50 protein-coding genes, 1 riboswitch and 2 other annotated features (2 of these 53 cut by a window edge) are annotated in these 57,671 nt (G+C 39.3%); of the genes, 8 read left to right on the top strand and 42 right to left on the bottom strand.

Going from position 1 to position 57,671, the window contains the following annotated elements; translation table 11 throughout:
• On the top strand, positions 1-429 hold the 3' portion of the coding sequence (locus BUE08_RS05965; RefSeq protein ID WP_286680567.1) for a CCA tRNA nucleotidyltransferase. 897 nt of this gene lie to the left of the window's left edge; 429 of the gene's 1,326 nt are visible here — the last part of the coding sequence; its start codon lies off the left edge, out of view; it ends in the stop codon at positions 427-429.
• On the opposite strand, the gene BUE08_RS05970 is transcribed toward BUE08_RS05965, so the two are convergent.
• The 10 genes from BUE08_RS05970 to BUE08_RS06015 all read right to left on the bottom strand — a co-directional run bounded on the left by BUE08_RS05970 (position 426) and on the right by BUE08_RS06015 (position 10,148).
• On the bottom strand, positions 426-1,433 hold the full coding sequence (locus BUE08_RS05970; protein ID WP_286680568.1) for a biotin--[acetyl-CoA-carboxylase] ligase: 1,008 nt from the start codon (positions 1,431-1,433) through the stop codon (positions 426-428). The two genes, BUE08_RS05965 and BUE08_RS05970, sit on opposite strands and share 4 nt — an antisense overlap.
• Positions 1,434-1,512: 79 nt before the next feature.
• On the bottom strand, positions 1,513-1,953 hold the full coding sequence (locus tag BUE08_RS05975) for an OsmC family protein (RefSeq protein ID WP_059031490.1): 441 nt from the start codon (positions 1,951-1,953) through the stop codon (positions 1,513-1,515).
• Between the two features lie 72 nt (positions 1,954-2,025).
• A complete protein-coding gene (gene typA / locus BUE08_RS05980; protein ID WP_059031491.1) occupies positions 2,026-3,858 on the bottom strand; it encodes a translational GTPase TypA in 1,833 nt (610 codons plus the stop codon).
• Positions 3,859-3,882: 24 nt separating this feature from the next.
• The gene (locus BUE08_RS05985) at positions 3,883-4,773 is read right to left on the bottom strand and encodes an MBL fold metallo-hydrolase (RefSeq protein ID WP_286680569.1); all 891 of its coding nucleotides are present in this window, start codon (positions 4,771-4,773) and stop codon (positions 3,883-3,885) included.
• A 150-nt stretch (positions 4,774-4,923) separates the two neighbouring features.
• Complete coding sequence (locus BUE08_RS05990; protein ID WP_059031493.1) at positions 4,924-5,229, bottom strand: hypothetical protein; 306 nt, start codon at positions 5,227-5,229, stop codon at positions 4,924-4,926.
• 73 nt (positions 5,230-5,302) lie between these two features.
• Positions 5,303-6,010 carry a heptaprenylglyceryl phosphate synthase gene (pcrB, locus tag BUE08_RS05995; RefSeq protein WP_286680570.1) on the bottom strand — a complete coding sequence of 236 codons (708 nt, stop codon included), beginning with the start codon at positions 6,008-6,010 and terminating at the stop codon, positions 5,303-5,305.
• Positions 6,000-6,815 (bottom strand): sugar phosphate isomerase/epimerase family protein, encoded by an 816-nt coding sequence (locus tag BUE08_RS06000; RefSeq protein WP_286680571.1) that lies wholly within the window; start codon positions 6,813-6,815, stop codon positions 6,000-6,002. Before BUE08_RS06000 ends, pcrB begins: the two co-directional genes overlap by 11 nt.
• A gap of 24 nt (positions 6,816-6,839) precedes the next feature.
• Entirely contained in the window at positions 6,840-8,027 is a 1,188-nt protein-coding gene (locus tag BUE08_RS06005; RefSeq protein WP_083497605.1) for a trans-sulfuration enzyme family protein, read from the bottom strand.
• A 41-nt stretch (positions 8,028-8,068) separates the two neighbouring features.
• The gene (locus tag BUE08_RS06010; RefSeq protein ID WP_213996361.1) at positions 8,069-8,839 is read right to left on the bottom strand and encodes an MTAP family purine nucleoside phosphorylase; all 771 of its coding nucleotides are present in this window, start codon (positions 8,837-8,839) and stop codon (positions 8,069-8,071) included.
• Between the two features lie 22 nt (positions 8,840-8,861).
• Positions 8,862-10,148: an amidohydrolase gene (locus BUE08_RS06015; RefSeq protein WP_274964148.1), complete on the bottom strand. Its 1,287-nt coding sequence runs from the start codon at positions 10,146-10,148 to the stop codon at positions 8,862-8,864.
• A 170-nt stretch (positions 10,149-10,318) separates the two neighbouring features.
• Here BUE08_RS06015 and BUE08_RS06020 point away from each other — a divergent pair, with 170 nt between their 5' ends.
• The gene (locus BUE08_RS06020; RefSeq protein WP_286680572.1) at positions 10,319-12,034 is read left to right on the top strand and encodes an ABC transporter ATP-binding protein; all 1,716 of its coding nucleotides are present in this window, start codon (positions 10,319-10,321) and stop codon (positions 12,032-12,034) included.
• A gap of 114 nt (positions 12,035-12,148) precedes the next feature.
• Here BUE08_RS06020 and hisS read toward each other — a convergent pair whose 3' ends face one another.
• On the bottom strand, positions 12,149-13,486 hold the full coding sequence (gene hisS / locus BUE08_RS06025) for a histidine--tRNA ligase (protein WP_286680573.1): 1,338 nt from the start codon (positions 13,484-13,486) through the stop codon (positions 12,149-12,151).
• 2 nt (positions 13,487-13,488) lie between these two features.
• The gene (locus BUE08_RS06030) at positions 13,489-15,699 is read right to left on the bottom strand and encodes an alkaline phosphatase family protein (protein WP_286680574.1); all 2,211 of its coding nucleotides are present in this window, start codon (positions 15,697-15,699) and stop codon (positions 13,489-13,491) included.
• A gap of 178 nt (positions 15,700-15,877) precedes the next feature.
• On the opposite strand from BUE08_RS06030, the gene steA reads away from it, so the two are divergent.
• From steA to BUE08_RS06055, 5 genes are read left to right on the top strand one after another with little or no spacing between them, the layout of a single operon-like run.
• Positions 15,878-17,002 carry a putative cytokinetic ring protein SteA gene (gene steA / locus BUE08_RS06035; RefSeq protein WP_059031501.1) on the top strand — a complete coding sequence of 375 codons (1,125 nt, stop codon included), beginning with the start codon at positions 15,878-15,880 and terminating at the stop codon, positions 17,000-17,002.
• Between the two features lie 12 nt (positions 17,003-17,014).
• Positions 17,015-17,905 carry a copper transporter gene (locus tag BUE08_RS06040; RefSeq protein WP_286680575.1) on the top strand — a complete coding sequence of 297 codons (891 nt, stop codon included), beginning with the start codon at positions 17,015-17,017 and terminating at the stop codon, positions 17,903-17,905.
• Positions 17,902-18,594 carry a glycosyltransferase family 2 protein gene (locus BUE08_RS06045; RefSeq protein WP_213997345.1) on the top strand — a complete coding sequence of 231 codons (693 nt, stop codon included), beginning with the start codon at positions 17,902-17,904 and terminating at the stop codon, positions 18,592-18,594. The genes BUE08_RS06040 and BUE08_RS06045 overlap by 4 nt, the downstream gene beginning before the upstream one ends.
• A complete protein-coding gene (locus BUE08_RS06050) occupies positions 18,594-19,421 on the top strand; it encodes an MraY family glycosyltransferase (protein ID WP_286680576.1) in 828 nt (275 codons plus the stop codon). The genes BUE08_RS06045 and BUE08_RS06050 overlap by 1 nt, the downstream gene beginning before the upstream one ends.
• A 12-nt stretch (positions 19,422-19,433) precedes the next feature.
• Positions 19,434-20,507 carry a DUF3866 family protein gene (locus BUE08_RS06055; RefSeq protein WP_286680577.1) on the top strand — a complete coding sequence of 358 codons (1,074 nt, stop codon included), beginning with the start codon at positions 19,434-19,436 and terminating at the stop codon, positions 20,505-20,507.
• 152 nt (positions 20,508-20,659) lie between these two features.
• On the opposite strand, the gene ilvE is transcribed toward BUE08_RS06055, so the two are convergent.
• From ilvE to rapZ, 19 genes are all read right to left on the bottom strand, one after another.
• On the bottom strand, positions 20,660-21,538 hold the full coding sequence (ilvE, locus tag BUE08_RS06060) for a branched-chain-amino-acid transaminase (protein ID WP_286680578.1): 879 nt from the start codon (positions 21,536-21,538) through the stop codon (positions 20,660-20,662).
• Positions 21,539-21,649: 111 nt separating this feature from the next.
• The gene (gene ilvB, locus BUE08_RS06065; protein ID WP_286680579.1) at positions 21,650-23,332 is read right to left on the bottom strand and encodes a biosynthetic-type acetolactate synthase large subunit; all 1,683 of its coding nucleotides are present in this window, start codon (positions 23,330-23,332) and stop codon (positions 21,650-21,652) included.
• A gap of 97 nt (positions 23,333-23,429) precedes the next feature.
• Positions 23,430-23,693: a binding site (T-box leader), on the bottom strand.
• Between the two features lie 161 nt (positions 23,694-23,854).
• On the bottom strand, positions 23,855-25,789 hold the full coding sequence (locus tag BUE08_RS06070) for an oxidoreductase (RefSeq protein ID WP_286680580.1): 1,935 nt from the start codon (positions 25,787-25,789) through the stop codon (positions 23,855-23,857).
• A 303-nt stretch (positions 25,790-26,092) separates the two neighbouring features.
• Positions 26,093-27,166, bottom strand: coding sequence for a 3-isopropylmalate dehydrogenase (gene leuB, locus BUE08_RS06075; protein WP_353682092.1), 1,074 nt, complete (start codon positions 27,164-27,166; stop codon positions 26,093-26,095).
• Positions 27,163-27,654, bottom strand: coding sequence for a 3-isopropylmalate dehydratase small subunit (gene leuD / locus BUE08_RS06080; RefSeq protein ID WP_286680582.1), 492 nt, complete (start codon positions 27,652-27,654; stop codon positions 27,163-27,165). Before leuD ends, leuB begins: the two co-directional genes overlap by 4 nt.
• On the bottom strand, positions 27,644-28,918 hold the full coding sequence (gene leuC / locus BUE08_RS06085; protein WP_273038957.1) for a 3-isopropylmalate dehydratase large subunit: 1,275 nt from the start codon (positions 28,916-28,918) through the stop codon (positions 27,644-27,646). Before leuC ends, leuD begins: the two co-directional genes overlap by 11 nt.
• A gap of 15 nt (positions 28,919-28,933) precedes the next feature.
• The gene (locus BUE08_RS06090) at positions 28,934-30,460 is read right to left on the bottom strand and encodes a 2-isopropylmalate synthase (RefSeq protein ID WP_286680583.1); all 1,527 of its coding nucleotides are present in this window, start codon (positions 30,458-30,460) and stop codon (positions 28,934-28,936) included.
• Positions 30,461-30,571: 111 nt separating this feature from the next.
• A complete protein-coding gene (gene ilvC, locus BUE08_RS06095; protein WP_059031512.1) occupies positions 30,572-31,570 on the bottom strand; it encodes a ketol-acid reductoisomerase in 999 nt (332 codons plus the stop codon).
• A 2-nt stretch (positions 31,571-31,572) separates the two neighbouring features.
• Complete coding sequence (gene ilvN, locus BUE08_RS06100) at positions 31,573-32,076, bottom strand: acetolactate synthase small subunit (protein WP_286680584.1); 504 nt, start codon at positions 32,074-32,076, stop codon at positions 31,573-31,575.
• Positions 32,077-32,080: 4 nt separating this feature from the next.
• On the bottom strand, positions 32,081-33,748 hold the full coding sequence (gene ilvB / locus BUE08_RS06105) for a biosynthetic-type acetolactate synthase large subunit (RefSeq protein WP_213951623.1): 1,668 nt from the start codon (positions 33,746-33,748) through the stop codon (positions 32,081-32,083).
• Between the two features lie 59 nt (positions 33,749-33,807).
• Positions 33,808-34,040: a binding site (T-box leader), on the bottom strand.
• Between the two features lie 77 nt (positions 34,041-34,117).
• Positions 34,118-35,560 (bottom strand): pyruvate kinase, encoded by a 1,443-nt coding sequence (gene pyk / locus BUE08_RS06110; protein WP_286680585.1) that lies wholly within the window; start codon positions 35,558-35,560, stop codon positions 34,118-34,120.
• A gap of 12 nt (positions 35,561-35,572) precedes the next feature.
• Complete coding sequence (gene pfkA / locus BUE08_RS06115; RefSeq protein WP_059031516.1) at positions 35,573-36,532, bottom strand: 6-phosphofructokinase; 960 nt, start codon at positions 36,530-36,532, stop codon at positions 35,573-35,575.
• Between the two features lie 18 nt (positions 36,533-36,550).
• A complete protein-coding gene (locus tag BUE08_RS06120; RefSeq protein WP_059031517.1) occupies positions 36,551-36,745 on the bottom strand; it encodes a hypothetical protein in 195 nt (64 codons plus the stop codon).
• Between the two features lie 41 nt (positions 36,746-36,786).
• Entirely contained in the window at positions 36,787-40,221 is a 3,435-nt protein-coding gene (locus BUE08_RS06125) for a DNA polymerase III subunit alpha (protein ID WP_286680586.1), read from the bottom strand.
• Between the two features lie 9 nt (positions 40,222-40,230).
• The gene (locus BUE08_RS06130) at positions 40,231-41,529 is read right to left on the bottom strand and encodes a DRTGG domain-containing protein (protein ID WP_286680587.1); all 1,299 of its coding nucleotides are present in this window, start codon (positions 41,527-41,529) and stop codon (positions 40,231-40,233) included.
• Between the two features lie 58 nt (positions 41,530-41,587).
• Positions 41,588-41,854, bottom strand: a complete 267-nt coding sequence (locus BUE08_RS06135) for an HPr family phosphocarrier protein (protein WP_059031520.1) — start codon at positions 41,852-41,854, stop codon at positions 41,588-41,590.
• Between the two features lie 4 nt (positions 41,855-41,858).
• Positions 41,859-42,797, bottom strand: a complete 939-nt coding sequence (whiA, locus tag BUE08_RS06140) for a DNA-binding protein WhiA (RefSeq protein WP_059031521.1) — start codon at positions 42,795-42,797, stop codon at positions 41,859-41,861.
• A 46-nt stretch (positions 42,798-42,843) separates the two neighbouring features.
• A complete protein-coding gene (gene mgfK, locus BUE08_RS06145) occupies positions 42,844-43,800 on the bottom strand; it encodes a gluconeogenesis morphogenetic factor MgfK (protein ID WP_059031522.1) in 957 nt (318 codons plus the stop codon).
• A gap of 26 nt (positions 43,801-43,826) precedes the next feature.
• Positions 43,827-44,675, bottom strand: a complete 849-nt coding sequence (rapZ, locus tag BUE08_RS06150) for an RNase adapter RapZ (protein WP_059031694.1) — start codon at positions 44,673-44,675, stop codon at positions 43,827-43,829.
• A gap of 145 nt (positions 44,676-44,820) precedes the next feature.
• Here rapZ and BUE08_RS06155 point away from each other — a divergent pair, with 145 nt between their 5' ends.
• Complete coding sequence (locus BUE08_RS06155; RefSeq protein ID WP_059031523.1) at positions 44,821-45,165, top strand: YlbF/YmcA family competence regulator; 345 nt, start codon at positions 44,821-44,823, stop codon at positions 45,163-45,165.
• A gap of 63 nt (positions 45,166-45,228) precedes the next feature.
• On the opposite strand, the gene mgtE (BUE08_RS06160) is transcribed toward BUE08_RS06155, so the two are convergent.
• The 11 genes from mgtE (BUE08_RS06160) to BUE08_RS06210 all read right to left on the bottom strand — a co-directional run.
• Positions 45,229-46,569, bottom strand: a complete 1,341-nt coding sequence (gene mgtE, locus BUE08_RS06160; protein ID WP_286680588.1) for a magnesium transporter — start codon at positions 46,567-46,569, stop codon at positions 45,229-45,231.
• Positions 46,566-47,954, bottom strand: a complete 1,389-nt coding sequence (gene mgtE / locus BUE08_RS06165) for a magnesium transporter (protein ID WP_286680589.1) — start codon at positions 47,952-47,954, stop codon at positions 46,566-46,568. Before mgtE (BUE08_RS06165) ends, mgtE (BUE08_RS06160) begins: the two co-directional genes overlap by 4 nt.
• A 171-nt stretch (positions 47,955-48,125) precedes the next feature.
• Positions 48,126-48,294, bottom strand: a riboswitch (M-box (ykoK) riboswitch).
• 69 nt (positions 48,295-48,363) lie between these two features.
• Positions 48,364-49,680, bottom strand: a complete 1,317-nt coding sequence (locus tag BUE08_RS06170) for a histone deacetylase family protein (protein ID WP_286680590.1) — start codon at positions 49,678-49,680, stop codon at positions 48,364-48,366.
• Positions 49,673-51,346: a hydantoinase/oxoprolinase family protein gene (locus BUE08_RS06175; RefSeq protein ID WP_286680591.1), complete on the bottom strand. Its 1,674-nt coding sequence runs from the start codon at positions 51,344-51,346 to the stop codon at positions 49,673-49,675. The genes BUE08_RS06170 and BUE08_RS06175 overlap by 8 nt, the downstream gene beginning before the upstream one ends.
• 14 nt (positions 51,347-51,360) lie before the next feature.
• A complete protein-coding gene (gene murB, locus BUE08_RS06180; RefSeq protein WP_286680592.1) occupies positions 51,361-52,284 on the bottom strand; it encodes a UDP-N-acetylmuramate dehydrogenase in 924 nt (307 codons plus the stop codon).
• Between the two features lie 211 nt (positions 52,285-52,495).
• Complete coding sequence (dat, locus tag BUE08_RS06185) at positions 52,496-53,350, bottom strand: D-amino-acid transaminase (protein WP_213951614.1); 855 nt, start codon at positions 53,348-53,350, stop codon at positions 52,496-52,498.
• Positions 53,351-53,401: 51 nt separating this feature from the next.
• Positions 53,402-54,130: a phosphatase gene (locus tag BUE08_RS06190; protein WP_213951613.1), complete on the bottom strand. Its 729-nt coding sequence runs from the start codon at positions 54,128-54,130 to the stop codon at positions 53,402-53,404.
• Between the two features lie 24 nt (positions 54,131-54,154).
• Positions 54,155-55,210 carry a bifunctional phosphoglucose/phosphomannose isomerase gene (locus BUE08_RS06195; RefSeq protein WP_213951612.1) on the bottom strand — a complete coding sequence of 352 codons (1,056 nt, stop codon included), beginning with the start codon at positions 55,208-55,210 and terminating at the stop codon, positions 54,155-54,157.
• A gap of 22 nt (positions 55,211-55,232) precedes the next feature.
• On the bottom strand, positions 55,233-56,174 hold the full coding sequence (hprK, locus tag BUE08_RS06200) for an HPr(Ser) kinase/phosphatase (protein ID WP_273038948.1): 942 nt from the start codon (positions 56,172-56,174) through the stop codon (positions 55,233-55,235).
• Between the two features lie 43 nt (positions 56,175-56,217).
• Complete coding sequence (locus tag BUE08_RS06205) at positions 56,218-57,198, bottom strand: 3'-5' exoribonuclease YhaM family protein (RefSeq protein WP_213951610.1); 981 nt, start codon at positions 57,196-57,198, stop codon at positions 56,218-56,220.
• A 120-nt stretch (positions 57,199-57,318) separates the two neighbouring features.
• Positions 57,319-57,671, bottom strand: partial view of a dipeptidase gene (locus tag BUE08_RS06210; RefSeq protein WP_059031696.1) — the 3' end only. Its footprint extends 844 nt past the window's final position; only the last 353 of its 1,197 coding nucleotides appear in the window; the start codon falls outside the window, past its right edge; its stop codon occupies positions 57,319-57,321.

Consider the following 57,671-nt stretch of genomic DNA (forward strand, 5'->3'; position numbering starts at 1 on the left):
CGGTTTGACAACAAAACAATAAAAAAAGTGGTTCTCTTGATTGAAAACCACATGTTTTACTATACTAAAGATTCTTCTTTGGCAGATGCAAGAAGGCTTGTGTCAAAAGTGGGCTGGGAAAATATATACGACTTGATAGATCTGCGTGTAGCAGACAAGATAGCCAGCGGGTTCGATACGATTTATTCTCCCGGACTTAAAAAGCTGATTATGGATCTTGAAGTTATTAAAGAAGAGAACAGCGACTATCAAATAAAAGATCTTGCAGTTACCGGTAAAGACATCATGACAGAACTAAAAATGCCAGCAGGTCCGCAAATAGGTGAAATCCTAAATTTTTTGCTGGATAAAGTTTTGGAAGATCCATCTTTGAATAACAGGGACACTCTCCTTGAACTTGCAAAAACATATGCAGCTGCTAGATCTTAATCTTCGTTTTGTCTCAAAGATACATCTCCGCTTAATACCCTTGCGATATCCCCATCCTGTTTTTTAACTAATAAAGCTCCGAACTCATCAATATCTACGGCAGTTCCTTCAAAGCTGCCGTTTATGCTTTTTATGTTTACTTTTTTGCCCAGATTTACACATAATGATTTCCATCTTTCAAGTATCTCGTAAAACCCTTCTGTCTCAGCTTTTTCGTAATAATCCTCAAGTTTTCTGAGAACTGCACACAACAACTTTAATCTATTTATCTCCTGTCCTTTTACTTCCTTCAAGGAGACAGCGATATCCTTTAGCTCTTCGGAAAAACTGTCGTTATTTGCATTAATCCCAACACCGATTACCACATAATTTACGGCATCTAATTCAGCGCTCATTTCAGTGAGGATGCCGCATACTTTTTTGCCGTGAATTAAAATGTCATTAGGCCATTTTATGTCTGCTTCAATTTCTATTTCAGACCTAATAGCTTCAGCTACCGCAACTGCCGTCATAATGGTAAGCTTTGGAGCGTCTTGGGGTAATAAATAAGGTCTTAGAATCACAGAAAGCCAAATTCCGCCCAGCGGCGACTGCCACTGTCTTTCTATACGTCCCCTGCCTCTGTTTTGTCTTTCCGCTATCACTAATGTTCCCTCAGGCGCCCCTTCTTGAGCTATTTTTTTTGCCGCATTATTAGTTGAGTCGATAAGTGAATAATAATAAATTTCGCTCCCCAAAATAGATAAATCGCAGGACGACCATATCTCTTCAGGAAGCAAGAGGTCCGGCGGCTCTTCGATACAATAGCCTAAGCGCGATGAGGATTTTATTTTATAACCCCACTCTCTTAATGTATTTATTTGCTTCCATACTGCTGTGCGGCTTATACCAAAGTCTTTGCTGATTTTTTCGCCCGAAATATATCTTCCTCTATTTTCAAGAAGTAACATTAAAAGTTCATTCGGCTGTGATTTATTAGATACTAATATGAGATTTTCGTTCACTATTACAGCACCTCTTGTTTCGGTAATATACTATAATGCCGCCGGAAACTGATTCCGGCGGCATTATGAAGAAATTTAACTAAGCTTTAACCTCATATGTCCCAACTACCGGCACTCCTGCCAAGGTATCTTTTACAGGACAGTGTGTCTCGATAAATTTATACAATCTATCTATATTCTCTTTTGGAGAGTCGGATACTATATGCATTTTATAGCGGATTTCCGAAAAACCCTTTCTTACATTAGGATTTTTGCCTGTAAAACCGTCAGGGTCTATGTCGCCTTCCAGCTCCACTGAAAAACCCTTAAGATCTACATTAAATTTTGGAGCAAAGGAACTTGCTACAATACTCATGCAGCCGCCTAGGGCACATAACAATAATTCAACAGGATTCATAGCTGTGTCTGTGCCGCCATCGCTTATAGGCTCATCAACTGTAACCTTAAAGTTTCTGGCCGCACATTCCACTAAAGTGCCACTTTTCCAATCAGCTTTTGCTTTTACTGTATTTACCGCCATTGTCGACACCTCCATGTGAAATTTACTACAATTAAATTATACTGCTTTTTCTGCTTATTGTCACGGGTTTAGTTAATTTACTTTACTTGTTCTTCCTTTCATTTTCTGCCGATCTTGGCGGGAGAGCACTGCCTTTCTCATCCTGAGGCTTTTCGGCGTCACTTCTAGAAGCTCGTCATCTGCGATAAATTCGAGGCACTTTTCGAGGGTCATTTCTTTTGGAGGAGTCAGTCTTAAAGTCTCTTCAGCAGTTGAAGAGCGCAAATTTGTAATATGCTTTTTCTTGCAAACATTGATATCCAGGTCATCTGGTCTTGAGTTTTCGCCAACTATCATCCCCTCATAGACTTTTGTCTGGGGACCGATAAAAAGCGTTCCTCGCTCCTGGGCGTTGTAAAGACCGTAGGTGTTGCTTTCTCCGGTTTCAAAGGCTATAAGGGATCCTCTGTTTCTTGTAGGTATATCGCCTTTGTAGGGGGCAAAGCCTGCAAAAACCGAGTTGATAATACCTTCACCCTTAGTATCAGTTATGAATTCAGACCGATAGCCTAAAAGACCTCTTGTGGGAATTTCGAATTCAAGCCTTACGGAGTTGCCGCTGAGATTTTCCATGCTAAGGAGCTGGCCGCGCCGCATACCCATTTTTTCCATAACAATTCCTACATAGGCTTCAGGAACATCTATAACAACAGATTCAATAGGTTCCATAATCTTGCCGTTTACTTCTTTCATGATTACGGTGGGCTTTGATACCTGAAATTCAAAACCCTCTCGCCTCATGGTCTCTATCAGCACAGAAAGATGCAGTTCTCCTCTGCCGGAAACCTTGAATTTATCGGGACTGTCTGTTTCTTCGACTCTAAGGCTTACATTGCTTCTGGCTTCTTTAAAAAGTCTGTCTCTCAGGTGCCGAGAAGTAATGTATTCCCCTTCCTTGCCTGCAAAAGGACTATTATTAACACTAAATATCATAGAAAGAGTCGGCTCATCTATATTTACATAAGGCACCGGTTCAGGTTTTTCCGCATCTGCAATAGTTTCCCCTATTTCGATATCTTCGATGCCGGTAACAGCTATAATATCTCCGACTGTAGCAGATTCAGCAGGTTCTCTTTTTAAGCCGTTAAATTCAAAAAGATTGCTTATCTTAACTTTTTCAATCGACCCATCTTTTTTGCATACCGCATATTCTTGTCCAACTATAATAGTGCCGCGAAATACTCTGCCAATGGCGATTCTGCCTACATATTCATCATAATCAAGGGTGGTAATCAGCACCTGGACAGGAGCATCTGGGTCCCCCACAGGAGCTGGCACATAGTTTATTATAGCTTCAAATAGAGGTTTTAAATCATTTGACGTGTCGTTTAAATCAAGTTTCGCATACCCGTCTCTTGCAGAAGCATATATTACGGGAAACTCTATCTGTGAGTCATTTGCACCTAAATCAATAAAAAGCTCTAGTATCTCATCTAATACTTGGTTTACCCTGGCATCAGGTCTATCAATCTTATTTATCACAACAATTGCCGGCAAATCTAGCGCCAGCGCTTTTTTCAGCACAAAACGCGTTTGAGGCATGGGACCTTCAAAAGCATCGACCAGCAAAAGAACACCGTCTACCATCTTTAAAACCCGTTCTACCTCTCCGCCAAAATCAGCGTGGCCAGGTGTGTCAATAATATTTATTTTTATTCCATTATATGTTACTGCAGTGTTCTTTGCTAAAATAGTTATGCCGCGCTCACGTTCAATTTCGTTTGAGTCCATTATTCGCTCTTCAACTTTTTGGTTCTGACGAAATATACCGCTCTGTTTTAGCATTCCGTCAACAAGTGTCGTCTTGCCGTGGTCTACGTGAGCTATAATAGCTATATTTCTTATATCATTTCTTTTAGTATTCATCTTTACTGCATCTCCCTCGGGGATTTAAACATAAAAATACATCTTCCCATCTATTATATCCATACTTATTGATTGTTTTTCAAGAAGAAAGGTTAAAAAAGCACTCACAGAGGTTATTGTTATAAAGTACTGAGATATATTCATTGGTATATCATACTTTTTTATTATTAGTTCTGTCAAGTCTTCTCTAGTTTGAGGCTGAGAAAGAATATCGGTTATCAATCCAAGATTCTCATTTATATTGTCAATATTTTTTTGTATTAAAGACTTTGGGTTTTCTACCGGTCCGTCGCAGTGAGAAATTACGTAGCAATCATAGTTAGATTCAAGTAAAAACTCCAATGTCTTCAAATGCGCTCCCACATCAAAGACAAAGGGCAGAGGATATTTTTCCATTTTATCCTCGCTAAAAAAGGCGTCTCCGCAAAAAATAACCCCATCTTCGGTAACGATTCCTATTTGGCCGATTGTATGGCCTTCAAGAGGTACTATCTCAAATTTCTTGTCGCCAAGTTCAACAAAACCCTCCGTAAGTTCTATGTCTGCTGCTGTATCTTTAGCCTTCAAGACTCGCGTGGAAAGTCCCGGCATCGGCGCAGCGCCATATAATATAATATTTTCCATATTGCTGTTTTCCATAAACACCTTTTCTAGTGGTGATGCTCCTATAATCGAAGCAGGCTGATTTTCTTTTATAAAATTATCCGCCCCAAAGTGATCAGGATGTGCATGGGTATTTAAGATATACTTTACCTTAAGTCCGTTTTCTTCCAATGTTTCTAAAAGTTTTCTGCCTGTTGTATTATCAAGTCCCGTGTCTATCAGGGCGCATAACCCGTTTTTATATCTATAAACACCAACATTGGTAGGTGCCTGGATATAGTAAGTGCGTCCCCTAAGTTTTGTAAGTTCCATCTAATTTCCTCCATATTAAAACAATTAACATAAGCACTATTAATATTATACATATGTTTGCCTACTAAAATCAAGGAATCTGTAAAATGTAAAAAACCTGCCAAAAAACAGGCAGGCTTAAAAACCGTTAAAACTAGATAAAAAACTTAATCACAATTGCTCTCCAACTAATTCATAGTATTTATTCTTCCAATAATCAAGACGAGCCTTCATATCTTCTACAATCTTAAGGTCCTGGTCGATGTAAAATCCTTGTTGGATACGCTCTTCCTTAGCTTTAATCCCTTCTTCATAAGCCCTTAGGGCATCCGCCAACAATTTTTTTGCAAATTCGACACGTTCAATTTCATGGGGCCAAGTAGAATTTTTGTAATCCCTTATAAACACCTTTAAAATATTGAAAAGCATTTCGCCATCTGTATAAAGATTAATATTAAAATCCAGGTTTTGTGACATTTTTCAACCTCCCGGAATGAAGTCTTGTGAATATATTATTCCACAAAAATTTGCAAAATCCTTCATATATTTTTTATAATTCTAGGTTCGTGGATTTTGCCGCTTTCACTGTGTCTTTTAAATTTTTTATCGAGTCAGTATAAATCATGTTTCCAACTACAATGGTATCCGCAAATTTGCTTGCGATTTCTGCTTTTTTGGCATCATCAATCCCGCCACCATAAAATATTTTCGCTTTATTAGTTCCTTTTTTGATATGAGAAATAAGTTCAGTATCGCCAAAGGTTCCGCTGTATTCTATGTAAATCAGCGGAAGGGAGAAAAGGTGCTCTGCGCAATTTGCGTATGCTAAGGCATCTTCTTTTCCTAAAGGGCAAAGAGCTTTAGTAAGTTTTGCAGCAGCGCAGTCAGGATTGAGTATGATATAACCTTCGGGAAGAATTTCATCCCACTCCATAAGGTCGCCTACAAGTTTGACAGCTTCCTTATGCGCCCCTATAATCCACCGAGGATCATTGGAATTTAAAACAATAGGTATGAAGTAACCATCAAATCCAAACGTTATAGCATTTATCGTAGAAACTTCTAAAACCTTAGGCAGTGGATATGGTTTTAATAGTTTGAAAAGCTTTAGGACATTTTGTCGTGTAATATTTTGAGTCCCTCCTACAACAATAGCATCAGTGCCGCTTTCTACAACTTTCTGTACCAACCATTCATCTGCCGGTTTGTCCGGATCAAGTTTTACAACATGTCGCCAATTTTTCCACTCAGGAAACACCAATATCCTCCCTCTTATAATCAATCATTGCAGCTAATCGCGAAATACTTTTAAATGCCTTTAGTAAAAAAGCTTCTGCTCCTGCTTTACTTTCTTCATCTGTCGGATATACCTCAAGGGTTAAGCCTCCATGAAACGTTTTAGCGGGAAATTTCTCCGTAAATTTATTCCAGTTAATTGTGCCACCTCCGGGAAGCCAATGTCTGTCCCGCTTTCCATCATTATCCGAAATATGTAAGGCTATTAATTTTTCACCAAAGTCTTCTAATAGGTTTTCCTCGTGATTTAGCACTGCATGAGAAGTATCATAGCAAAGTCCTAGATTTGGCGATTCTATTTCTGATAATATAAAAGGTATTCCTCCGGTCATCTTTGTATTTTCCAGCGCAATTTTTACATTATATTCCTCGGCTTTTTTTGTAAGGTAAGATAAACTTTCGATTCCATATTTATTTATAGTTGGGATTTTATCTCCTTCTACAATATGCATTACCATAATAGGTATCTCATGTTTTGCGCAATCTTCAAGCCATGCCGTATGCTCTTTTAGAATTTTTTGTCGAGCGGACTTGCTCTCGCTCCATAAATCAGCGGAATCAGTAAAAGGGGCATGAATGTTTTCCAGATACAGTCCTGCCTCTCTAACCATTTCCGGCATTGCATCTTTAGGAATACAAGGTGTTCCCTCTTCGTCTTCCCACCATAGTGAAGTTGCCTCAAAACCGGCGCTTTTTATGAGATCAAGTCTTTCGAATATAGGCATGACAAAACCAAACCATGAAAATATGCCCAATTTTAGTGTCATTGCTTAAAATCTCCTTGCAAAACTTTAGTTTAAGGTGTCAAGAGCTCTTGAAAGGTCGCCAATAATATCTTTTACGTCTTCTATCCCAACCGAAAGTCGAACCATACTTTCGGTAAGTCCAAACTCTCTTAACTTTTCTTTTGGATAGCCGGCATGAGTCATTGCTGCCGGAAGCTCAATAAGGGTCTCGCAATCTCCAAGACTTACTGCAAGCTTAGCCAGCTTCACATTATTCACGAATTTTTTTGCAGCTTCAAGACCACCTTTTACCTCAAAACTTATCATAGCTCCAAAGCCGCTCATTTGCTCTTTTGCTAAAAGGTGACCCTTCGCGGTTTCAAGTCCGGGATATATCACAGATTCGATTTTTGGGTGGCCTTTAAGAAACTTTGCAATAGCAATTGCATTGGCCTCGTGTTGGCGCATTCTAAGACCTAGGGTTTTTAAGCCTCGCAGCATGAGCCAAGCATTAAACGGACTCATGACTCCCCCAAATTCACACATATACTCGAATTTCAAATCCCGTATATAATCTACATCTTTGGAAACCGCTACCCCTCCCAGCGCATCACCATGGCCGCAAATATACTTAGTTGCGCTGTGAACTGCCACATCTGCGCCTAGGGAAAGTGGTTTTTGAAAATACGGAGTCGCAAATGTGTTATCGACTACAACTTTTGCATTGTGAGCCTTCGCTATCTCTGAAACCTTGCGAATATCTATGATGTCAAGGCTCGGATTTGCCGGCGTTTCAAAATAGAGGACTTTGGTATTTGCATCTATTGCAGCTTTTACCGCTTCAAGGTCCGTAAAATCTACGCTCTTGCAGTTAATTTTATATTTTGTAAGCAATTTATGGGTTGCGGTATAGCTGGAACCATAAAGAACTGTATGGGTAAGTAAGGTGTCGCCCGGGGAAAGAAATGAAAAGAGAACCGATGTGATAGCAGACATTCCCGAGGCAAATGCTACAGCGTCTCTGCCATCTTCAAGGCCTGCCATCCTCTTTTCAAACAGCCTTAAAGTAGGGTTATTACCTCTTGTGTATAAATACCCCTCCTTTCTAAAATTCATTATATCTTCGGCATCTTGCACATCATCAAACACATACGTAGATGTCATGAATATTGGCGGATTTAAAGCATTTGCAGGATTATTTTCTTCATTTTTACCGTGTATTGAAAGGGTATCAAAACCATAATCGTCGTTCATTTTTATTCCTCCGTTTTAGTAACAATCATTTTTTATTCATATTATAGCTTGATTAAAGAAGCATTACATTTGCAATCATCTTGGGAAAGTTCTTCTTCAGTAAAAACTGTCATAAATATTTCTGAAATAAGCGCCTTATTGCTCTCCACTGCACCTTTAATATCATGACCTGCCACATCGCCCTTTATTCCGGTACACCAATTAGTAACAATTCCTATTGCCTGATAGCACATGCCCAGCTCTTTGGCAAGGACCACTTCAGGCACGTTTGTCATACCAACTATATCTGCTCCCAGCATTTTATACATTTTGATTTCGCTGGCGGTTTCAAATCTCGGGCCCTCAGTGCATGCATAGACTGCATCGCCTTTTATGTTAAGGCCCATGGTTTTTGCGTATTCTTTAAACTTTCTTCCAAGATTCGGGCAATATGGCGCATCCATGGCAACATGCACAACGCCCTTTTCTCCACCTTCATAAAATGTAAGAGGGCGCGTCTTGGTAAAATCAAGAAAGTCCTTTAATACTACAACATCTGCCGGGGCAAAGTTTTCATTGCATGAACCTACGGCGCAGGTGGTATATATGTATTTTATGCCTATGTCTTTTAGTGCCTTGATATTTGCCCTGTAATTTATTAAATGAGGCGGCACCGAATGTCCCTTCCCATGTCTTGCAAGAAATGCGACTTCTTCGCCGCTTTTTGTTTTTACCACATCAATTGTAACTGATCCGTATTCGGTTTTGATTTCTTGAGAGCAGGCTTCGCCTATATCGTAAACTCCAGTTCCGCCTATTATTGCTTTTTCCATATATTTTCACATCCCTTCAGCTTTAAGCTCCCGTTAGTTTTTGAGCGCAGCGCGCCGTATTGTACATGGCCTTCTCTAAGTCTATTGTTTTAAGTTCATAATTTTCCATAAGTATCTTTCCATCTACAATTACAGTGTGTACATCAGATGCTTGGGCACAGTAGCATACAGCGGATAGAGGGTTGTGTAGAGGACATAAGTGAGGCTTATTTAGGTCGATGAGTATAATATCTGCCTTCTTTCCAACATCTATGCTTCCAAGTTCGCCATCGACTCCAAGCGCTTTAGCTCCGTTTATTGTTGCCATCTTTATAGCAGTTTCTGCAGGAATTGATACAGCATCATTGTTTACGCATTTATTTACTATTGATGCAAGGTGAATTTCTTCAAACATATTAAGGTTGTTGTTAGATGAAGCCCCATCAGTGCCAAGGGATACATTTACTCCGGCTTTTACCATCTTTTCAACAGGCGCAAAACCGCTGGCAAGCTTTAAATTGCTGGTAGGGTTATAGGCTACGCTTACATTGCATTCTTTAAGTATCTGGATATCGTCGTCATCAACATGGACACAGTGAGCTGCAATGGTGGGTCTTTCAAAAATTCCCAGATCATATACATGTTTTATTGGTGTCTTTCGCCATTGTTTTATACTGTCATTTACTTCTTGCCGCGTTTCCGAAAGATGAATATGAATTCCTATCCCCAATTCATCCGCCAGTGCCTTTACCTTCTTGAGATAGCGCGGACTGCAGGTATAAGGAGCATGGGGACCGGCAAAAATCTTAATTCTTCCATCCTTGCCGTCAAATTTTCTATAAAGCTCTTTTGTTTCTTTTAATTGGAATTCCATACCTAACGGTTCATCAGTAAGTCCTCTTGCAATATACGCCCTAACTCCTGTTTCCAGGGCGACTTTAATGGTTTCTTCTACAAAAAAATACATATCAAGAAATCCGGTTACGCCGCTTTTTATAAGTTCGGCGATTCCTAGGACAGATGCCCAATAAACGGATTCAGCAGTCAGTTTTTTCTCAAGAGGCCATATCTTCTTTGTAAGCCAATCCTGAAGCAGCATATCATCTGCATAATTTCTAAAAAGATTCATTGCAAGGTGTGTGTGAGTGTTTATAAAGCCCGGCATAACTAACATATTATTTGCATCAATGATTTTATCAGCACCAAAACCTTCGCTAATTTCTCCGATCTGAACTATTTTTGAGTCCTCAATACCTATATCAACCCTATCAACCACAGCCTTGTCTTTTTCAAAACGCAATACCTCGCCGTTTTTCACAAGTAACTTCAAGATATATTACCTCCCCTTCAACAAATATCTGAATATATCACACTATAAATACAGTTTAACATATTATGCAGGGCAAATAAACAAAAATTCCATAAGATATACTTCCATTGATTTTATCCTTTTATTTTCTTATAATGGTTTTAGCTGGAATTATTCTTGAGGGTGAAAAAATGATACGGGAATTTACAAAATATTACAGGGCCCATGTGCCGCTATTTTTATTGGACTTCGGCAGCGCTTTTCTTGCATCTCTTCTGGATTTAGTTTTTCCGAAGGTTGTTAATATTGTTATAGATGATCTGCTGCCTCAGAGAAATATTCAATTGGTAATTAGAATCGGAATATTCCTATTTTTCCTTTATATTATAAGGTATATATTAGGATACATCGTCCATTATTATGGTCATACCCTTGGAACCAAAATTGAATATGATATGCGCCAAGACCTTTTTAACCACATACAAAAACTCTCCTTTACTTATTTTGACAATAATAAAACCGGACATATAATGTCCAGGATCGTCAATGACCTAAACGAGATATCGGAACTGGCGCATCATGGTCCCGAAGACTTGTTTATCGCATCAGTTACATTGATTGGCACCTTTTTTATTCTTTTAAATACAAATTGGCAGCTAACACTATTGATTTTTGCCATAATGCCTTTTATGGCTTGGTTTTCTATAAGCAAAAACCAGCAAATGGAGCAGGCTTTTAGGAATACGCGGCTGAAAATCGCTGACATAAATGCTCAACTAGAAGACAGCATATCGGGCATCAGAGAAGTAAAGGCATTTACAAACGAAGACTATGAAAAAATAAAATTTCAATTTGGAAATGAAGGTTTTAGGCAAGCAAAACAGAAAGCATATAAAACAATGGCCGAGTTCTTTTCGGGAATGGATTTTCTCTCGAATTTTATAAACCTTGTGGTGCTAATCGCCGGTGGATGGCTTTGCTACAGCAATATGATGACAACAGGCGAGCTGGTGGGTTTTCTCCTTTATGTATCTATGTTTTTGCAGCCTCTGCGGCGCATAATGTCTCTGCTTGAGATATATCAAAGCGGTATGGCAGGTTTTAGAAGATTTAGGGAGATTATGGAAATTGAACCGGAGATAGTCGATAAACCCGGTGCAATACCGCTGGACAAGGTTAGGGGAAATATAGTTTTTGATAATGTGGCATTTAGCTATGATAATAAGACAGAGGTTTTTTCAAATATAAGCTTTAAAATAAACGCCGGAGAAACTGTGGCTTTTGTTGGGCCTTCCGGCGCCGGAAAAACAACGCTAGCAAGCCTTATTCCCAGGTTTTACGAAATTGAAGAAGGGGCAATCTACATCGATGGAATAGATATCCGAAATGTTACTCAAAAATCATTAAGACAAAATATAGGTATAGTTCAACAAAATGTATTTTTGTTTACCGGCACCGTTCGGGATAACATAGCTTATGGAAAGCCGGATGCATCAGATGAAGAAATAATAAATGCTGCTAAAAAAGCCAATGCCCATGACTTTATAATGGAACTTGAAAACGGATACGATACCTATATAGGCGAACGGGGGGTTAAGCTTTCCGGCGGTCAAAAACAGCGACTGGCTATTGCAAGGATATTTTTGAAAGACCCGCCTATTTTAATCTTAGATGAAGCTACATCTGCTTTGGATAATGAAACTGAACAAATTATTCAAGAGTCATTATTTGCACTTTCAAAAAACCGGACCACATTAATAATAGCACATAGACTGGCCACTATAAGGCACGCAGGGCGTATATTTGTTTTGACTAAAGATGGAATAGTCGAGGAAGGAAGCCATCAGGAACTCATCAGCAAGCAAGGACTATACTATAGGCTTTACAATGCTCAATTCGGAAGTTAAATTAAAGGTGCCTGCGCTAATAATTGCGCAGGCTTAGTTTATTATTTCTAATAGTATAATTTTGTCAGTTATATTATTATCATAAATGATGTGGGCGTATTTGATTCAAGGATTTCAGGAATTCTGAGCAAGTTGTTCTTGTATGATTTTAACTGCTTCTTCCAGCTCTAGAAGTTTTTGAACACCTGACTTCATGTCTTTTAGGGAGACCTTATTGTTTTCTGTTTCTTCTTCGCCTATGAATATCACGTAAGGGATTTTAAGGTTGTTGGCATAACTTAGTTTTTTGCTTATTTTTACATCTTCAAAGTGTATTTCGGAGACAATGCCATTTGCTCTGAGGGTATTTGCAACTTTTATAGCATTCAGGTTGAATTTTTCTTCCATGGGTATCACTAAAACCTTTGTAAAAGTTATTGGAGAATCTTCTTTAAGAAGGCCCGCTTCTTTTAGTTGGTAAAAAAGGCGAGTAAGTCCTATTGAAACTCCTACTCCCGGCAGCTTTTGAGTTGTATAATATTCTGCCAGATTCTCATATCTGCCTCCTGAACAGACACTGCCAATTTCCGGATAATCATCAAGAAAGGTTTCATATACCGTGCCTGTGTAATAGTCCAGCCCCCTTGCAATAGTCAAGTCAATGGAGTAATTTGCAGCCGGAACACCAAATGCTTCAGCATATTCTGTGACCTTTTCCAGTTCTTCTATACCTTCTTTAAACATTGCAGATGTAAGATTAAGTGCTTTAAGCGATGCAAGTTTTTCCTCATTTGTTCCTTTTATTTTGACAAATTTTAATATCTCATGCGATGTATCATTCGAAAGTCCTAGTTTCGAAAGTTCGCTGATAACACCCTTTTCTCCTATTTTTTCCAGTTTATCAACTGCCCTTAAAACTTCAGTTGTATCTTCTATATTTAACGAGCCAAAAAAGCCGTTTAAGATTTTTCTATTGTTTATCCGTATTGTAAAATTACCAAAGCCCAGATTTTTAAACGTGGAGTATATTATGCTTACAATCTCCGCATCATAAATTACGCTTAATCTTCCATTGCCTATAATATCTACATCGCATTGATAAAATTCTCTAAATCTTCCCCTCTGGCTCTTTTCTCCTCTGTAAACCTTACCGATATGGTATCTTCTAAACGGAAAAGTTAGTTCTGAAAAATGCTGTGCCACATATCTTGCAAGGGGTACTGTAAGGTCAAATCTTAATGCCATATCTGTATCACCTTTGGTAAACCGATATATCTGCTTCTCAGTTTCTCCTCCGCCCTTTGCAAGAAGTATTTCGGACTTTTCGATAAGAGGGGTTTCAATCGGCACAAAACCGTAATTTTCATATGTTTTTCTTATCACATCTTTAATCTCGTTAAAAAGTATTTGATCTTGCGGTAAAAGTTCTAAAAAGCCCGGTAATGTTGCAGGCTTTACAATATCTTTGCTCAAAATCATACCTCCGTTCCATTTTTGGTCATTTGTTTGTTGTTCTCTATTTCGTCAATACACATCATAATTAAAGGTATCGTAAGCGGTATCATCATAGTAGCAGCTGCCACAACTCCTGAATCATTAAAGGCAAGGGCAGCAAGCGTAGCTATAATGCCTGCTATAAATCCAAAATAAAGATAAACATGTTTTCTAAATATTTCTTTCAAGATGCCCACAGGCCTTGCAAAAAGTATGCATAAAGTAGCCACAGTGCCAAAAAGCACCCAGACCCAGGATGAATACCTTATGAGTTTGTAGTTCATCGATAGCTTTCTTGCGAATATCTGAAACAAGGCAAAAAAGCTATTGTGCTTTATAAGCTCAGTGGTCTGTCCGATATGAGATTGGGCATTAGAAGACGGCCGCATGCCATCATATATAAATAAGGCTAAAATAGATACTACTAAAAGGCAAATAAGTACTAAAAAGTCTTTTTTTGTAAGTTTTCCCCTTGTATTTAAGATAACTGATACACCAAAACCGATAAACGCTGCCATCGAGCCTCCTACATTTGTCCCTAATGAAGGTGCCATAAGTGTAAGCAGGATTACTAAGTAAAAAACCATGCTTAATATCTTTACAATTTTCTGCTTGCCCCCTGCCCGGTCCATAATAGCAGCGATGCCGATTATGGCTGCGCCTATCAAAAACCCCATATATTCATTGCCGATTCCATAAAATCTTGCTCCTACTATAGGATCATATCCTAAAATCGAAACCCTCATTAGAGGATTTTCTAAAAATGTATCTATAAGTATTATAAGCACCGGTGGAAGGCAAGTTGCTATAAAAATCTTTAAGTTGTCTTTTAAGAAATAAAAAACTAGTAAGCTTACTAAAAGTACGCTGCCTATAAGGCATAAAACAAACTTAGGTACGCTCCAGGGGCTTGCCAGAGGTAAAAGCAGCAGCATTGTCGGGGTTATTAGAACTCCTATTAACAGGAATTTCACATAGGTTAAATATTTTTCAAAATACTTTATAGATATTAGAAATAGTATAAGGACTCCTATAATGAATCCGATGTATGTCTTTACAACCGATGAACGTATTTTATAGTTAAAAATTGCAATTCTATTAAGCTCTTCTAGATATCCTAATGGATTTTCTATGTTTTTTGCAGTCAATTTATGTCCTGTCATAGAAGCATCCTTTGGAATACCAAAATAGTCAAGAATACATGCTGCAATATCTGTGTTAGTTACAATTCCATCTCTTTTTGTAGTGGCCGACGTTAAGGTTCCGGAAGGGATATTTTTATTTAAAGCTATAATCGGAGTAAGCCTTTTACCAGCTGATGAATCTTCTGTCGAGGGGAAGGGGACAACCAGCAAGAATAGGGTATTATCATCAATTTTGGAAAACAGTTTTCCAATAAGTTTATCTGTCTGACTGAAAATTTCAGACTTTATTTCATTATATCTATCCTCGGCAATATCCATATATTTGTTTAGTCTTGACATATCCCCGGGTTGAATTACGATAAAATCAGCCTTATCCTTTATATCGCAAAAAGCCGTATACAATTTATCATAGTCACTTCGTATCCCGTAAGGACTCATAGGATCATGCGCAAGCAAAGTCTGATTTACAACTCCAAAATCTGTTATCCCATTTTCATCTGTAGTTATAAGTGATGCATTTATTTTTATATCATCAAAGTCTGTGTCTTCATTCCCTATTATTGCTGTCTTATAACCATTTTCGTGAAGCAGTGTTCCCAAAAGCGCAGGTTTTGCAATGCGGTTTAATTTTTTATTCTGTAAATTAAGTTCTGTAATTCCCACATTTGCGATGTTTTCCAAATTCATATCATTGCCTGTATTTCGCTTATAAACCACATTTATGGGTTCATTATGAAATAGATCATAATAACCTCCTGCATAAGCTGCATAGTTTGCACTTGTAGCATATGCCCCTGCTCCGATAGTCGCGTATGAGTTAGCAGATGTAAAAGAGCTGGCGGAGTTTGCATTCATAAGGCCAAGTGCACCGTTTTTAAGTAAATACTCAATATTTTTCCCGCCATATGTAACCATTTCTTCATAATTTGTGTCATCAAGAATAACCATTATGACCTTTTTCTCTGAAATTGGTTTTGCATATCCATAATGTGGTATAATCATTACAAACATTATAAGTATCATAAAAATTACGATGCCTTTTTTCATATATCCTCCAAAAATAATCGTGTTTTCATATTATACATCGCTATTATATCAATAGGAAGCCAACCTTGCAACAAAATTGAAATTTTCAAATAGTTGAGATGGCTCTTTCATTGTGCTAAATTATAGGAGGATAGATTTTTCTAAACCGTATATTAATTTTCGAAGGTGTGAAGTTTATATGCCTATTACCGGCACTGCAAAGATTGATTATAGAACCAAAAACCTAATTAAGCGCTTAAAGCCGGGAGATATTGCCATAATCCATCATGAAGATTTAGACGAAGTAGGAGCGCTGGGTCTAGTAAATTGCAAGGTTAAGGCTGTTATTAATGCGCAAAAATCAATAACGGGCCGTTATCCTAATCCCGGTCCTGAGATACTGGCAAATGCCAATATTCCTATTTTAGATGATGTAGGCGAAGATATAATGTCGCTTGAAGAGGGCTCTGTCATTACAATCGAGGATGACGGCAAAATTTATTGCGAAAACAAACTTATAGGCGAAGGGGTATTTTTGACTCCCGAGATTATTAAATCAAAAATGGAAGATGCAAAACGAAACATTGAAAATTCCCTTGATGAGTTTATAAACAATACTTTGGACTATGCAAAAAAAGAAAAATACTTAATAATGGGCGGTGTCTCAATACCCGATATAAATACTCCAATTAACGGACGGCATGTTTTAATCGTTGTAAGGGGCAACAACTATAAAGAAGATCTTGCCGCAATTAAAACTTACATTGATGAAGTCAGACCCGTGCTTATAGGAGTTGACGGCGGAGCTGATGCGCTTTTGGAGTACGGCTATACCCCTGACATTATTATCGGTGATATGGACAGCGTATCAGATAACACTTTAAGAATTTGCAAAGAAAAAGATATTGTAGTTCATGCATATCCAGACGGCAGATCACCGGGGCTTGAAAGAATAAAGAAATTAGGCCTTGATGCAAAAATTTTCACATCTCCCGGCACCAGTGAAGACATAGCAATGCTTTTAGCGTATGAAAAAGGCGCAGATTTAATAGTAGCTGTAGGCACTCATTCAAGTATGATAGATTTTTTAGAAAAGGGCCGCAAGGGCATGGGGAGCACTTTTTTAGTCAGACTGAAGGTCGGGTCAATCTTAGTAGACGCAAAAGGTGTTAGCAAGCTTTACAACCAAAGATTGCGTCCTTCCTACATGCTGGGAATTTTTGCTGCCGCTTTGGTGCCGATTCTTGTAATTTTTAATATTTCTCCGCCTATTAAGCATGCATTAAAACTCTTGGAACTTAGATTAAAAATGCTTTTACCTTAAAGGAGCAAAAATATGCTGATTAACATAAAATATTTAGTCATTACTGTAATATCGATTTTTTTAGCACTGGGTATTGGTATACTTGTAGGAGTTCAAATGGATTCTGAAGAAATTATAGTTGAGCAGCAGGAAATTACGCTTCAAAAAATGGAAGAAAAGTTTAGTGAACTCAATCAAACCAACGAGGAACTTAAAAACCAGATCCAGAAGCTCTCTGATGCAAACCAATTAAGCGAGACTTATATAAAAAATATTTTTCCCGACTATATAAAGGGTAAACTTGCAGGAATGCACGTTGTAGTTGTTGAAACATCCGGAGACTACGTCTATACCGAGATGCGTCAAGCTCTTAAAACAGCAGGTGCCGATGTTGTATCTATAAGTTTTGATAATGATAAACTTTTTAATATGACCGAAGAAGACGAAAGCGAATTTATGGCATATTTCAAGCTTACAAGCAAGGAAAACATCATTCCTGCCATTGTCAAAAATGTTTCAGATGCAGCTTATGGCAAAGCAAATAAGGAGAACTTAGCTTTTCTAATAGAAAAAGGTATATTATATGTTAGCGGTAATTTGGAAACTCCTGCAAACTATGTGGTTATTGCCGGAGGAAGCAGCCGAGACGAAGGCGATAACAGATATGAAGCCATTGATATCCCTTTGATAAGAGAACTTAAAAAATATTCCCTACCGGTTATCGGCGTAGAAACTACGGATGCAAAAATTTCCTATATTGAAATGTATAAAAAGCAAAATATCTCTACCGTCGACAATGTAGATACTATAATCGGACAAACTTCGTTGATACTTGTTATGACTGGAAAAGAGGGCCATTACGGAGTCAAAAACAGTGCTAATTCACTTATGCCTTTCTTGAGCGAGGAGGAAAAGACCCAGTGAAAGTAAGCATACTAATCCCGGCTTTTAATGAAGAAAAAAACATTGCAAAAACTCTTGATGGTTTAGCGGAATTTAAAGATAAATTTTGCAAGGAACGCCAAATAGAATTGCAGGTATTGGTAATTGATGACGGATCCTCTGACCGAACCGCAGCGATTGCGGCAGAGAATGGGGCAAAAGTTATAAAGCTTGCCTCAAACACCGGAAAAGGCGGGGCCCTTCGGGAGGGACTCAAGTATGCAGAGGGTGATATCATAGTCTTTTTAGACGCAGATTTACAGGAAACTTCGCAAGAGGTATCCAAATTGCTGCTTCCTATTCTAGAGGATAGTGCCGATGTAACCATTGCCAAATTTAAGCCGGTGGCCGGTAAAAAAGGGTTTGGCCTTGTAAAAGCATTGGCTTTTTACGGGGTTAAATCCCTTACAGGTAGAGAAATTACAACAGCACTTTCAGGTCAGCGAGCCTTCAAGAGGCAAGTCTTAAATGATATCCAGGGGATACCTGAAGGCTTTGGCATAGAAGTCGGCATGTTGGTAGATATACTCAGGAAAGGTTATAGAGTGCAGGAAGTAGACGTGGATATGAGCCATGATGTAACAGGCAGAGATTTTAGTGGTTTTGTTCATAGAGGCAAGCAGTTTTTAGATATTTTAAAAGTTCTTGTTCGAAAAAAGGGGGGTCGATAATGTCTACATTTTATGTTATTACTTTTTTGCTTTTTTTAGCGGCAACTTATCTTGCGACTCCACAGTTTATTAGCATTTTTGAAGAAGGGAAAGTACTTGTAAAAAACTATAAAAGGGTTTTAATACCTCAGGGAATCGGCATTATTTTCCCTATTTTTTATCTTGCTTGGTCTGCTCTGTTTGGATTAATTTTCGGCAAATTTCCGATGGATATATTTTTGATTTTACTTGCTGTTTTTTCAGCAAGTTTTATTGGCTTTATAGATGATATGCTGGGCGCAAGAAATGTTTTAGGTTTTAAAGGGCACTTTGGCAAGCTGCTGCAGGGTAAACTTACAACCGGAGGATTAAAGGCTATTTCGGGTTTGCTTGCTGCCTTCGTTATAAGTGCGGTTATTGCACCGGATGCTATTTTTGAAGTTATTTTAAACACTCTTGTCATAGCACTTTTTACAAATCTATTTAACTTACTGGATTTAAGGCCGGGCCGTTCTATAAAATTTTTCCTTATTTTATTTATAGTTTTTCTTCTAGGGCTTGCATTTGGGCAAAAATTATCTTATGCTCTGCCATATCTTCCTTTGGTGGGAATTATTTTAGGTTATTTCCCTTATGATTTAAGTGCCAAGTGCATGATGGGCGATGCAGGTTCAAATGTTATCGGAATGTCAATGGGGGTTCTTGCTGCCTCTGCTTTTGAAGTTTATACGAAGATTTTGATTCTGATACTTCTTATAGCAGTGCATATCTATACAGAAAAATATTCGCTGACAGACTTGATTAATAAAAACCGTTTTTTAAGTTTTTTAGACGAACTTGGCAGATAAAGGAGAAATTCAATGATTTCTTATGCAAAGGGAACAGTGAAAAGCATTTTATCGGCAAGAAAAGGCGTAACTGAGATAGAAGTTGAAATTGGCAGAGAAAACTTTAAAGCAATAAACTATGATTTCTTGACAGGTCAGGTAGCCGTTGGAGATAGTGTGCTTTTAAATACAACAGCACAGGATTTAAAATTAGGCAGCGGTGGGTATCATTTTGTGGTATCTGTAAATTGCGGGGAAGGTTTTGTAGCTAGAAATAGTCCGGGCCATATAATGAAGCTTAGGTATACCCCGCTTCAATTTGCAGTTTTAAGTGCCGAGGAAGAAGATAGCCCTTATCATAGCATTTTTAATAATTTCTCCGGCCTCGGCAGAAAACCCGTAATTATCGGTGAGCTGCACAGTATGGTTGCACCGGCGGTTTTCGGTGTAAAGCGAAATAGACCGAAGTTAAAGGTCTCATATATTATGACAGACGGCGGAGCATTGCCCTTAAGCTTTAGTAAAACCGTCAAATATTTAAAAGAGAATAATCTAATTGATGGAACTGTTACATACGGTCAGGCTTTTGGGGGAGATATTGAAGCTGTAAATATTTATACTGCTTTAATATCGGCTTTTGAAATCTTGCATTCTGATGTAGCTGTTGTCGCAATGGGCCCCGGCATAACTGGCACAGGAACCGAATACGGTTTTTCGGGTATTGAGCAAGGACCTATCATAGATGCGGTAAATAATCTGGGAGGTCTGCCAATTTTTATTCCAAGAATAAGTTTTGCCGACAAAAGAAAGCGGCATTATGGGATAAGCCATCACAGTATTACGGTGCTTAATAAAGTCGCAATGAGCGGCGCAAATATTGTTGTTCCTAAGTTTTCAGGAAATAAGTTCGATTGCATACAAAAACAAATAGATGAAAATACCTTAAATCAAAAACATAAAATTATCTATGTTGATGAATTAGAAAAGCTCACACAAGACCTTTTATCTTTTGATTTTAAACTGTCTACCATGGGGAGAGGAATTGATAAGGATGCAGAATTTTTTATAACAGCTGCCGCGGCGGGATATTATGCATCAAGTATTTGATAAAAATCTATTATTGTGAGCAAAAAAGAGGCATCTTAGAATTATTTAAAGAAATAATTCTAAGATGCCTCTTTTTATACCCGTGAACCACTCGCCACTTACTCATTCATTCGTTGAAGCGGGAGTTTCTTGGTCAATAGAGGGTTAAAAAATTATTTGTAGATTTCCGTTCCTTCTGTTTTAATTAATTCCTTAAACTCTTTTATTATTTGCTTTGTTATCGGACCGGGTTTGCCGTCTGCAATAGGACGTCCGTCAACTTTAACTACAGGAACTGCTTCAGCTGCTGTTCCGGAAAGGAAACATTCATCTGCTGTAAAGACCTCGTATCTGGTAAATACCTTTTCTTCTACTTTTATTCCAAGTCTTTCTGCGGCTTCTATTATTGCATTTCTGGTTATTCCGACTAAAATGCCTACATAGGGCGGCGGAGTTATGAGAACACCGTTTTTCACAATAAAGATATTATCGCCGGTACATTCTGCCACATAATCTTCGTTGTTTAATAATAAAGCTTCAGGTGCCCCTGCTAAGTTTGCCTCTAGCTTTGCCATTATGTTATTTAAGTAGTTTAGCGACTTCATTTGAGGATTTACACCTTCTGGCCTGTTTCTCCTAGTTGCTGCTGTAATAATTTCCATACCCTTTTCGTAAAGTTCTTCAGGATATAGCACTATTTTATCGGCAATACATACAACGGTAGGCTTGTTGCACTTTTTCGGGTCAAGACCCAGGTCTCCTGCTCCTCTAGATATTACCAGTCTTATATATGCATCCTGCAGCTGGTTTCTTCTCAATGTTTCCAGAACAACTTCAGTCATTTCTTCTTTGGTAAGGGGAACGTTAATCATTATGCCGCGAGCGCCGTTATATAACCTGTCAATATGCTCTTTTAATTTGAACACTCTGCCGTTATAGGCTCTAATACCTTCAAAAACGCCATCGCCATATAAAAAACCGTGGTCAAAAACGGAAATTTTGGCTTCTTCCTTTGGATAGTACTTGCCATCTACGTAAATTTGAATACTCATCTAGAAATTTCCTCCCTCAAAGTTTTATAAATTAGTGCTTGTTTCCTGATAAAAGTATAACACAAATAGTCTTTGCACTTACATATATTAATATACATCTATTTGCATTAATTAATCAATCCCTAACATTTCGCTGATAGGTTTTCCTGCAGGTACCATCGGCATAACATTTTCTTCTGCGTCTATTTTAACATCTATAACCACAGGTGCATTAAGCTGGATTGCGTTGTGGATAATTTTTGGAAGCTCATTCTTATCATCGACTTCAAATCCCTGCACTCCACATGCTTCTGCAAGTTTTGCGTAATTTACGTCTGCGCCTTCAAGAGATACCTGGGAATATCTTTTGTCAAAAAACAGTTCCTGCCATTGTCTTACCATGCCTAAGGTCCGGTTGTTAAATATCACCGTAATAACCGGGATTTTGTGCCTGGACGCGGTTATAAGTTCATGGCAATTCATTTCAAAACTGCCATCCCCTGCGATATTGAAAACTATTTTATCTTTCCTTCCAACTTTTGCTCCAAGAGCTGCCGGAAGGCCGAAGCCCATGGTCCCTAATCCGCCGGAAGATATGAAGGTTCTCGGCTCTTTAAATTTGTAATACTGGGCAGCCCACATTTGATGCTGGCCTACTTCTGTTACAATAATTGCTTCACCTTTACTCTGTCTGTAAATTTCTTCTATTACATACTGAGGCTTAAGTCCATCTTCGGAATATTTGAGAGGATAGAGATTTTTCATGCGGGCTACTTCGTTTACCCAATCCTCGTTTTTTACAGACGGCAAGATATCAAGCAAATTAATTAAAAATTGTTTCACATCTGCTTTTATTCCTAAATCCACGTCAACATTTTTGCCTATTTCTGCTCTATCAATATCAACATGTATAATTTTTGCATTAGGAGCAAATTTTTTAACATCCCCTGTAACCCTGTCATCAAACCTGGCACCTAAAGCTATCAAAAGATCACATTCAGTTACAGCCATGTTTGCATAGGCCGTGCCATGCATGCCAAGCATGCCAAGGGCAAGGGGATGATCAGCCGGAAAGGACGAAAGACCCATTAAGGTTGTTGTAACCGGTGCATTGATTTTTTCGGCAAGCTTTAGAAGTTCCTCGGCGGCGTCAGATGTCACAATTCCACCGCCTGCATAAATGACCGGTTTTTTAGCTCTTTCAATCATTTCAGCTGCTTTTTCTACTAATTTATTAAAACCGCTGGAAGGTTCAAGTTTGGTAAGGTATGTCCTTACAAAACCGTTTACTTCCTTTTCTACCTCGTTGTAGTTTACTTCGCCTGCCATCACATCTTTTGGCAAATCTATGAGCACTGGACCAGGTCTGCCGCTAGTTGCAATCGTATATGCTTCTTTGACCTTTTTTACGATTTCATTTTTGTTTCTTATTAAAAAACTGTGTTTCGTAATAGGCAAAGTGATCCCTGTAATATCAACTTCTTGAAAGGAATCTCTGCCCAAAAGATCCAGTGCGACCTGACCGGTAAAGGCAAGAAGGGGCACTGAATCCATATATGCGTTTGCAATTCCTGTCACTAAATTTGTAGCTCCGGGGCCGGAAGTGCTCAAGACTACCCCTACCTTACCAGTTGCTCTGGCGTAGCCGTCTGCTGCATGGGCTGCTCCTTGTTCATGCACAGTCCTTATGTGTCTGATTTCCTTGCAGCTGTACAGAGCATCGTAAATCGGCAGCGCTGAACCGCCTGGGAAACCAAAGATAGTATTAACACCTAATTCGCTTAATGTTTTTAGTAAGAGTTCAGCACCAGTCATAATTATCCCCTTCTTCTATTTAATAATAAATTTTTACATCGTTTAAAGATAACTTCAGTATGGAGGTAAAATAAAAAGACCTTCCGCCTAACCTTATAAAAGGGGCGAAAGATCTTCGCGTTACCACCCTAGTTCATTTATACCTTGCGGTATAAATCTCAGTAGGTACGGGGCGCCTTGCCCGATACCCGGCCTTTCTAACGGGAGCCAATTTCCTTATAAGGAACCCGGCCAGAATTACTATAAGTTCACTCTGGCAGCTCCGAGACGATTTTCGCTGACTGCTTCAAGCATCGGCTTTCACCTTATCCGACTCTCTTTAGCTTGAAATAATCGCTACTCTTCTCTTCACAGCTTTTAAAAACCAATATATTGTTTTATATTATAACACCTGAGTTTAGAAAATTCAACTATGGTTTTATAAAAGTTTTATAAAAATTTCTACTCGTATGCCCCTATTTTAAAAAGTAACAAGGCAGTTCAAAGATTTTATCGATGAACTGCCTATTTTTAGTTCCTTTATTATATTTTTACTGCTATCCTTGCTGCTTCTTCTATTGCCTCTAGGGCTTTTCTAGCTTTAACAGCATCTCCTATAACATATATTTCAGGGACTTTTCCCTTGATTTTTTCTTCCAAGGGATTATAAGCTTTGGCTCCCATTGCAAGAACTATAGAATCAAAGCCGGTAATTTTTTCATCTTTTCCGTCTTTCTCATATACTACTCCATCATCAAGGAATTCTTTAACAGTCGCATTCGTAATTGCCTTAACTCCCCACTTTTTTAATCTTTCTAATAAGTAGTATTTCACGTCATCTTGCTCATCCATTGCAATTTCAGGAAGCATTTCTATTATCGTTACATTGTGGAAATGTTCGCCCAGATAATCTGCTGTTTCAGAACCTACCATGCCACCGCCTACTACTAAAACGTTTTGTCCGACTTCTTTCTTCCCATCAAGTAAGTCAATAGCCTTTACAAATTTAGGGTTCTCTATTCCTTTTATATCTGGTACTAGCGGTACACCACCTGTAGCAAGAATTACTACATCGGCATTTTCAGATGCAATTGTTTCTTCTGTAGCCTCTGTCTCCATTTTATATTCTACCCCGTATTTTTTACCCATAGTCTCGTAATATTTTAGAGCCTTTATAATTTCTTGTTTTGTAGGAGGTATGGCTCCTATTCTGTATTGTCCGCCAAGTTTCTTTTCCTTCTCATATAGTGTAACTTTATGACCTCTTTTTGCAGCTATCCATGCAGCTTCAAGCCCTCCGGGGCCGCCGCCTATTACTATTACTTTTTTAGGATTATCTGTTTTTTCTACTTTCAATTCACCTTCCCTACCGGTAAAGGGGTTAACCAAGCATGAAATATAAGGTTTGGTAGGATCAAATAAGTAGCCGACGCAAGCTTGCATACAGCTTATGCATGGAGCTATTTCCTCGAGCTGTCCCGCTGCAACTTTATTGGGAAGCTCAGGGTCAGTCAAGGATTCTCTTCCTAAGGCAACTAAATCGGCTTTCCCACTTTCCAATATATCTTCAGCTAATAAGGGATCATTTATTCTGCCCACTGCTATAACAGGAATGCTTACAGATTTTTTAATTTCCTCTGCGGCATATACATTAAATCCGGCAGGAACTGCAGCTGGCGCAATAGCACCCGGAACACTGCCGTAAACGCATCGCGACACATGGATAGCATTTACGCCGACGCTTTCCAGGACTCGTGCTGCCATCCTGGACTCTGTTATCGTTCTTGCCTCAGGCATATCCTCATCGCCGCTGATTCTAAATAATATTGGTAAGCCATTTCCAACTTTCCTTCTAATATTTTTTATGATTTCTACAGGGAATTTCATTCTACTATTAAAATCCCCACCAAATTCATCGCTTCTCTTATTTGAATAAGCAGACATAAATTGAGCAACTAAATATCCATGAGCACCATGAACTTCAACTGCGTCAAATCCTATTTCTTTGGCTCTTTTTGCAGCATCCCCAAATTTTTCTATAAGGTCATATACTTCCTCGGTCGTGAGTTCTCTAGGCATTTCTTTGTCAACGGGACAAGGAATAGGAGACGGTGCTACCGGTTGAGCGCCAATAACCGCGCTCATTGTTTGTCTGCCTGCATGGTGAAGCTGAACTGCCATTTTGACATCGCCGTGTTTATGTACCTCGTCTACCAACTGCTTAAGTCCGGGAATGAATTTATCATCCCATAATCCCAATTGTCCTGGTATCGCCTTACCCAAAGGATCAATTGCTGCCACTTCTAAAATTAAAAGGGCATAACCCCCTTGGGCTCTTAGTTTCCAATAATCAATAAGTTGCTGTGATACAGTACTGTCTAAATTTCCAAACTTTGTACCCATAGGAGGAATAACAAAGCGATTTTTCAGCTCCATAGACCCTATTTTAATTGGTGACATTAATACCGGAAATTTCATGTCAAAACTCCTCTCATAATTTAAAAAATTAATAAACTTTCATATTATATAATTTCTACTTTTATCTTAAAAATCCTGCAATTATTTATTTGCTTTTGCGAATTTTTTTAATTGCATTTTTGCAGATAGTCATTTTGGTAAAAATGCCGGTATTGTGCAAAAAACTGTGCGAAGTATTTGGGTCGCTATACTTCCCACCGGTTTATTTATTTTAGTTTTATAAAACATATAAAAACAACACCAATCGCAAGATCATGATTGGCGTTGTCAAGATTTTAAAAAGGTATCACTTTTAGAATGGAATTAAATATAGCCTTTAATTATGTCTCCCATTTCCGAAGTTGACACTACTTTTTTTGCGCCTGCTTGTATGTCAAATGTCCTGTATCCTTCATTGAGTGTTTTTTCGACTGCATTTTGCACTGAAGCAGCAGCCTCTTTTTTATCAAAGGAATATTCCAGCATCATAGCTGCTGATAGAATGCATGCAACTGGGTTCGCCTTTCCAAAACCTGCAATATCCGGGGCTGAGCCGTGTATAGGCTCGTAAAGATACGGTTTGCTGTCTCCAAGGCTTGCAGAAGGCAGCATTCCAATAGAGCCCGTAAGCACTGAAGCTTCATCGCTTAGTATATCTCCAAAGGTGTTTTCCGTTAAAATAACATCAAATTGACGGGGGTTTAATATAAGCTGCATCGAGCAATTATCGACATACATGTGGGAAAGAGTGACATCCGGATAATCTTTTGCCATTTCCGTAACAATACTTCTCCATAGTCTTGAAGTCTCTAAAACATTAGCTTTATCTACTGAAGTTAGGTGTTTTTTCCTCCGTTGCGCCGCTTCAAAGGCTATGCGGGCTACTCGTTTAATTTCTTTGTCGGTATACTCCATAGTGTCAAATCCTCTTACACCGTCTGCTGTCTTTTCAATGCCTCGAGGTTTGCCAAAATAAAGTCCCCCTGTAAGTTCTCGAACTATCATTATGTCAAGTTCATCGCCAATAATTTCCCTTTTAATCGGTGAAGCATCGGCTAATGCTTTAAATAAATTTACTGAGCGCAAATTTGCATAAAGGTCAAGACTTTTTCTAAGTCCTAAAATTGCCTGCTCCGGCCGCTTTTCTTTCGGCAGCGCATCCCACTTCGGTCCTCCTACTGCACCAAATAAAATCCCATCAGAGCTTTTGCAAAGTTCTATGACTTTATCCGGCAAGGGCGTGCCATATGCATCTACTGCGGCTCCTCCTACAATTCCTTCTTCAAACTGAAAGTCTATATTATATTTTCCCCCTACCGCTTTTAAAATCTTTACCGCTTCGGCAATTATTTCGGGACCTATGCCGTCTCCCGGCAAAAGGGCTACTTTATACACTATTTCTTCACCTCTTTTGCATAATTCATAAGACCGCCTGCGCTTATTATCCCCTTAATAAATTCAGGGAAGGGTCTTGCATAAAAGATTTCGCCGGATGTTATATTCTTTATAGTTCCACTGTCTGTATCTATTTCTAATTCATCACCTGTCTTTATTTTCTCACTGCACCCCGGACACTCTAATATCGGAAGACCGATATTTATAGAGTTTCTATAAAATATGCGGGCAAAAGACGATGCCACAACACAGCTTATACCTGCCGATTTTATCGCAAGAGGCGCATGCTCTCTTGAACTACCGCAGCCAAAATTATTTCCTGCTACGATAATATCGTCGGGTTTAATTTTTTGAGTAAAGTCAGGGATTATATCTTCCATGCAATGTGCTGCTAATTCTTTGGGGTCAGTTGTATTTAGATAACGTGCGGGTATTATTACATCAGTATCTATATTGTCACCAAAGACCCATGCTTTGCCTTTAAAAATCATCGCCAACAACCTCCTTCGGATGGGCAATCCTTCCTTTTATTGCAGATGCCGCTGCTACCAAAGGACTTGCAAGGTAAACTTCGCTTTCGGGGTGACCCATTCTTCCAACAAAGTTCCTGTTTGTAGTGGAAACAGCTTTTTCTCCTTTTGCAAGAACCCCCATGTGGCCGCCAAGGCAGGGTCCGCATGTAGGTGTGCTTACGGCCGCACCGGCTTCGATGAAAATCTCGGTTATCCCTTCACGCATCATTTCCTGATAAACTTGCTGCGTTGCAGGAATTACTATCATGCGCACATAAGGGTGAACCTTATGGCCTTTTATGACGCTTGCGGCAAGCCTCATATCTTCTAACCTGCCATTGGTGCACGAACCTATTACAACTTGATCTATTTGGATATTAGAAGCCTCATCAACATCTACCACATTTTCAGGAAGGTGAGGCAGGGCAACTTTTGGCTGCATATTTTCTACGTTATACTCGATTATATCTGCATATTTAGCATTTTCATCGCTTTTGAATATATTGTAAGGTCTTTTAGCTCGACTTCTAATATATTCCAGCGTTATATCATCCGGGTTTATTATGCCGTTTTTAGCCCCTGCTTCAATGGCCATATTTGCCATGGTCAGTCTTCCGTCCATACTAAGGGAGCTGATGGCATCTCCTGTAAACTCCATGGCTTTATAAAGGGCTCCGTCAACACCGATATCTCCTATTGTGTGCAAAATCAAGTCTTTGCCTGTAATCCATTTATTCAATTTGCCGTAATAGACAAATTTTATTGTCTCGGGAACTTTAAACCAACATTGGCCTGTCATCATAGCAAACGCCAAGTCAGTAGATCCCACTCCTGTAGAAAATGCTCCAAGGGCGCCATATGTGCATGTGTGAGAATCTGCCCCGATTACAAGATCTCCCGGCAGCACAATCCCCTGCTCCGGCAAAAGCGCATGTTCAATTCCCATGCGGCCTACTTCGTAATAATGGAGTATATTTTGTTCTTTTGCAAACTCTCTCAAAGACTTGCATAGTTCTGCTGATTTTATATCTTTATTAGGGGCAAAATGATCAGGTATAAGGGCAACCTTTTCTTGATTAAAAACTTTTTCCCCTCCTGCTTTTTTAAATTCTTCTATTGCAACAGGTCCGGTAATATCATTTGCTAAGGCAAGATCTACATCTGCCATAATAAGCTCGCCGGGCTCTACAAAATTCTTTCCTGCGTGATTTGCAAGGATTTTTTCAGTAATGGTCATTCCCATTAAAAAGCCACCTCCCTAAGACGATTTACCATTGCCATTATTCCAAAGTGTTTTATTCATTGCATTGGCATATGCCATAACACTGGCTTCAATAATATCAGTGCTCAGACCCCTGCCCAAGAATATCTTGCCATCTTTATCCACTTTTACGGTAACTTCACCTAACGCATCTTTTCCGCCGGTAACTGATTTTATGGAGTAATCAACTAGCTTGCAATCAATATTACAAGCACGTTCAAGAGCTCTGTATAATGCATCAATAGGGCCACTGCCTGTAGCTGCTTCTTCCACAATCTCGCCATTTATGTTAACTCTAACGCTAGCAGTAGCCATTGCCTTGTTCCCCGTCGACACTTGGAAGCATTCGACTTCTATGCTTTGCGGAAGCTTAACCGCTTGATCTTCTACAATTGCTTCAATATCCAGATCTGTGACTTCTTTCTTTTTATCGGCTAGTTCTTTGAATCTTTCAAATGCCTTATCAAGCTCATCTTGCGGCAGTTCATACCCTAGTTCTTTAAGTCTTTCGGCAAAAGCATGTCTTCCCGAATGTTTACCGAGAACTAAAGTATTTGTTGCAAGGCCTATGGACTCAGGAGTCATTATTTCATAGGTAGACTTTTCGGCCAAAACCCCATGCTGGTGAATTCCCGCTTCATGAGCAAAAGCGTTTGCACCTACGACTGCTTTATTCGGTTGTATGGCTATTCCTGTAATTGTGCTTACAAGTTTGCTGGTACGATAAATTTGCCGCGTATTAATACTATGCTCCACCTTATAAAAATCTTTCCGGGTATTAAGTGCCATTACGATTTCTTCTAATGCAGCATTTCCCGCTCTCTCTCCTAATCCGTTCACGGCGCATTCGATTTGAGTTACTCCACACAGCACAGCCTCTAACGAATTTGCTACCGCCATTCCAAGATCGTCATGGCAGTGGACGCTGACTTTTGCTTTATCTATTTCTGGAACCCTTTCCATTAATGTAGTTACTAAATTAGCAAACTCTCTGGGTGTCGCATAGCCTACCGTATCCGGGATATTAATGACCGTAGCGCCTGCTTTAATTGCTTCCGAATACAATCTGCATAGAAATTCTATGTCAGACCTGGATGCGTCCTCTGCTGAAAATTCCACATCCTCAACATAAGATTTGGCTCTTTTTACTGCAGCCACTGCAGCTTCCAAAACCTCGTCTTCAGTCATCTTTAATTTATATTTCATATGAATAGGTGATGAAGCTATGAATGTATGGATTCTGGGTCTTTCCGCAGGTTTTAAGGCCTCTGCAGCTCTATCTATATCCTTAGATGTAGCTCTTGCAAGACCTGCAATAATCGGACCCCTTACTTCTTCAGCAATCGCTTTAACCGCACTAAAATCTCCGTTAGAAGCTATAGGAAAGCCTGCTTCTATCACATCCACCGACAGTTTTTCAAGCTGTTTTGCTATTTCAAGTTTCTCTTTTGCATTTAAGGAAATGCCTGGTGTTTGTTCGCCATCTCTTAAGGTTGTATCAAAAATTTCAACTTTCCTAGTCATACACATTCCACCTTTTTTGATAATTCTGATTTATTTTATTGTTCTTAAGGCTGGTATTTTTAGGAAGGCGGCGTAAAGCCGCCTCGCATTTTACGATTGTCTTTAATATGTTTATTTCTTTTTCTTAAGCCAGGGCATCATGCTTCTTAGCTCTGCCCCTACTTTTTCTATTTGGTGCTCTGCTTCCTTTGCCTGAATTGCTCTATAGACAGGTCTTCCACTTTGATTTTCCAATATCCAGTTCTTGGTAAATTGCCCTGTCACTATCTCATCTAGTACCTTTTTCATTTCCTTGCGGGTATCTTCGTTTATGATGCGCTTGCCCACCATAAAATCTCCATATTTTGCGGTATCGCTTACGGAATATCTCATCCAGCTTAAACCGCCTTCATATATTAAGTCCACTATAAGTTTCATCTCATGTAAACACTCAAAATATGCTATCTCAGGCTGGTATCCTGCTTCCACAAGGGTTTCAAAACCGGCTTTTATAAGCTCTGAAACGCCGCCGCAAAGCACGCACTGCTCGCCGAATAAGTCAGTCTGGGTTTCTTCTGCAAAAGTGGTCTCTATAACGCCGGCACGTGTGCCGCCTATACCTCTTGCATATGCTAAAGCAATATCTTTTGCTCTGCCTGTATAGTCTTGCTCAACTGCTACGAGGCAGGGAACGCCAGCTCCTTCCTGATATGTTCTTCTTACAAGATGCCCGGGACCTTTAGGTGCCACCATAAATACGTCAACATATTCCGGTGGTATTACCTGACTATATACAATTGCAAAACCATGAGCAAATGCAAGGGCATTTCCGGGTTTTAGATAAGGTTTAATTTCTTCTTCATAAACCTTACCCTGAATGTGGTCTGGAATTAGCATCATTATAATATCAGCCGCTTTGGCTGCTTCGCTTACTGTCTTTACTGTAAGGCCTGCCTCTTCGGCGATTTTCCAGGATTTGCTTCCTTCATACAGTCCCACAACCACATTAACTCCACTTTCCTTCAAGTTTAATGCATGTCCATGGCCTTGACTCCCATAACCTATAACTGCTACGGTTTTCCCTTCTAATAATTGTAAATCAGCATCGCTGTCATAATACATTTTTGCCATTATTAAGTTTCCTCCTCAATTTTTATGGTATTAGAACCTCTATTTACGGCAATAACGCCGGTTCTAACAAGTTCTTTTATGCCAAAGGGCCTTAAAAGCTCTTCGAATGCAGATACTTTGTCCTTGTCACCGGTAAGCTCTATCGTAAGAGACTTTTGGCTGACATCAACTATGCTCGCTCTAAAGATTTCTGCAATCTGAATTATCTCTGACCTCATATGCGAATCTGCATCAACTTTTATAAGCACTAATTCCCGTGTCACAGAATCCTCTGGAACAATTTTACTTACCTTAATAACATCAATTAGCTTGTTTAGCTGTTTTTTTACTTGCTCAACTACATTTTCATCTCCGTCAATGACTATGGTCATTCTGGAAATATCAGGATTTTCTGTGGTCCCTACCGCAAGACTGTCAATGTTAAAGCCTCGCCTGCTAAAAAGACCTGCTATCCTGAATAATACACCGGGTTGGTTTTCTACAAGCACTGAAAGTGTTGTTTTCATGTTATTACCCTCCAATCATTTCATTGATAGGAGAACCGGTCAGCACCATTGGGTATACATTTTTATGAATATCAATAATGCACTCTAATAAAAACGGGCCATCATGGGATAGCATAGTATCTATAGCATCAGATACTTCGTCCTGCTTCTCAATTCTCATGGATTTTATGTTATAGCCTTCTGTAATTTTCGTAAAATCAGGAACAAATTTGAAAAATACTTGATTATAGCGCTTATCACAGTAAAATTCTTGAAGCTGTCTTACAAGGCCTAATCCGGAATTATTAAATAAAATCATTTTTACAGGAAGATCATTTTCTACAATCGTAGCCATCTCGTTCAAGTTCATTTGGATACTTCCATCACCGCATATATTAATAACTAAGGCATCCCTGTTTGCAATCTGAACTCCCATAGCCGCAGGTAAACCATAGCCCATCGTGCCGAGACCGCCTGATGAAATAAAAGTTCTGGGCTTTATAAATTCATAATGCTGAGCAGTCCACATCTGATGCATACCAACTTCAGTTGTGATTATGGCTTTTCCTTTAGTTTTGTCAGAAAGTGTGCGAATTATTTCAATTGGATCTAATTTATCTTTGTCTTCAAGGCCCTTGTATTCGGCTTCCTTTTTAAGATTTGCCGCATATTTATTCCATGTTGAAGGTGCTTTGGGCTGGACATTTTTAGCTATTTCTCCTAAAACCTGCTTTACATCTCCCACTATAGGAATATCCGGTTTAACGTTTTTTCCTATTTCTGCAGGGTCGATGTCAATGTGTATTATTTTAGCCTTTGGAGCAAAACCGTCAATTTTGCCTACACTCCTGTCGGCAAATCTTGCTCCTGCCGCAATTAGCAAATCTGAATCGGTAACAATCTTATTAGCCGATGCCAGGCCATGCATGCCAAGCATTCCCATATAAAGCGGATGATCGGATGGAAAAGAGCCTATGCCCATGAGTGTTGTCACAACCGGAATATTAGCCTTTGTTGCAAGCTCAAAAAGTATATCTTCGGCTCCTGCCATGTTTATACCGCCGCCTGCGCAAATAACAGGGCAGCGTGCTTTGTTGATTAATTCTGCAGCTTTTTGTATTTGTTTCGGATGTCCCACAACATTTGGCTTATATCCGCGCAATACGACTTTTTCAGGATATTTGAAATTTATTTTAGCCTCAGCTACATCTTTAGGTAAATCTATCAGCACCGGCCCGGGCCTGCCTGTAGATGCAATATAAAAAGCCTCTTTTACTATCTTTGGAATGTCGTTGGGATTTTTAACAAGATAGTTGTGTTTTGTAAACGGCGCAGTTGCCCCGGTTATGTCAACTTCTTGAAAAACATCTTTACCGATTACAGATGTTGCCACCTGACCGGTAATAGCTACTATCGGAATAGAGTCCATATAAGCTGTCGCAATCCCCGTAACAAGATTAGTTGCCCCGGGACCTGATGTCGCCATACATACTCCTACTTTTCGCGAGACTCTTGCATAGCCGCTGGCCGCATGAGCAGCTCCTTGCTCGCAGCGTGTTAAAATGTGTCGTATCGATGAATCTTTTAAAGCATCATATACCGGCAGTATAGCTCCTCCCGGATATCCGAAAATGTATTCTACCTCCTCAATTTCCAGCGATTTTACAAGGGCCTCTGCTCCTGTCATTTTCATCTACCACACCACCTTTCTTAAGCTGTATATAAAATTAACCCCTCGCCTTGAGATATCATCTCAGGGACGAGGGGTTTTTTCCCGTGGTACCACCCTGTTTTGCTATACCTTGCGGTATGAGCCTTATGAAGTAGAAAACTACTTCATTTTAACGCAATACTGCGGCATCGGACTACTGCTGTTTCGCCCGAGCTGTTCAGGAGCGAGCATCTAATGAATAGGCGGACCGGATTACACCTTACCCGGCTCTCTTTGCCGCTTTCCTCATTATCCTCTCCATCATTACAATTGATAGTATAAATTTCTTGGTATTGTTATGTATTTTATCACGATTTTTAATTATGTCAAGAGTTATTTTTGATTTGTGTCTTATTCTGCAATAATGTCGTTTTCTACCTCATGGACACGTATAAGATTGGTAGTGCCTGTTACATTTATAGGAACCCCTGCAGTTATAACAACCATGTCTCCATTCTTTACTATTCCGGTATCTAAAGCACCCCTTACTGCTTCAGAAAACATTTCATCAGTTGAAGATGTTTCGCGAACCAGCACCGGGATCACACCATAAACAATTTGAAGTGTTTGTAAGGTTTTTTTTCTGAAAGTGACTGCGATTATCGGAGCAGTCGGCCTGTACTTTGCAACAGCCCTGGCTGTGTATCCTGATTTAGTAGATGTGATAATTGCTGCCGCCTTAATTTCTGCAGCTATGGAACATGTAGCATGGCTTATGGCATCCGTGACCGATTTTGCGATTATCGGTCTTGGATTTTGTGTTCTGTGTTTTGCTCTTTCTACAAGGGCATCATCGGCTTTCTGTGCTATACTTGCCATCATTCTGACAGCCTCCACAGGATACTTTCCGGATGCCGTTTCACCGGACAGCATAATCGCATCGGTTCCATCAAAAATAGCATTTGCCACATCAGTCACTTCAGCTCTGGTAGGACGAGGATTTCTAATCATGGAATCCAACATCTGAGTTGCGGTGACGACAGGCTTTCCTGCTGCGTTGCATTTAGCTATAATTTTCTTTTGTACAAGGGGTATCTCTTGTACAGGTATTTCGACTCCTAAGTCGCCCCGAGCCACCATTATCCCATCAGCAGCATTTATTATTTCATCTATATTTTGGACACCTTCTCCATTTTCTATTTTTGCGATTATGTGAACTTCTTCTCCACCGTTGGAATTGAGAACTTTTCGGATATCTTTCACATCGGAAGCTTTTCTGACAAAGGATGCTGCGACAAAATCAATTCCCATATTTATTCCGAATATAATATCTTCAATGTCTTTTTTAGATAGGGCAGGTAAGTCCAAGGATTTGCCCGGGATATTTACACCTTGTCTATCAGTTAGAACGCCCCCGTTTACAACCCTGCACACAACTTTTTCTCCTATTATTTCCTTAACACAAAGTTCTATCAAACCATCTGAAAGCAGTATTTTATCACCGGGGACAACCGTTTTAGCTAATTTCTCGTAATTTATAAAGGCCTTTTCTCTATCACCTATCACAGGTGCTGTTGTAAGTATGAAATCCTGTCCGGTTTCAAGGACAGTCTTTCCGCCTTCGAAATTACCCAGGCGAATCTCCGGCCCCTTGGTGTCAAGAAGCAGTGCTACATTTGCATTAAGTTCGCTGCATGCTTCCCTTAGGGCAACAATCTTTTTCGCATGTTCTTCATAATCTCCGTGAGACAGGTTTACTCGGGCAATATTCATGCCTGCTTGAATAAGCCGGGTTATCGTCTCTTTATCCTGACTTGAGGGCCCGAGAGTGCAAATTATTTTCGTCCTGAGCATAAAATCACATCCTCACAGTGATAAAATATCTGCAAGTTCATATAGCTGCATATTCAATGGTTTTGAAACGCTTAGCACTTTTTCGATATCTGTTGCAACAAATTCCCCGTTAACAACTCCGACCATCTTGTCTTTTACATTCTGCGTAATAAGATCCACGGCCTTGCCTCCCATGCTGCTTGCAAGTATTCTGTCGTAGGCTGATGGGTTCCCGCCTCTTTGCAGGTGGCCTAAAATAATCGCCCTTGTTTCAAGACCGGTTTTTTCTTGTATGGTTTTGCCAATTTCTATGCTGTTTCCCGCGCCTTCAGCTACAATAATTATGCTGTGGAGTTTGCCTCTAACATACCCTTGTTTTATTTTTTCGCAAATTGCATCCAGTTCAAAGGGAATTTCCGGCACCAAAATTGTCTCAGCACCGCTTGCGATGCCTGTATACAAGGCTAAATGTCCGGCTCTTCTTCCCATAACTTCTATGACAAAAGTGCGTTCATGGGAAGTGGCTGTATCTCTGACTTTGTTTAGAGCATCTACCACTGTATTTGCCGCGGTATCAAACCCTATGCAATTGTCAGTATATGCTATGTCATTATCTATCGTTGCGGGTATCCCAATAGTTGGCATTCCAAGTTTTGATAGAGCATTAGCGCCTCTTAAAGAACCATCGCCGCCGATCACCACAAGTCCCTCTATACCAAAGGCTTCCAGGTTTTTAAGTCCCTTTTCCTGACCCTCTTTAGTCTTAAATTCTTCACATCTTGCCGTAAGAAGCATTGTGCCGCCCCGATGTATTATATCGCCTACAGACCTGAGATCAAGCTTTACAAAATCCGAATTTATAAGGCCTAAAAATCCCCGGTGTATCCCATAAACTTCGATTCCGTTATGAAGAGCCTTTCTGACAACTGCTCTTATAGCTGCATTCATTCCGGGTGCATCGCCGCCACTTGTAAGTATGCCAATTCTGTTCATGATTATTTCTCCTCTCGATTATAAGTTCTTTTCTAATATAAAATTTTGAACTTCTTCAGCCTCTGATTCAGGAACCAATATTTCGATATAGCAGCCGTGTTTCTTGCTTTTCATTACCTCTCTTGTTGTCACTAGGAAACCTTCGTTTTTTATAGCCTCTGCCACTTTATAAGCGGTATCTTCATCTGAGGCTATGTATACAACAGTCCACAAAGTTACGGCCTCCTTTTCTCGATTTTGCCAATGCAACCAAGTCATTGATTCTCTTTTACTGATAATCCATCTAAAAACATGTAATTTTTTAGGCCGGTCATTTTAGAAAATATACTTAGATTATCTGAAGAAATTCCTAATTTATCCTTTAAAATAAAGCTCCTTCCGCTGTCTGAAAGGTGTATCACTACAGGGGTATCGCCGGGGTACATCGCCGAAAATTCCCTTACTCCGTCCAGGTTTATATCTTCATTTTCTGATACAGAAAATACTACCGGTTTTGCAGAGTTATTTTCTTTTAGAGGAATTATTTCCTCGGCAATAACCTTTAAAGATTCGTCCTCTTTATAGCTTAGCCTGCCCTTTACATAAATTTTTGAGTCCGTAAACAGATATGATTTGTACTTTTCAAAAATCGTTGGGAAAATTATAATCTCTATCGTTCCGGTTAAGTCTTCAAGTGTTGCAAAGGCCATTAAATTATTATTCTTTGTAACCTTTGTCTTGATTTCTGTTAAAAGTCCCCCCATAGTCACTGCCATATTGTCTTGAACAGTAGTAGGATCATTCTTATCTTTGCTGTAAAATGTAACATTCCTTGCCAATTCTTCTTCGTGTTCTAAGAGCGGATGGCCGCTTAAATAAATACCCAACATTTCTTTTTCCATTGCAAGAAGTTCTACTTTTGGATATTCCGGCATGTCAGGTAAGGTTTCTTTAAATGACGGGGTATCATCTAGTATGTCAAAAATTGAAATTTGATTTTTCATATTCTGTTTTTGTTGTTTTTGAATATTTGTCAAAGTAGTTTCATAAATTGCCAATAATTGAGATCTTTTTGCTCCGATTGATGAAAATGCACCACTTTTTATCAGACTTTCTACTGCTTTTTTATTTAAATCTCCGGAAACTTTTTCAGCAAAGTCAGTAAAAGACACAAATTTACCTTTTTCTTTTCGCGCTTTGATGATTGCCCTTGCCACATTTTGGCCGACATTTTTTACGGCAGTAAGCCCAAATCTTATTTTATTGGAAACAACAGTAAAATTTTCATAGCTTTCATTTATATCAGGAGGCAGAACCTCTATTCCCATTCTGCTGCATTCGCTTATATAATAAGCAACTTTATCTGCATTGTCAATCACACTAGTCAGGAGAGCCGCCATAAATTCTACCGGAAAATGGGCTTTAAGATATGCGGTTTGGTATGCTATAACCGCATAAGCTGCTGTATGTGCTTTGTTGAAACCATAACCTGCAAAATAGGATATTTCGTCAAAGATTTTGCCTGCTGTTATTTTATCGATTCCGTTTTTCACGCATCCCTGTATGAAAGACTCCCGCTGAGCTGCCATAACATCTTGTTTTTTCTTTCCCATGGCTTTGCGTAGAATATCTGCTTGAGCAAGGGAAAAGCCTGCCAGCTGCTGGGCAATCTGCATCGCCTGTTCCTGATAAAGGATAATTCCATATGTTTCATCAAGTATGGGTTTTAGTGCGGGATGCAAATAATAAATCTCTTTTTGGCCATTTTTACTTTTTATAAATTCCTCGGCTGCTCCGCTTCCTAAGGGGCCAGGCCTATAAAGTCCGATTATTGCAGCTACATCCTGAAAAGATTCAGGCTGAAGCTCTGTAAGTAAGTTTCTCATGCCGGCACTTTCAAGTTGAAATACACCTGCTGTATTCCCACGGCTTAGCATTTCATAAACCTTTTTGTCGTCTAACGGTAGTTTATCAAGGTCTATCTCAATATTCTTTGTGTGGCGCACTATATTTATGGCATCTCTAATGACCGTAAGGGTTCGAAGTCCTAAAAAGTCCATCTTTAGAAGTCCCAGTTCTTCAAGAGCCGTCATCGTATATTGAGTAGCTATAACGCTATCTGCATCACCGATTTTATGAAGCGGCACATGCTCTACAATAGGATCTTTTGAAATAACAACACCTGCAGCATGGGTTGATGCGTGGCGTGGAAATCCTTCAAGAGCCTTTGCTACATCCAAAAGTCTCTTTACTCTTTCATTTTCATTATACATTTTATTTAGTTCGGGATTCATTTCCAATGCCTGTTTAATTGTTATGCCTATTTCCTGAGGTATCATTTTTGCAATCGTATCTACCTCACCGTAAGGATAGCCCATAACTCTGCCCACATCTCGTATGGCAGCTCTTGCCGCCATAGTTCCGAACGTGACGATTTGTGCCACTCTATTTTCGCCATATTTCTTTACAACATAATCTATAACTTCTTGACGTCTTTCGAAACAGAAGTCCACATCAATATCAGGCATTGAGACTCTTTCGGGATTGAGAAAGCGTTCAAATAAAAGATTATATTTCAGTGGATCGATATTTGTTATATGCAAACAATATGCCACAAGGCTTCCTGCGGCAGATCCCCTTCCGGGCCCCACCATTATTCCGTTTTGCCTTGCATAGTTTATAAAGTCCCACACTATCAAAAAATAGCTGGAATAGCCCATCTTTTTAATTGTATCAAGTTCATAATCCAGGCGTTCTTTAATTTTTTCCGTTATAACCGGATATCTGTCATGGGCGCCTTCATAGCAAAGTTTTTCCAAGTAATCATCTTGAGTATACCCTTCCGGCACATCAAAGGTGGGAAGATGAATTGTATTAAAATCCAGTTTTACATTGCACTTTTCTGCAATTTCAACTGTATTTTTTATAGCATCAGGCGCATAGGCAAAAAGATTGGACATTTCCTGTGCTGATTTTAAGTAAAACTCTGAGGTCTGAAACTTCATTCTGTTTTCATCATCAAGGGTTTTGCCTGTTTGTATGCACAGCAGTGCATCTTGCATCATGGCATCTTCTTTATCGATATAATGAATATCATTTGTTGCAACCAGTGGAATACCTGTTTCCTTGCTTAATCGCAAAATGTCTTTGATTATCTTTCTTTGTTCTAATATGCCGTGATCTTGTAATTCCAAATAAAAATTGCCATTACCAAATATTTCATTGAAATTTTCAGCAGTTTTTTTGGCTTCATCATAATTGCCCGCTAAAAGTTGTGAAGGTATTTTGCCGGCAAGACAGGCGCTTAAAGCAATAAGGCCCTCTGAATGGTTTTTAAGAACTTCTATATCGACCCTGGGCTTGTAATAGAATCCTTCTATAAATCCTAGGGAAACAAGTTTCATTAAATTTTTATAGCCCGTTTCATCTTTTGCAAGAAGAACCAAATGGTATAGATTGTCGTCTATGCCGGGTTCGCGATCTTGCATAGTTCTTGCTGCCATATAGACTTCACAACCTATTATCGGCTTTATACCATATGATAGCATGGTCTTATAAAAATCCACGACACCATACATCACGCCGTGATCTGTAATTGCAACGCTTTTCATTTTAAGATCAGATAAATGCTTGGCAAGTCTTTCTATTTCGCATGCACCGTCTAAAAGGCTGTAGTTTGTGTGCACATGTAGGTGGACAAACTCACTCATTAAACTCGCCTACCTCTCTATAACCCTTGCTGAAATAATCGCCTTTGCAACTAGCTTTCCTTCGTGGATAAGGTTTACTTCGGCTTTTCCGGATTTGCGTCCGATGTCTATTATTTTAGCTTCAACCTCAATTTCTTCTTCCAGCTGCACCGGTTTGGAAAAATACACGGTAAAGCTATCTAAAACTGTCTCCAGTTTTTTTTGAGCCCTAAATGCCTCAAAACCCGCATTTGCCATTATCGTCATAAGAGCCCCACTGCTTGCAACACCGTATGGATTTAGCATCACAGGGTCTGTTTTGCCTCGAAGTTTTACCCCATCTTCTGTCTTAAGCATTGAAAATCGATTCATTATTATGGCATCTGCAGTCTCTCCCAGTTGGGGTTGAAAGCTTAGATGCTGCAGTGCCTTTATTGCATCTTTTCGGGTCAAGATGCCAACGAGCTTCTTATCTTCCACCACCGGTATCAGTTTTATGCCTTCCCAAACCATTAGCTGCGCTGCATGAGCTACGGGAGTATCCTTTGTAAGTGTGATAGGATCTTTGCTCATTACATCTTTTATCGGCACATCGTCTTCAAGGCTTGATATATCATTTATAGTAACAATACCGCAAACCTTCATATCCTTATCTACAACAGGAAACTTGCTATGCTGGGTCATTTTATAAAGCTTTCGCCAATCACCTATAGTCGCATCAATAGTTAAATAGTCAGGGTTTGTCACCATGGCATCTTTGACTCTTGCCACTTCTTTACGCACAAGTCTTTTATAGATAGCACGATTAATAATAGTTGCAACAGTAAATGTGTCATAAGATGAAGAAAGCAAAGGCATTTCTACTTTATCTGCAAGCTCGATCACTTCGCTGTCCACTTCAAAACCGCCTGTGACAAGCACCGCCGCTTTGCGCTCTAGTGCAAGGATTTGGGCATCTTTCCGATTGCCGACTATTAAAAGACTGCCCGGCTCAATAAATTTCGGCATCTCTTTTACCTCCATAGCCCCTATTAAAAATTTACTTAAAGGCTTATGAAGGCCTGATCTACCGCCAAGCACACTACCTTCCACAATATTTACCACTTCGGCAAAGGACAAGCGCTCTATTATCTCATCCTCTTTTTTTTCGATTCTGATTGTGCCTACCCGGGGCATCGTATAAACATAGCCTGCAAGTTGAGCATCTTTGATTGCCCGGTATGCCGTTCCTTCGCTAACATTAAGATCATTTGCAAGCTGGCGTACGGATATTTTTGAGCCGACTTCAAGTTTTTTTATATACTCCATGATACGAGCATGCTTTGTCATAATCTCCACCCTGACTTATTTTTTGAATTTAAAAGCTACCGTGATGGTAGCTTTTAAATTATTCTTCACCAAATTTGCTTTCTATTAATTCTACTAATTTTTCTACGGCTTCTTTTTCGTCTTCGCCTTCAGCTGAAATTGTAATTTGAGTGCCTTGGCTTACCGCAAGTGACATAACACCCATTATGCTTTTCGCGTTAACCTTTTTTCCTTCCTTTTCAATAAATATTTCAGATTTGAATTTGTTTGCTGCTTGGACAAATAACGCTGCAGGCCTTGCATGCAGACCCGTTTTGTTTTTGACTGTTACAGTTTGTTGAATCATTTAGTTATTCTCCTTCCATCGACTGTAGCTTATCAGCTATTTTTTCAATTTTTTTTAATCTATAACTCACACCGGATTTGCCTAATACGGGATCCAACATCTGCCCCAATTCTTTTAGGCTCAAATCTGGATGTTTGAGTCGAAGCTCTGCAATTTGCTTTAAATTATCCGGTAACTCACTAAATTTTTTGGTTTTTTTTAAATAGTTGATGCTTTCGCTCTGCCTTACAGATGCGTCTATAGTTTTATTTATATTGGCTGTCTCGCAATTTACAATTCGATTTACGCTGTTGCGCATCTCTTTGAGCACCCTTATATCTTCATATTTTAAAAGGCTGGTATGCGCTCCCATAATTCCAAGCATATCAGCGATATGGTCTCCATTTTTTAAATACACCATATAGTTATTTTTTCGTTCTGTAATATTTGCTTTAAGCCCAAAATCTTCGATAAGCTTGAGTAAAAGCTGTGCTGATTCTTTATCTTGGGTTACAAATTCCATATGATAAGGTCCTTTTGGATTGCTAATTGACCCACTACCTAAAAACGCACCGCGCAGATATGCTTTTTTGCAGCACTTTTTTTTAATAAGGTCTGGATTAATTCTGCCTTTTTGCACGGGTATTATGCCGGCCTCTTCTAGAAATTCTTTGCACTCGTTAGCATCAACACTAATTACATACATGCTTTTGTCTTTTAAGAAATTATTTCGCTTTACAGCAATTCGCTCAGGGGTTGCAATATTTTTCTTTAAAAGCTTATAAACCCTTCGCGCTGTTGGAGCATGGATGGTTTGAATTTGAAGCAGTATTCTTTTTTTGCGGCCGCCTTGTATTTGAATTGTACCGGCCATTCGGATAAACGCAGCAAGTTCAGCCCGGCTGCAGCAGATTTTTGAAGGCAAATTCGCCAATTCTTCCTTAACTTCATACGAAAAAGACACTTCTCTGCCTCGTTTCAATTTATTCTACATTAAATTTTAAAAACCTTCAATTGGAATTTTCATAAACCAGCTTCATAATTGCCTGAGAAAGTTTTTCAGGATGATGATGAGCAACATTTGCCGTATTTACAACAGATTCTGTCACAACCTTGTAACCCATAGCTTCGATAACTTCTTTATCACACTCTACATAAGTCGAACCCTCTGCTTTATAGCGTGCCAGAACCTCTTCGGGAATTTCGCCGGTATTTATTATAACATATTCCATTACATTTGGGTGAGAGTGTTTTATAACAGCCTTGACATGATCTGATGCTTTATAATCCGGAGTTTCTCCGGGCTGTGTCATCACATTTACCACATAGACTTTTTTGGCTTTTGACCTTACTATAGCTTCAGTTATATCTTTTACCAGCAAATTCGGAATTAGACTGGTATAAAGGCTGCCGGGGCCTAAGACAATTAAATCAGCTTTCTCTATGGCTTCCAGTGCCTCATCTAAAGGTTTGGCATCGGCAGGTCTTAGCATAACCTGAGATATCCTTTTTTGTGAATGGGTAATAAAAGACTGTCCCCTTACCACATCTCCATCTTCATAAACCGCCTCTAATACCACATCCTCCAATGTAGAAGGTAAAACCGTTCCCTTCACTGCCAAAATTTTACTGGATTCTTTTATAGCAAGTTCAAAATTGCCCAGCATCTCAGTCATTGCAGCTATAAACAAGTTTCCAAAACTGTGTCCTTTTAGAGTTCCGCTGCTGAATCGGTATTGAAACAAACGTTCCATAAGCGGCTCTGTATATGCCAAAGCCAAAAGACAGTTTCTGATATCCCCCGGAGGCGGCATTTTAAGCTCGCTTCTTATAACTCCGGAGCTTCCCCCATCATCTGCCATGGTTACAATGGCAGTAATATAATTAGAGTATGGTTTAAGGCCCCTTAAAAGATTGGGTAGGCCCGTTCCCCCTCCCAAACATACTATGTTTAAATCTGAACCCATACAGCTTTCAGCTCCATTTCCTTTCTTTATAAATCCCTGTGATCCGTTATCACGCGACATCGGTCAGTCTTAAGCTTTGCAGCCAGTTCGTCTGCCAAAACTACGGACCTGTGCTTGCCGCCGGTACAACCTATCCCTATTATTAGCTGGGTTTTACCCTCTCGGATATAGTAGGGTATTAGAAATTCTACCATATCTGTCAGTTTTTCCAAAAACTTCTTGCTCTCCGGCCACTTCATTACAAAGTCCTTGACCTTTTTATCTTTGCCTGTAAATTCCTTTAGTTCTTCAATATAATAAGGATTCGGTAAAAACCTTACATCAAAAACTAAATCGGCATCAAGTGGTATCCCCTGCTTAAATCCGAAGGAAACTATGTTTATTAAAAACTGATCTTCCTTTTCATTTTTGATAAATCTAAGCACTATTTCTTCTTTAAGTTCCGAAGGTTTCAAAGAGGAAGTGTCTATTATATAATCAGCTGCTTCCCTAAGCTTTGACATCTTCTCCCTTTCAAAGTTTATGCCTTCCACGATTCTGCCTTCAAAAGCTAAGGGATGGCGGTGGCGGCTTTCTTTATATCTTTTAACTAGAGCCTCGTCGGAAGCTTCCAGGAAAAGTATTCTATATTTATATCCTTCTGCTTTTAATTCGTTTAGACTCTCAAAAAGTTTGTCAAAAAAGCCTCCGCCCCTTAAATCTATAACCAGGGCTATCTTATCTATTTTTTTTACGCTTTGCCTACAAAGTTCCATAAATGTAGGCAGAAGAGCCGGCGGCAGGTTATCTACACAAAAATATCCGTAATCTTCAAAAACCCTCATTGCCTGAGTTTTTCCGGCACCTGAAAGTCCTGTAATAATTACAACGTCCATCTCGTCCAAATACTCTCACCTCATTGACAGTATAATACAAATTACGATTAAAATCTACAATTAGTAAAAACAAACCTTGGAAAACCTAAAATATTTGCTATAATAGGATTTGAGGTTTTATAAAAGAACTAAGGAGGTCGGTAAAATGAATGCCTATGATGCTGCTCACCAGCTTGCCCGCAGTCTAGAAGAATCCGTTGAGTATGTGGAATATAAAAAGGCTAAAGAGAAGGTTAAGCAAGATCCGCAGGTTTTAAAAATGTTAAAGGATTTAAGAGCAAAACAACTTGAGGTTCAGGCTCTGACACTTTCAGGGAAGCCAAATGCCGAAGCTCAAAAAAGTCTGGAAAGCTTATATAATATTGCTATTAATAATTCACTAATAAAGGAATTTTTGGATGCAGAGGAGCGTTTTGCGGTCTTATTTACTGATATTCAAAATATCATAGTAAGAAACATTGACTTTACTTTGGATAGTGAAGAAAAGTGATTCTTGAATAAATCAACCGCTTTATCCTGTAAAACAGACAGTGATAAGCGGTTGATTTTGTATTTATAGTTTTAAAATCTTAGCCGCTGTTGAAAAGTAAATGAAAAGGCCTAAAACATCAAGCAGCGTAGTTACAAAAGGTCCGGAAGCTACAGCCGGGTCGCGCCCCATTTTGTGCCAAAATAGCGGCATGAAAGTGCCTAGCGCTGCTGCGATTGTAAGATTTATTGCCATTGCTATTCCTACTGTAACACCTAACAGTATTTCGCCCTGCCAGACATAGGTCACAGCAGCGACCACCAGTCCGTTTATAAGTCCTAAAATAGCTCCTATGACAGCTTCGCGAAGAATATTTTTTATCATTGAAGCAGTAGTCAGTGTTCCTGTTGCAAGACCCCTTATCACAATAGCTGCAGACTGGGTGCCTACGTTGCCCCCCATATCCATGAGCACCGGTATGAAAAATGATAGGGCTACAATCGTCTGCAGTGCTTCCGAAAAATTATTGATAACGCGACCGGAAATGATTTCACCGGCTATTGCCACTAAAATCCATGGCAATCTCCTCTTGGCTCTGGACCAGGGCGAAATTTCCTCAAAATTTATCGTTTTATCAATATCTGAGCCAGAAAATTTTAATATATCTTCAGTGGTTTCTTCTTCGGTTACTGTCATTGCATCGTCAACTGTTACTATTCCAAGTAGAACATCATTGTCATCTACAACCGGCAAGGCTAAAAGTCCGTATTTTTGAATCATTTGTGCCGCTTCTTCTTGGGGTGCCGAAACGTTTATCTTTTTTACGTCTGTTTTCATAAATTCCTTTATAGGCGCATCCTCAGGTGCTAAAATCAGATCTCTTAATGATATAACGCCAACTAGCTTTCCTTGAGAATCAATTACATAAAGATAGTAAATAGTTTCTGCATCCGGCGCAATTTCCGCAAGTCTATCTAAGACATCCTTTGCCTTTAAATGCTGGGGAAACGCAATATAATCTGTGGTCATACGACCGCCGGCTGTATCTTCGTCGTAGGCCAAGAGGTTTTTCAGCTCTTTTTTGTCTTCTTCTTTCATAAGAGACAATATCTTCTTACGTTCCCCGTTTTTCAGCTCTCCTAAAAAATCCGCTAGAATATCAGAGGACATCTCAGAAATCAATTTAGATGCGTAATCGGGGTCAATATTAGTCAAAATAAAATATCTTTTATCGGTGTCAATCTCCTCTAAGACTTGAACAGCATCGTCAAATTCCAAGGCGCCAAACAATGTTATGCATTGCTCAGGCAAAAGTTCATCAAGCAGTTCCGCTATATCTACAGGATGATAGTTTTTAAGCTCATTTTTCAATTTTTCTATATCGCCTTCATTTATTATGCCATAAATTTTTTCTATCTCAATCATACTATCACCCCTATCTGCTGCACTATAGAGTTTTGTACGTTAAAGATTTCTATCAAATTTACAGAAAGTGTAAAATAGATTAAAAGTGTGATTATATCAACTACAGTGGTTATAAAAGGGCCTGACGCTACAGCGGGATCAATGCTCATTAAATTAAATAAAAGAGGTATAAGGACACCTACAAGAGAGGCAACTGTCAGAGAAAAGCACATGGCAAGCCCAACGGCTGCGCTCAGTTTAATATCTTGCTGCCACGTATAAGCAACAGCTGAAATTATCGCGCCGCATATTATCCCCAGCTGCAGTCCTGCTAAAGTCTCTCCTAAAATAAACTTGAATAAGTTCTTTTTATTTAATTCCTCAGTGGCTATACCGCGAACTGTCAAGGCCAGTGACTGGGTGCCTATATTCCCGCCGGTAGCCATCAGAACCGGTATAAAAAATGCGACAGCGACAACAGATTGAATAACGCTTGAATAGCCATCGATAACCTTACCTGAGATCATATCTCCGAAAAGGCAAACTATCAGCCAAAAGATTCTTCGTTTTGACGCTTCCCACACTGATGAATTTAAAAGAACATCCTCTTCAGTAGTTATACCTGCCATTTTATGGATATCTTCTGTGTTTTCTGCTTCCAAAACCTCCATCGCATCATCTACGGTAACTATACCCAATAAGCGATTGTTGTCATCTACAACAGGCACAGCCAGCAAACCGTATCTTGAAATGATTTTGGCAACTTCTTCTTGGTCATCGTCTACTTTAACAGATATAACATTCGTATGCATTATATCCTTTATCTTTTTATCTCGAGGCGCAGCAATAAGTTCTCTAAGTGATAAAACTCCCTGTAAGTGCTTTTTGTTATCTACCACATAGAGATAGTATATTGTTTCAGCCTCCTGGCCAAATTTTCTTGCATCTTCAATAGCCTGGTTTACAGTTTCATCTGCAAAAATATATACATAATCTGTAGTCATTAAGCCGCCGGCTGTATCTTCGGCCATTTTTAAAAGCTCTTTTAGTTCTTCATAATCTTCTTTGGGAAGCTTTGCCAGGAGATGTTCCGCCTGAGTTGTAGGCATTTCTTGGAAAAGGTCTATAATTTCATCAACAGACATATTTTCCAGTATTTTTACTATCTCTTCCTCCGGCAGTTCTTCTAATATCTCAACACTTTCAGATGGGTCAAGTTCCTCTAATACTTCTGCAATTTTGGAGCTGCTGAGCATTTGAAGAAATTGCTTTTTATTTCCGTTTTTTATTTCATCAAGTATTTCGGCAATATCTGCCGGATGCAGATTTGCAAGTATTTTTTGGGCTTCTTCGCTTTTGTTAAGCACCAAATGTTTTAAAAGCACTATATCTTTTTTTGGCAGCATCGCATTTCCTCCTTTTCTAGGAGGTCTGCCCGGCCTTAAGGGCGGTAGGGCACACCTCCCATGATATTATTTTGTTTTTCGGACTATGGCTAGGATCCGGGTCCACCTTACCGCCCCCTTAATTTTTTATATATAAAAACAAAAACCCTTCCGGACGAAAGGGTACAACAAAATACTTTCCCCTCGTCATCGGTTTTAGCACTGTGCGACTTTGGAATCTTGTTCCAGCCACATTAGATTTTACCTTAATCCGGCAAAACCTGCTAACCCATTGGTGTCTCTCGACATTTCCGGGCAGTGGCCTGTATTCGCACAGGAGCCTCACCTAACGGGAAGTTAGATGAATTTTAATTTTGCATCCACCTTATTTTAATATCTTTACAGGCGAGATGTCAAGGAAAAGTTATAATTAAAGGTGTCTTTTGAAGAAAATATCATTTTTTCGGTCTTGAAGGTAAATTCTGAAGTAATTTTGCGCATCGGCTTCTTTATATATTTTGTATCCTTCATCTATGCAGGAAGGACAGGCATCTTGCGGTATCGTTACCGCAAAAATAGGCATACCTCTATCACTGGTAGATTCTATCATATTTACACCTGAACACTTATTGCAGACCTTAAATCTTTGGGTCTGATATTCCATTATGCCGTCAGTGTCATAGTAGACATTCCGTTTTCTTATAATTTCTTCTTTACCTTTTATTATTTCTTGAGCAATTGACTCTTTATTGCGCCAGCGTTTATAAATTGTCTCACACAGTTCTTTGATATACTCTGTTATTTTTTGCGGTTGTTTAAGTTTTGCAGGATCATAATCCGGCTCTCTTACATGGGAATAATCCAGTCCTGCCATTGCCAAAATTATCCCAAGATTAACATAGGGAAGTGCGCCTTCTATTGAGTATCCGCCTTCCAGGACTGCAATATCAGGATTTAATCTGTGATTTAGCTCGGCATAACCCCATGCTGTAAAATTCATATTTGTAAGGGGGTCGGTATAGTGGTTGTCCTGTCCGGCAGAATTTACTATAAGTTCCGGCTTATATTCATCAAGAATCGGTAAAACAAGATTGTCAAGCACATACAGAAAACCTTCCTGGCCGGTTCCCGGAGGCAGGGGCACATTTATGTTATATCCAATTGCTCCGGGACCGCCAAACTCATCGATAAAACCGGTGCCGGGGTAAAGTGTTCTTCCGTCCTGATGAAAAGAAATAAACAGTGTATCACTGTCATTCCAGTAAATGTCCTGGGTCCCGTCGCCGTGATGGCAGTCAGTATCTATTATAGCGACCCGCCGGTGGCCATATCGGGCCCTGAGATTTTCCAACATTATGGCTTCAATATTTATTATGCAAAAACCTCTGTCGCCATAAACGACGCGCTGGGCGTGATGTCCCGGCGGACGCACAAGAGCAAAAGCTTTATCCGCTTCACCTTCCATTACCGCCTCTGCAGCCTTGATTGCTCCTCCTGCTGAAATCATGTGGGAAGTCGTTGCTCTGTCTTCTACGCTCGGAACACAAAAATGCACTCGCTCTATGTCTTTATTTGACGCTATGTTAGGATTGTAAAACTTTATACCTTCGATATCATTTATGCCTTCTTCAAATATCTGATCTTGCGTATATAGAAGCCGTTCTTCCCTTTCCGGATGTGTTGGGCTTATTGCCCAGTCAAAAGCAGGAAAGAACACAAGGCCAAGCCGGTTTTTCGCTTTAAGCATCTTTATCGCCCCACATTTCATAAAGTAGTCCGGGTTTTGTTTGCACTCTTATCCTCATATTTTTACCGCTTGTATAAAAACCCCTGACTATATTAAAAACATTTTCTTCTACTATTTCAGGCTGTATTTCGCCGGCCTCAGCCCCTAAAATAGACAATTGTTTACTTAAAAGCTCAACAGCCAAAAGTTTTGCATCTTCTAAAGTATAATTTCGTTCTATTTTTTTGTATAGACCGATTTCAGGCACTAAAAGGGTTCCCTGGGCAGTATCAACAAACACAGTAATCTCTGCAGTAGTTTTAGCAAGAGCGGCTCCTACAGCATTTGCAGCTTCGTAAAATTTAGGATAAAAGCAGGGAATTTTAAAGCTCTTTTCCAAAATAGGGGCGAGTATCTTCGCCGGTCCGCCAATTACCTGGACAAATTCCGGATTGATTTTCTTGCCGTACAGCAGTTCTTTTACTGTATACACCGGATGGGAATTTATCTCAAAAAGCAACTTATCCACTTTTTCTTTTATCATATTCGCCATTGTTTGTAGAACCAGTGATGCCGCTTCTTGTATATTTAAATCCAGAGGCCCAGCTATATCTTTCATAGCATCTACAGCCTTTTCCTTGCTTCCTATATCAAGAAGCCCTTGGGCAATCATGGCATCTGTAGGAGTAGGACAGGGACCGCCTAAAGCCATCGGGCTCCCCTTTCTATAAGGCCCGATATGCAGTACACCATTTTCTACTCTAACCTCGCTGTCTCCGCCTAATCCCATGGAAACGCTGTAAAGCGCCCTTACCAAAGTAGGGTACTCGCCGATTTTTATTCCAAGGGGTTCAAACAGCGGCACACCATCTGCCAGAAATGCGATATCTGTAGTTGTTCCTCCTATATCCAAAAATACCCCGTCTTTTGATGTATTAAAAAACGCTTGACCGCCCATTATACTTGCTGCAGGGCCGGATAATATCGTATTTACCGGAAATTTTTCTGCACTTTCAAGGCCCATTGTACCGCCGTCAGCTTTTAGGACATAAAGCTTTGCATTAATTTTTTCGCGTTTAAGGGCATAAACTATGCTGTTGCTAAATCTAGAAAATGTAGAATACACCGCCGAGTTGAAATAAGATGTAAAAACTCTGCGGGGAAAATTTAGCTTTCCCGAAACAGTATGCCCTAATGTTACAGGTGAAAAATCATTTTTTAACATATCATAAATTTTTATTTCGTGGTCAGGATTTCTAACTGAGAACTTTCCAACAACGGCACAGGCTGAAATATTTTTGTTTTTAAATGCATTTGACGCGCGATTTATCTCAGCAGAGTTAATTGGACTTACCTCTCGGCCTCTATGGTCTATATAACCTTCTGTGAAAATGTTTTCCTGCCCACAAGCCAAAAAATCGCAAGGAAGGCCCGGACCGCTTTCGATTATCATGCCTACATGGGCTGTCTTTTCTTCCACAATAGCATTGGTGCAGATAGTTGTGCTTAAAATGACTCGTTCTATTTCATCAGGCTTTACTCCGGTAATTAGAGGCTTTAGTGTTTTCCACACAGATTCTAAAAGATTATTCGGTTCAGTTGGTATCTTTGACGTTTTTATAATCTTGCCATGGTCAATGAGAACCGCATCAACGTGCGTCCCTCCCATGTCAAGCCCTATAATCACTTTTATTTCCCCCTTTATTCGAGTTCATCTTCGCCAATAATTTTTATTTCAGGTTCCAGCAATACATCAAATTTTCTTTGTACTTCCTGCTGTATATATTCTATTAGCTCAATTACATCTCTTGCAGTCGCGCCGCCGGTATTCACTATAAAGCCGGCGTGCTTTTCAGATACCATGGCTCCGCCTATTTTGCAGCCTTTAAGCCCTGCTTTTTCTATAAGGGCGCCGGCAAAATTCCCCGGCGGTCTTTTAAATACGCTGCCTGCGCTGGGAAGATTAAGGGGCTGTTTTTGTCTGCGAAGGACTGAATATTTTTCCATTTTACTTTTTATTTCACCGTAGCTTCCGGGCTCTAGTTTTATCAAAGCTTCCAAAACGATTTTGCCGCTGTTTTGAAGAACGGAGGTGCGGTATGAATAGCCTAACTCCTTATTTTTTATTTCATATATATCGCCATCTTGTTCCATAACTTTTACGCTTTCGACAATTTCTGCCATTTGGCCGTCATAGGCTCCTGCATTCATTACAACGGCCCCACCTACTGTACCAGGGATGCCTCCGGCAAATTCCAGGCCTTTTAAACTGTTTTCAAGGGCTAATTTTGAAAGATTTGATAGAGGCAGCCCTGCCTTGCATCTTATAACATCTTTATCTACAACAGCTTCACTAAAGTTTTGAGCAAGCTTAATAACTACCCCTCTTATACCGCCGTCTTTTACCAATAAATTAGTGCCATTTCCCATTATAAAAAAGGGGATACTGTTTTGAGCGCATATTTTGATGACTTCTAATACGTCTTCTTCATCCTCCGGAAGTACCATAATATCGCAAGGTCCCCCGATACGAAAAGATGTATGATATTTCATCGGTTCATTTATCTTTATTTGATCAGGCTTTAATATCTTGTTTAAAATTTCTACTATTTTAATGGAATCCATATCTTTACTCCTCGCCTTGATATTGTCTAAGGTAAAGTAGTTATTAATGATTACTTCTATAATTGTCCTGTTAATTCCTCCTTTGCAAATAAAGTCAAATTTTTTTATCGCTTTATCAGTAATTTTGAAAAATCTTAAAAGCGTTGCGCCATCACAAAAATAGGATAAAGGAATCCATCATCCTTTATCCTGGTAAAAAGTGCATGTTATGTCAGCGATTAACAGTTTGTTTCAAGTTATTATACTTCTCTTGCAGCATCCTGGTTATCTTGCCCGGTATACCGTCACCTATAATCTTTCCGTCCACTTTTACAACAGGCATTATTTCCGTGGTAGTTCCTGTAAGAAAAACCTCGTCGGCATCAAGAAGCTGGTTAATATTAAATACTTCTTCAGAATATGGTATGTTATTTGCATCTGCAATTTCCAGAACAATTCCTCGGGTTATGCCATTTAATATCCTGTTGTCGGCAGGATGGGTAAAAAGCTTGCCGTCTTTTACAATAAATACATTGCTGCTTGCTCCTTCGTTTACTGTTCCACCTCTGTGAAAAATTGCTTCATAAGAACCGGCTCGTTTTGCTTTTTCCTTTGCGATACAATTTGCCAGGAGCTGAACTGTCTTTATATTGCATCGATTCCAGCGTTCATCAGGTACTGTTATGCAAGTTATGCCAGTTTCATAAAATTCCTCCGGATTTCCTTTGGACTCTCTTGCTATAACAACCCAAGTGCAGGGAATGTTTTCAGGGAAGACATGCTGCCTTTCAGCTGCTCCGCGTGTCACCTGGATATATACCGATGTATCGGCAAAACCACACTCATCTACAGCTTGTCGGCAAATTTTCTCAAGGTTGTCAATACCAAAATCGAGATTCAGGTATATTTCTTTTGCTCCGTCTTGAAGCCTGGTCAAGTGGCGGTCCATATAAAAGAATCTGCCGTCATAAGCATGAATTACCTCATATAGACCATCGCCAAAGAGAAACCCTCTGTCTTCTACCGGAATTTTTGCATTTTCGTAATCAACCTTCTGGCCGTTTAAATAAACTATTGTTGATGACATATTGATGATGCCTCCCTTTTTGATAATTAAAAATTTATATATTGTCCAGGGTTATAAAGTGATCTCTTTGCCTTTTAATTTTAAGAAATCTATAACCTTTTCTGCGGAAGTATTCAATATATTTTCTTGTGGAACCTTTGCATCTTCTATTAATTTTTCGGCCTTTGCAAAATTTGCTATGTCAAAACAGATATGCGCATCGCTTCCTAAAGAAACTGTCGCTCCTAACTCTGCTGCTTTTTTTGCAATCAGAGAACAATTTTTCTCGCTGCCTTGTCGGCTTATAAAAGAGCTGTTATTTATTTCTATTGACACATTGTATGCATGGGCAGCTTCTACAAATCTATCAATATTTATCGGAAATTCGGGGTTTCCTGGATGGACAATAATATCCACGTATGGATTTTTTATCGCCTCAATAATTGCCTGCGTATTTTCCTCTACGCTAAGTCCCTGGGGAAAACATCCGGTATGAAGACCTGCTAAAACTATATCTAATCTTTGAAGGAATTCCTCAGGAAGATCCAAGGTTCCTCTTGTATCTAAAATATTTGCCTCTACTCCTCTAAGTATATAAACTCCGTTTATTGTCCGCGGAATTACTCTCATATTCCAAAAATAATATTTATTAATTCCACCTTCTCCCATAGCCGGCCCGTGGTCCGTTATTGCAATCATTTTAACGCCTTTTTTTGAGGCAGCCTCCGCATTTTCGGCTATTGTGCTGTAAGCATGGCCACTAGCTATGGTGTGGCAGTGGGTGTCAACTTCCCAATTCAAATAAATCACCTCGTACAATGGGCTTCAGTCGCCCATTTGTTCTTTTAATTTATCGATAAAATCTATTTCCTTTGGATCTTTGTTGTTAAGGATCGCAAGATAAGCGCTTGCATAATCTCCCAGCATTATATGTGAAAGTGTATGCTCAAGGAAAGAATCGCCTTGTGGCCAAATTTCTGTAACTCCTGCTACTTTTTCCTTTAGAATATCTCTTGTTATTTCTATACGCTTTTTCATGCGCTCGCTTTCATTAGGAGACCTTAATATTATTATTTCAAGCATCTTTAAAAGATCCATATCGCCTTCGTATCCCATAATTTCATTGTGATCCAGCTCGGGAAACGCATTGAAGAAGGCCGGATGTTTTGCGTTTTCATTCATCTGCCCTTTCCATCTTGCCGCAACAACATCTGTCAAATTTGCAGTGCCATAGATCACAGGAATCTTGCCAAATAATTTTCTTGCCAATTGTTTTGCAGGATTATTTTTTTCTGGCGTTTTTGGGGAATAATCGTCTCGCATTTTTTTCAAAAGACTTATTGGCTTTTCAACATTCGCAGCCCCGTCAATTTCTATACCCATAGCTTGAAACAACATTAAAATTGGAAAGAGAGAAAATCCTAAAGCAGCTCTTGGAGGAAGGCCTGCCGGGACTACAATTGCAGGGATGTTGTCTGCATCAGCCTTTTCCTTTAGTTTTCCGCCTGTTGTAATTACTGCAATTTGAGCTCCTTTTGCTTTTGCCTCATCATATGCAGCCAGCGTTTCTTCGGTATTGCCCGAATAACTCGATGCAATAACAAAAGTCTTGTTTCCTACGAAACTTGGCATCGTATAATCTCTGTTTACGATTATAGGAATAGAAGATTTTTTAAAAGCAAGCATCCTTACCAAATCTCCGCCAATGGCAGAACCTCCCATTCCCGTTATGACTATATTTAAAACATTCTCAAACTGAATCTTGGAAGTAACATCCTTTGCAATATTTACAGCTTCCAGACAATGATCAGGAAATTTGTATATAAGGTCAAACATCCCGCCTTTATCTAATTCGCCTATAAGTTTTAAATCATCCAACATAACTTTGTACCTCCTTTGGTTCTTAATCTTCTTGTTTATTCTTGCTGATTTCTTCTATAAGCCGCTTGCTAAATTCCAAAGCGGCGTTGTATCCCAGTGCCTTTAAACGAAAGTCCATTGCGGCTACTTCCAAAATAGCGGCAAGATTTCTTCCCGGCCTGATTGGAATTGTTTTCTTTGTTATGTATGAATCTAAAATCTTTGTTTTTTCTTCTTCAAGTCCCAGTCTATCTCCTTCTTGGTATTTCTCCCATTCCACTAATTCGATTACCATTTCAATTTTTATATCGTTTCGTATGCTGCCTGCTCCAAAAATAGTTCTTACATCAATAACTCCGAGTCCCCGCACTTCCAAGAAGTGTCTTATAAGTTTTGGCGCCGTACCTATTAAAACTCCTTCAGTTGATTGTTTTATTTCTACGGCATCATCTGCTACCAAACGATGTCCTCGTTTTATAAGTTCTACAGCCGTCTCGCTTTTACCTATGCCGCTTTCGCCGATAATTAATATGCCAATTCCGTATATGTCAACTAATACCCCGTGCATAGTAGTGCGCGGCGCAAGTTCGCTTTCAAGAAAATCTGTCAGCCTACTCATAAATAAAGTGGTGGCAGTATGGGTTCCGAGTACCGGCTTATCACTTTTTTCAGCAATTGTAATAAGCTCAGGAGGCGGAACAAGACTGCGTGTTATTATAACGCAAGGTATATCATATGAAAAAAATTTCTCTAAACGACTTTTTCGAACATCCTCAGGCAAGCCTTCAAGATAGGATATCTCAGTTCTGCCCAAAATCTGCACCCTGTCATAAGCAAAATAATCGAAATAGCCGGTAAGCTCTAAACCCGGTCGGTTTAAGTCTGCTACTGTAATATCGGGCATTTTTGTCGTATTTACAATAATATCCAGTTTTAATTTTTCTATAATGTTTTTCAGGTTTATCTTTTGTCTTGTGTCGTCCACTGTTTTGCTCCTGATTTACAAATTTTTAAATACTATTATATATCTACTCACCATTTTCGCTGTAGTTTATAAGGTAGGCACTGCGTTCCAAAAATTTATCCCACGGGGTCCAACCGGATTCTGAATCAACTCCTTTGTTAAGGAGGTTGTAAAATTGGTTTAACTTAGCGCTCACCAGATCCCCATAAAAGAGTGCAAAAGCTTCTATCGTCTTTGGAACTTCAGGGCTTCCCCATTCTCTTTCACCATGATGAGAGATTATCATATGACTTAGTGCCAGTTGAAGCTCCGGCGGGAAGTTAGGTATTTCGCGAATTTTTTCATCTATCATTTCTTTTCCAATAACCAAATGACCGATAAGTTTGCCAATATCTGTCATATTAAAAGAAATGCTGGAGAAGTTATACTCTTTAATCTTGCCGATATCATGAAGCAGGGCGCCTGTAATTAAAAGATCTCTGTTTATTGTATCCTTATAATTCGATGCGATAAGCTCGCAAATTTGAACGACTTCCAGACTATGTTCTAGAAGGCCGCCAATATAGGCATGATGAATTGTTTGTGCCGCTGGGCAATTTATAAAAGCAGAGTATATTTTTCTGTCGCTAAAAATTGATATCAGAAGTTTTTTAAGATATGAATTTCCAATAGATTGGACAATTGCATTAAGCCTCTTTGCCATTTCTCTGCGGTCTTTCTCAGTTGTTTGTTGAAACAGAGCAAGGTCAATAGCTCCTTCGTATTTTTCTATGCTTGTTATGTTTATTTGAAGACCGTTATATTCTGTTATATAACCCTCGACCAGCACCACATCCCCTTCATTAAATAAATCAATTATATCCTCGACGCCTTCCCAAAGTCTTGCTTCAATAGTGCCTGTGCAGTCACCTAAAACTAATTTCATAAACTGGCCAGGGGCTTTTGAACTTGAAGGAGAGTAATTCGCTAAACTTTTCTTTACCACACCGAACAAATCTTTTACTTTATCTCCAACCTTTAGATCTTTTATGAACTGTTTTTCCATTTCAACCTCCGAAGGCACATAAGAAATGTGCCGCTTGATACAATAAGATTATAGCACAAGTTAGTTTATTTAAAAAGAAAAAGTCGAAGCGATTACATTTCGCTTCGACTTTTTCTTTAATTAACTCCAAACCTGTTTTAAGACCCTGAGAGCATTCCCGCTGATAACTTTTTCTATATCTTCGTCAGAATACCCGTGTTTTACTAGCCACCTTATAATATTCCAAGATCCTTCTGTTGGATTTTCGAGACCTTTAACATATTTTACTTCTTCATATTCTGCATTAATATTACTCGTCTCTTTCTTGGATAGATTTGCGGAGTAAACATTATGCAAAGCTACGTGGTCTCCATATAGAGAATCTGTTCCAAAAGATACGTGCTCAATTCCAACAAGATTTGCGATATACTCAAAGTGCTCCATTACTGATTCAATATCATGTGTCATATGCGTTTTTGTCATTGTGGTATGCG

This window comes from Tepidanaerobacter sp. EBM-49, assembly GCF_001896645.1.
Taxonomy (GTDB): domain Bacteria; phylum Bacillota; class Thermosediminibacteria; order Thermosediminibacterales; family Tepidanaerobacteraceae; genus Tepidanaerobacter; species Tepidanaerobacter syntrophicus.

Excerpts from the sequence above, each read along its gene's own strand:
- BUE08_RS06010 (WP_213996361.1), bottom strand. The coding sequence starts at position 8,839 with ATGGAAAAAGCAATAATAGGCGGAACTGGAGTTTACGATATAGGCGAA.
- murB (WP_286680592.1), bottom strand. The coding sequence starts at position 52,284 with ATGGATTCCATTAAAATAGTAGAAATTTTAAACAAGATATTAAAGCCT.
- leuD (WP_286680582.1), bottom strand. The coding sequence starts at position 27,654 with ATGATTTTTAAAGGCAAAGCATGGGTCTTTGGTGACAATATAGATACT.
- BUE08_RS06050 (WP_286680576.1), top strand. The coding sequence starts at position 18,594 with ATGTCTACATTTTATGTTATTACTTTTTTGCTTTTTTTAGCGGCAACT.
- BUE08_RS06055 (WP_286680577.1), top strand. The coding sequence starts at position 19,434 with ATGATTTCTTATGCAAAGGGAACAGTGAAAAGCATTTTATCGGCAAGA.
- BUE08_RS06195 (WP_213951612.1), bottom strand. The coding sequence starts at position 55,210 with ATGTTGGATGATTTAAAACTTATAGGCGAATTAGATAAAGGCGGGATG.
- ilvB (WP_286680579.1), bottom strand. The coding sequence starts at position 23,332 with ATGACTGGTGCTGAACTCTTACTAAAAACATTAAGCGAATTAGGTGTT.
- BUE08_RS06205 (WP_213951610.1), bottom strand. The coding sequence starts at position 57,198 with ATGGAAAAACAGTTCATAAAAGATCTAAAGGTTGGAGATAAAGTAAAA.
- ilvN (WP_286680584.1), bottom strand. The coding sequence starts at position 32,076 with ATGAAAACAACACTTTCAGTGCTTGTAGAAAACCAACCCGGTGTATTA.
- BUE08_RS06030 (WP_286680574.1), bottom strand. The coding sequence starts at position 15,699 with ATGAAAAAAGGCATCGTAATTTTTATGATACTTATAATGTTTGTAATG.
- BUE08_RS06135 (WP_059031520.1), bottom strand. The coding sequence starts at position 41,854 with ATGATTCAACAAACTGTAACAGTCAAAAACAAAACGGGTCTGCATGCA.
- steA (WP_059031501.1), top strand. The coding sequence starts at position 15,878 with ATGCCTATTACCGGCACTGCAAAGATTGATTATAGAACCAAAAACCTA.
- BUE08_RS05975 (WP_059031490.1), bottom strand. The coding sequence starts at position 1,953 with ATGGCGGTAAATACAGTAAAAGCAAAAGCTGATTGGAAAAGTGGCACT.
- BUE08_RS06170 (WP_286680590.1), bottom strand. The coding sequence starts at position 49,680 with ATGCTTAAAGCGAAAAACCGGCTTGGCCTTGTGTTCTTTCCTGCTTTT.
- leuC (WP_273038957.1), bottom strand. The coding sequence starts at position 28,918 with ATGGGAATGACCATTACTGAAAAAATCCTTGCAAATCACGCAGGAAAG.
- pfkA (WP_059031516.1), bottom strand. The coding sequence starts at position 36,532 with ATGAACAGAATTGGCATACTTACAAGTGGCGGCGATGCACCCGGAATG.
- dat (WP_213951614.1), bottom strand. The coding sequence starts at position 53,350 with ATGTCATCAACAATAGTTTATTTAAACGGCCAGAAGGTTGATTACGAA.
- BUE08_RS05990 (WP_059031493.1), bottom strand. The coding sequence starts at position 5,229 with ATGTCACAAAACCTGGATTTTAATATTAATCTTTATACAGATGGCGAA.
- rapZ (WP_059031694.1), bottom strand. The coding sequence starts at position 44,675 with ATGGACGTTGTAATTATTACAGGACTTTCAGGTGCCGGAAAAACTCAG.
- BUE08_RS06155 (WP_059031523.1), top strand. The coding sequence starts at position 44,821 with ATGAATGCCTATGATGCTGCTCACCAGCTTGCCCGCAGTCTAGAAGAA.
- ilvE (WP_286680578.1), bottom strand. The coding sequence starts at position 21,538 with ATGAGTATTCAAATTTACGTAGATGGCAAGTACTATCCAAAGGAAGAA.
- BUE08_RS06130 (WP_286680587.1), bottom strand. The coding sequence starts at position 41,529 with ATGACAAAGCATGCTCGTATCATGGAGTATATAAAAAAACTTGAAGTC.
- BUE08_RS06005 (WP_083497605.1), bottom strand. The coding sequence starts at position 8,027 with ATGAACGACGATTATGGTTTTGATACCCTTTCAATACACGGTAAAAAT.
- BUE08_RS06070 (WP_286680580.1), bottom strand. The coding sequence starts at position 25,789 with ATGAAATTTCCGGTATTAATGTCACCAATTAAAATAGGGTCTATGGAG.
- mgtE (WP_286680588.1), bottom strand. The coding sequence starts at position 46,569 with ATGATTGAGATAGAAAAAATTTATGGCATAATAAATGAAGGCGATATA.
- ilvB (WP_213951623.1), bottom strand. The coding sequence starts at position 33,748 with ATGAAAATGACAGGAGCAGAGGCCCTTGTAAAATCGCTGGAAATTGAG.
- BUE08_RS06090 (WP_286680583.1), bottom strand. The coding sequence starts at position 30,460 with ATGACTAGGAAAGTTGAAATTTTTGATACAACCTTAAGAGATGGCGAA.
- typA (WP_059031491.1), bottom strand. The coding sequence starts at position 3,858 with ATGAATACTAAAAGAAATGATATAAGAAATATAGCTATTATAGCTCAC.
- BUE08_RS06000 (WP_286680571.1), bottom strand. The coding sequence starts at position 6,815 with ATGACACTAAAATTGGGCATATTTTCATGGTTTGGTTTTGTCATGCCT.
- BUE08_RS05985 (WP_286680569.1), bottom strand. The coding sequence starts at position 4,773 with ATGGAACTTACAAAACTTAGGGGACGCACTTACTATATCCAGGCACCT.
- BUE08_RS06040 (WP_286680575.1), top strand. The coding sequence starts at position 17,015 with ATGCTGATTAACATAAAATATTTAGTCATTACTGTAATATCGATTTTT.
- mgfK (WP_059031522.1), bottom strand. The coding sequence starts at position 43,800 with ATGGGTTCAGATTTAAACATAGTATGTTTGGGAGGGGGAACGGGCCTA.
- ilvC (WP_059031512.1), bottom strand. The coding sequence starts at position 31,570 with ATGGCAAAAATGTATTATGACAGCGATGCTGATTTACAATTATTAGAA.
- pyk (WP_286680585.1), bottom strand. The coding sequence starts at position 35,560 with ATGCTCAGGACGAAAATAATTTGCACTCTCGGGCCCTCAAGTCAGGAT.
- BUE08_RS06125 (WP_286680586.1), bottom strand. The coding sequence starts at position 40,221 with ATGAGTGAGTTTGTCCACCTACATGTGCACACAAACTACAGCCTTTTA.
- BUE08_RS06020 (WP_286680572.1), top strand. The coding sequence starts at position 10,319 with ATGATACGGGAATTTACAAAATATTACAGGGCCCATGTGCCGCTATTT.
- mgtE (WP_286680589.1), bottom strand. The coding sequence starts at position 47,954 with ATGCTGCCAAAAAAAGATATAGTGCTTTTAAAACATTTGGTGCTTAAC.